The sequence below is a fragment of the Rhodococcus sp. BP-349 genome (genome assembly GCF_019835845.1).
In the GTDB taxonomy this organism is placed as follows: Bacteria; Actinomycetota; Actinomycetes; order Mycobacteriales; family Mycobacteriaceae; genus Rhodococcoides.
Genome location: NZ_JABUDR010000001.1, coordinates 859,190 through 915,519 on the forward strand (window position 1 = coordinate 859,190; position 56,330 = coordinate 915,519).

The 56,330-nt window shown below is 65.2% G+C and carries 57 protein-coding genes and 1 pseudogene (1 of these 58 cut by a window edge); 21 read left to right on the plus strand and 37 right to left on the minus strand.

All coding sequences use genetic code 11. The features are described 5' to 3' along the window. Positions 1–652 precede the first annotated feature (652 nt). The 3 genes from HQ325_RS22330 to HQ325_RS04050 form a co-directional block, all read right to left on the minus strand. On the minus strand, positions 653–1,792 hold the full coding sequence (locus HQ325_RS22330; protein ID WP_261777652.1) for an orotidine 5'-phosphate decarboxylase / HUMPS family protein: 1,140 nt from the start codon (positions 1,790–1,792) through the stop codon (positions 653–655). A 108-nt stretch (positions 1,793–1,900) separates the two neighbouring features. Next, a complete protein-coding gene (locus HQ325_RS04045; RefSeq protein ID WP_222626815.1) occupies positions 1,901–2,437 on the minus strand; it encodes a 2,4'-dihydroxyacetophenone dioxygenase family protein in 537 nt (178 codons plus the stop codon). Positions 2,438–2,536: 99 nt separating this feature from the next. Then, entirely contained in the window at positions 2,537–3,535 is a 999-nt protein-coding gene (locus HQ325_RS04050; protein WP_308014242.1) for a LacI family DNA-binding transcriptional regulator, read from the minus strand. 1,338 nt (positions 3,536–4,873) lie between these two features. Here HQ325_RS04050 and HQ325_RS04055 point away from each other — a divergent pair. After that, on the plus strand, positions 4,874–5,776 hold the full coding sequence (locus HQ325_RS04055; RefSeq protein ID WP_308014243.1) for an oxidoreductase: 903 nt from the start codon (positions 4,874–4,876) through the stop codon (positions 5,774–5,776). A 121-nt stretch (positions 5,777–5,897) separates the two neighbouring features. Here HQ325_RS04055 and HQ325_RS04060 read toward each other — a convergent pair whose 3' ends face one another. Beyond that, positions 5,898–6,239: a hypothetical protein gene (locus HQ325_RS04060; RefSeq protein ID WP_222626817.1), complete on the minus strand. Its 342-nt coding sequence runs from the start codon at positions 6,237–6,239 to the stop codon at positions 5,898–5,900. Between the two features lie 919 nt (positions 6,240–7,158). Continuing rightward, positions 7,159–7,692 (minus strand): hypothetical protein, encoded by a 534-nt coding sequence (locus HQ325_RS22950; protein WP_374107182.1) that lies wholly within the window; start codon positions 7,690–7,692, stop codon positions 7,159–7,161. 14 nt (positions 7,693–7,706) lie between these two features. Here HQ325_RS22950 and HQ325_RS22955 point away from each other — a divergent pair, with 14 nt between their 5' ends. Then, complete coding sequence (locus HQ325_RS22955; RefSeq protein ID WP_374107183.1) at positions 7,707–8,045, plus strand: hypothetical protein; 339 nt, start codon at positions 7,707–7,709, stop codon at positions 8,043–8,045. A gap of 27 nt (positions 8,046–8,072) precedes the next feature. Continuing rightward, a complete protein-coding gene (locus HQ325_RS22755) occupies positions 8,073–8,255 on the plus strand; it encodes a hypothetical protein (protein ID WP_308014359.1) in 183 nt (60 codons plus the stop codon). 470 nt (positions 8,256–8,725) lie between these two features. On the opposite strand, the gene HQ325_RS04070 is transcribed toward HQ325_RS22755, so the two are convergent. The 8 genes from HQ325_RS04070 to HQ325_RS04105 form a co-directional block, all read right to left on the minus strand. Next, positions 8,726–9,514: an alpha/beta fold hydrolase gene (locus tag HQ325_RS04070; RefSeq protein WP_222626818.1), complete on the minus strand. Its 789-nt coding sequence runs from the start codon at positions 9,512–9,514 to the stop codon at positions 8,726–8,728. A gap of 479 nt (positions 9,515–9,993) precedes the next feature. After that, a complete protein-coding gene (locus HQ325_RS04075; protein WP_222626819.1) occupies positions 9,994–11,826 on the minus strand; it encodes a siderophore-interacting protein in 1,833 nt (610 codons plus the stop codon). 59 nt (positions 11,827–11,885) lie between these two features. Then, positions 11,886–12,899, minus strand: a complete 1,014-nt coding sequence (locus HQ325_RS04080) for an ABC transporter substrate-binding protein (RefSeq protein WP_222626820.1) — start codon at positions 12,897–12,899, stop codon at positions 11,886–11,888. Between the two features lie 32 nt (positions 12,900–12,931). Next, positions 12,932–13,729 carry an ABC transporter ATP-binding protein gene (locus tag HQ325_RS04085; protein WP_222626821.1) on the minus strand — a complete coding sequence of 266 codons (798 nt, stop codon included), beginning with the start codon at positions 13,727–13,729 and terminating at the stop codon, positions 12,932–12,934. Beyond that, entirely contained in the window at positions 13,726–14,703 is a 978-nt protein-coding gene (locus HQ325_RS04090; protein WP_261777654.1) for an iron chelate uptake ABC transporter family permease subunit, read from the minus strand. Before HQ325_RS04090 ends, HQ325_RS04085 begins: the two co-directional genes overlap by 4 nt. A 10-nt stretch (positions 14,704–14,713) precedes the next feature. After that, entirely contained in the window at positions 14,714–15,679 is a 966-nt protein-coding gene (locus HQ325_RS04095) for an ABC transporter permease (protein ID WP_222626823.1), read from the minus strand. After that, on the minus strand, positions 15,669–16,628 hold the full coding sequence (locus HQ325_RS04100; RefSeq protein ID WP_222626824.1) for an ABC transporter substrate-binding protein: 960 nt from the start codon (positions 16,626–16,628) through the stop codon (positions 15,669–15,671). The genes HQ325_RS04095 and HQ325_RS04100 overlap by 11 nt, the downstream gene beginning before the upstream one ends. A 274-nt stretch (positions 16,629–16,902) precedes the next feature. Further along, the gene (locus tag HQ325_RS04105) at positions 16,903–17,307 is read right to left on the minus strand and encodes a MarR family winged helix-turn-helix transcriptional regulator (protein ID WP_222626825.1); all 405 of its coding nucleotides are present in this window, start codon (positions 17,305–17,307) and stop codon (positions 16,903–16,905) included. A gap of 67 nt (positions 17,308–17,374) precedes the next feature. Here HQ325_RS04105 and HQ325_RS04110 point away from each other — a divergent pair, with 67 nt between their 5' ends. Both HQ325_RS04110 and HQ325_RS04115 read left to right on the plus strand, forming a co-directional pair. Then, positions 17,375–18,289 carry an SDR family NAD(P)-dependent oxidoreductase gene (locus HQ325_RS04110; protein ID WP_222626826.1) on the plus strand — a complete coding sequence of 305 codons (915 nt, stop codon included), beginning with the start codon at positions 17,375–17,377 and terminating at the stop codon, positions 18,287–18,289. A 561-nt stretch (positions 18,290–18,850) separates the two neighbouring features. Continuing rightward, entirely contained in the window at positions 18,851–21,196 is a 2,346-nt protein-coding gene (locus tag HQ325_RS04115) for a LuxR C-terminal-related transcriptional regulator (protein WP_308014244.1), read from the plus strand. 60 nt (positions 21,197–21,256) lie between these two features. On the opposite strand, the gene HQ325_RS04120 is transcribed toward HQ325_RS04115, so the two are convergent. The 5 genes from HQ325_RS04120 to HQ325_RS04140 form a co-directional block, all read right to left on the minus strand. Next, on the minus strand, positions 21,257–22,015 hold the full coding sequence (locus tag HQ325_RS04120) for an SDR family oxidoreductase (protein ID WP_222626827.1): 759 nt from the start codon (positions 22,013–22,015) through the stop codon (positions 21,257–21,259). A 273-nt stretch (positions 22,016–22,288) separates the two neighbouring features. After that, a complete protein-coding gene (locus HQ325_RS04125; protein ID WP_222626828.1) occupies positions 22,289–23,233 on the minus strand; it encodes an alpha/beta hydrolase in 945 nt (314 codons plus the stop codon). A 45-nt stretch (positions 23,234–23,278) separates the two neighbouring features. Then, complete coding sequence (locus HQ325_RS04130) at positions 23,279–24,901, minus strand: 4-hydroxyphenylacetate 3-hydroxylase family protein (RefSeq protein ID WP_222626829.1); 1,623 nt, start codon at positions 24,899–24,901, stop codon at positions 23,279–23,281. A 38-nt stretch (positions 24,902–24,939) separates the two neighbouring features. Then, complete coding sequence (locus HQ325_RS04135) at positions 24,940–25,485, minus strand: flavin reductase family protein (protein ID WP_222626830.1); 546 nt, start codon at positions 25,483–25,485, stop codon at positions 24,940–24,942. A gap of 12 nt (positions 25,486–25,497) precedes the next feature. Next, the gene (locus HQ325_RS04140; protein ID WP_222626831.1) at positions 25,498–27,141 is read right to left on the minus strand and encodes an NAD(P)/FAD-dependent oxidoreductase; all 1,644 of its coding nucleotides are present in this window, start codon (positions 27,139–27,141) and stop codon (positions 25,498–25,500) included. Between the two features lie 344 nt (positions 27,142–27,485). Here HQ325_RS04140 and HQ325_RS04145 point away from each other — a divergent pair, with 344 nt between their 5' ends. Beyond that, complete coding sequence (locus HQ325_RS04145) at positions 27,486–27,623, plus strand: hypothetical protein (protein WP_222626832.1); 138 nt, start codon at positions 27,486–27,488, stop codon at positions 27,621–27,623. Positions 27,624–28,085: 462 nt separating this feature from the next. Here the strand turns inward: HQ325_RS04145 and catC are convergent, their stop codons facing one another. The 4 genes from catC to HQ325_RS04165 are packed head-to-tail and all read right to left on the minus strand — an operon-like array spanning position 28,086 to position 31,308. Further along, positions 28,086–28,370, minus strand: a complete 285-nt coding sequence (catC, locus tag HQ325_RS04150) for a muconolactone Delta-isomerase (protein WP_222626833.1) — start codon at positions 28,368–28,370, stop codon at positions 28,086–28,088. A 5-nt stretch (positions 28,371–28,375) separates the two neighbouring features. After that, entirely contained in the window at positions 28,376–29,242 is an 867-nt protein-coding gene (gene catA / locus HQ325_RS04155) for a catechol 1,2-dioxygenase (protein WP_222626834.1), read from the minus strand. Between the two features lie 42 nt (positions 29,243–29,284). Further along, entirely contained in the window at positions 29,285–30,388 is a 1,104-nt protein-coding gene (locus tag HQ325_RS04160) for a mandelate racemase/muconate lactonizing enzyme family protein (protein WP_222626835.1), read from the minus strand. Beyond that, positions 30,385–31,308 carry a LysR family transcriptional regulator gene (locus HQ325_RS04165; RefSeq protein WP_222626836.1) on the minus strand — a complete coding sequence of 308 codons (924 nt, stop codon included), beginning with the start codon at positions 31,306–31,308 and terminating at the stop codon, positions 30,385–30,387. The genes HQ325_RS04160 and HQ325_RS04165 overlap by 4 nt, the downstream gene beginning before the upstream one ends. A gap of 222 nt (positions 31,309–31,530) precedes the next feature. On the opposite strand from HQ325_RS04165, the pseudogene HQ325_RS04170 reads away from it, so the two are divergent. Both HQ325_RS04170 and pcaD read left to right on the plus strand, forming a co-directional pair. After that, positions 31,531–31,686: pseudogene (locus tag HQ325_RS04170) on the plus strand (LuxR C-terminal-related transcriptional regulator); the annotation flags it as partial. A gap of 35 nt (positions 31,687–31,721) precedes the next feature. Beyond that, the gene (gene pcaD / locus HQ325_RS04175; protein ID WP_222626837.1) at positions 31,722–32,528 is read left to right on the plus strand and encodes a 3-oxoadipate enol-lactonase; all 807 of its coding nucleotides are present in this window, start codon (positions 31,722–31,724) and stop codon (positions 32,526–32,528) included. Between the two features lie 240 nt (positions 32,529–32,768). Here the strand turns inward: pcaD and HQ325_RS04180 are convergent, their stop codons facing one another. Beyond that, entirely contained in the window at positions 32,769–33,734 is a 966-nt protein-coding gene (locus HQ325_RS04180) for a LysR family transcriptional regulator (protein ID WP_222626838.1), read from the minus strand. A gap of 84 nt (positions 33,735–33,818) precedes the next feature. Here HQ325_RS04180 and HQ325_RS04185 point away from each other — a divergent pair, with 84 nt between their 5' ends. From HQ325_RS04185 to HQ325_RS04195, 3 genes are read left to right on the plus strand one after another with little or no spacing between them, the layout of a single operon-like run. Then, complete coding sequence (locus HQ325_RS04185) at positions 33,819–35,009, plus strand: thiolase family protein (RefSeq protein ID WP_222626839.1); 1,191 nt, start codon at positions 33,819–33,821, stop codon at positions 35,007–35,009. Beyond that, positions 35,009–35,665 (plus strand): 3-oxoacid CoA-transferase subunit A, encoded by a 657-nt coding sequence (locus HQ325_RS04190; protein WP_222626840.1) that lies wholly within the window; start codon positions 35,009–35,011, stop codon positions 35,663–35,665. Before HQ325_RS04185 ends, HQ325_RS04190 begins: the two co-directional genes overlap by 1 nt. After that, the gene (locus HQ325_RS04195; RefSeq protein WP_222626841.1) at positions 35,662–36,360 is read left to right on the plus strand and encodes a 3-oxoacid CoA-transferase subunit B; all 699 of its coding nucleotides are present in this window, start codon (positions 35,662–35,664) and stop codon (positions 36,358–36,360) included. The genes HQ325_RS04190 and HQ325_RS04195 overlap by 4 nt, the downstream gene beginning before the upstream one ends. Here HQ325_RS04195 and HQ325_RS04200 read toward each other — a convergent pair. Further along, a complete protein-coding gene (locus HQ325_RS04200) occupies positions 36,297–37,211 on the minus strand; it encodes a LysR family transcriptional regulator (protein ID WP_222626842.1) in 915 nt (304 codons plus the stop codon). The genes HQ325_RS04195 and HQ325_RS04200 overlap by 64 nt on opposite strands. 70 nt (positions 37,212–37,281) lie before the next feature. Between HQ325_RS04200 and HQ325_RS04205 the strand changes: the two genes are divergently transcribed. Continuing rightward, a complete protein-coding gene (locus HQ325_RS04205) occupies positions 37,282–38,175 on the plus strand; it encodes a DMT family transporter (protein WP_261777658.1) in 894 nt (297 codons plus the stop codon). 97 nt (positions 38,176–38,272) lie between these two features. Here the strand turns inward: HQ325_RS04205 and HQ325_RS04210 are convergent, their stop codons facing one another. Further along, positions 38,273–38,710, minus strand: coding sequence for an SRPBCC family protein (locus HQ325_RS04210; protein WP_027507094.1), 438 nt, complete (start codon positions 38,708–38,710; stop codon positions 38,273–38,275). Between the two features lie 145 nt (positions 38,711–38,855). Here HQ325_RS04210 and HQ325_RS04215 point away from each other — a divergent pair, with 145 nt between their 5' ends. Together HQ325_RS04215 and HQ325_RS04220 are read left to right on the plus strand one after the other, a co-directional pair. Next, entirely contained in the window at positions 38,856–40,073 is a 1,218-nt protein-coding gene (locus HQ325_RS04215; protein ID WP_222626843.1) for an oxidoreductase, read from the plus strand. A 55-nt stretch (positions 40,074–40,128) separates the two neighbouring features. Beyond that, complete coding sequence (locus HQ325_RS04220; RefSeq protein WP_222626844.1) at positions 40,129–40,791, plus strand: TetR/AcrR family transcriptional regulator; 663 nt, start codon at positions 40,129–40,131, stop codon at positions 40,789–40,791. 90 nt (positions 40,792–40,881) lie between these two features. Here HQ325_RS04220 and HQ325_RS04225 read toward each other — a convergent pair whose 3' ends face one another. From HQ325_RS04225 to HQ325_RS04235, 3 genes are read right to left on the minus strand one after another with little or no spacing between them, the layout of a single operon-like run. After that, positions 40,882–41,691 (minus strand): SGNH/GDSL hydrolase family protein, encoded by an 810-nt coding sequence (locus tag HQ325_RS04225; RefSeq protein WP_222626845.1) that lies wholly within the window; start codon positions 41,689–41,691, stop codon positions 40,882–40,884. Then, positions 41,688–42,089, minus strand: coding sequence for a nuclear transport factor 2 family protein (locus HQ325_RS04230; RefSeq protein WP_222626846.1), 402 nt, complete (start codon positions 42,087–42,089; stop codon positions 41,688–41,690). The genes HQ325_RS04225 and HQ325_RS04230 overlap by 4 nt, the downstream gene beginning before the upstream one ends. 40 nt (positions 42,090–42,129) lie before the next feature. Continuing rightward, positions 42,130–42,714 (minus strand): PadR family transcriptional regulator, encoded by a 585-nt coding sequence (locus HQ325_RS04235; RefSeq protein WP_222626847.1) that lies wholly within the window; start codon positions 42,712–42,714, stop codon positions 42,130–42,132. Between the two features lie 558 nt (positions 42,715–43,272). Here HQ325_RS04235 and HQ325_RS04240 point away from each other — a divergent pair. The 3 genes from HQ325_RS04240 (at position 43,273) to HQ325_RS04250 (ending at position 45,837) form a co-directional block, all read left to right on the plus strand. Then, complete coding sequence (locus HQ325_RS04240; protein ID WP_222626848.1) at positions 43,273–43,503, plus strand: ANTAR domain-containing protein; 231 nt, start codon at positions 43,273–43,275, stop codon at positions 43,501–43,503. A 373-nt stretch (positions 43,504–43,876) separates the two neighbouring features. Beyond that, positions 43,877–44,764 (plus strand): sugar phosphate isomerase/epimerase, encoded by an 888-nt coding sequence (locus HQ325_RS04245; RefSeq protein ID WP_222626849.1) that lies wholly within the window; start codon positions 43,877–43,879, stop codon positions 44,762–44,764. A gap of 431 nt (positions 44,765–45,195) precedes the next feature. Next, a complete protein-coding gene (locus HQ325_RS04250; protein ID WP_222626850.1) occupies positions 45,196–45,837 on the plus strand; it encodes a GPP34 family phosphoprotein in 642 nt (213 codons plus the stop codon). A 103-nt stretch (positions 45,838–45,940) separates the two neighbouring features. Here HQ325_RS04250 and HQ325_RS04255 read toward each other — a convergent pair whose 3' ends face one another. The 4 genes from HQ325_RS04255 to HQ325_RS04270 form a co-directional block, all read right to left on the minus strand. Then, positions 45,941–46,453, minus strand: a complete 513-nt coding sequence (locus tag HQ325_RS04255) for a DinB family protein (RefSeq protein ID WP_222626851.1) — start codon at positions 46,451–46,453, stop codon at positions 45,941–45,943. Positions 46,454–46,549: 96 nt separating this feature from the next. After that, positions 46,550–47,026, minus strand: a complete 477-nt coding sequence (locus HQ325_RS04260; protein ID WP_308014245.1) for an ATP-binding protein — start codon at positions 47,024–47,026, stop codon at positions 46,550–46,552. A gap of 17 nt (positions 47,027–47,043) precedes the next feature. Beyond that, positions 47,044–47,427: an STAS domain-containing protein gene (locus tag HQ325_RS04265; RefSeq protein ID WP_222626852.1), complete on the minus strand. Its 384-nt coding sequence runs from the start codon at positions 47,425–47,427 to the stop codon at positions 47,044–47,046. Beyond that, the gene (locus HQ325_RS04270) at positions 47,424–48,164 is read right to left on the minus strand and encodes a GAF and ANTAR domain-containing protein (RefSeq protein WP_222626853.1); all 741 of its coding nucleotides are present in this window, start codon (positions 48,162–48,164) and stop codon (positions 47,424–47,426) included. The genes HQ325_RS04265 and HQ325_RS04270 overlap by 4 nt, the downstream gene beginning before the upstream one ends. Positions 48,165–48,513: 349 nt before the next feature. Between HQ325_RS04270 and HQ325_RS04275 the strand changes: the two genes are divergently transcribed. Next, positions 48,514–49,314 carry an enoyl-CoA hydratase-related protein gene (locus HQ325_RS04275; protein ID WP_222626854.1) on the plus strand — a complete coding sequence of 267 codons (801 nt, stop codon included), beginning with the start codon at positions 48,514–48,516 and terminating at the stop codon, positions 49,312–49,314. A 216-nt stretch (positions 49,315–49,530) separates the two neighbouring features. Here HQ325_RS04275 and HQ325_RS04280 read toward each other — a convergent pair whose 3' ends face one another. Beyond that, on the minus strand, positions 49,531–49,932 hold the full coding sequence (locus tag HQ325_RS04280) for a nuclear transport factor 2 family protein (RefSeq protein ID WP_222626855.1): 402 nt from the start codon (positions 49,930–49,932) through the stop codon (positions 49,531–49,533). A gap of 5 nt (positions 49,933–49,937) precedes the next feature. Further along, positions 49,938–50,735 (minus strand): SDR family NAD(P)-dependent oxidoreductase, encoded by a 798-nt coding sequence (locus tag HQ325_RS04285; protein WP_222626856.1) that lies wholly within the window; start codon positions 50,733–50,735, stop codon positions 49,938–49,940. 53 nt (positions 50,736–50,788) lie between these two features. Between HQ325_RS04285 and HQ325_RS04290 the strand changes: the two genes are divergently transcribed. Together HQ325_RS04290 and HQ325_RS04295 are read left to right on the plus strand one after the other, a co-directional pair. Continuing rightward, complete coding sequence (locus HQ325_RS04290) at positions 50,789–51,466, plus strand: TetR/AcrR family transcriptional regulator (protein ID WP_222626857.1); 678 nt, start codon at positions 50,789–50,791, stop codon at positions 51,464–51,466. A 163-nt stretch (positions 51,467–51,629) separates the two neighbouring features. Continuing rightward, the gene (locus tag HQ325_RS04295) at positions 51,630–52,331 is read left to right on the plus strand and encodes a GAF and ANTAR domain-containing protein (protein ID WP_222626858.1); all 702 of its coding nucleotides are present in this window, start codon (positions 51,630–51,632) and stop codon (positions 52,329–52,331) included. A 69-nt stretch (positions 52,332–52,400) separates the two neighbouring features. Here HQ325_RS04295 and HQ325_RS04300 read toward each other — a convergent pair whose 3' ends face one another. The 3 genes from HQ325_RS04300 to fdxA all read right to left on the minus strand — a co-directional run bounded on the left by HQ325_RS04300 (position 52,401) and on the right by fdxA (position 54,509). Next, positions 52,401–52,832: a molybdenum cofactor biosynthesis protein MoaE gene (locus tag HQ325_RS04300; RefSeq protein WP_307109756.1), complete on the minus strand. Its 432-nt coding sequence runs from the start codon at positions 52,830–52,832 to the stop codon at positions 52,401–52,403. A gap of 142 nt (positions 52,833–52,974) precedes the next feature. Beyond that, positions 52,975–54,183 carry a gephyrin-like molybdotransferase Glp gene (glp, locus tag HQ325_RS04305; protein WP_222626860.1) on the minus strand — a complete coding sequence of 403 codons (1,209 nt, stop codon included), beginning with the start codon at positions 54,181–54,183 and terminating at the stop codon, positions 52,975–52,977. Further along, the gene (fdxA, locus tag HQ325_RS04310; protein WP_027507114.1) at positions 54,183–54,509 is read right to left on the minus strand and encodes a ferredoxin; all 327 of its coding nucleotides are present in this window, start codon (positions 54,507–54,509) and stop codon (positions 54,183–54,185) included. The genes glp and fdxA overlap by 1 nt, the downstream gene beginning before the upstream one ends. A 244-nt stretch (positions 54,510–54,753) precedes the next feature. Between fdxA and HQ325_RS04315 the strand changes: the two genes are divergently transcribed. Continuing rightward, on the plus strand, positions 54,754–56,330 hold the 5' portion of the coding sequence (locus HQ325_RS04315; protein WP_222628870.1) for a molybdopterin-dependent oxidoreductase. The gene runs 709 nt beyond the window's last position; 1,577 of the gene's 2,286 nt are visible here — the first part of the coding sequence; its start codon is at positions 54,754–54,756; its stop codon lies off the right edge, out of view.

Sequence of the window (56,330 nt, forward strand, 5' to 3'; positions counted from 1 at the left end):
CGGGTCGTCGAAGCCTTGTAAGCGAGCGGCCTTCGGTTCAATCCCGAAAGGAGGCTCTCGATATACCTCTGAGCTGCGGAAATGCTTTGAAATCGCCTCGTTTGACCTCTCGTTTCACAACTTTCGTCGGCCCGTCCGTGCAGGTCCGCCACGGTCCAGGGGCGTCCGGTCACCTGCGAAAATTGCCGAAATGCGGCTCGATGTCACGAGTTGTCACAACTCATTCGTAACTCGTTCGCGGAATCAGGTGGACGTGGGGGCGGCGCATGGACTTCTGAACGAGCGAGTCTGCGATTGTCGGCGGACGTCCCAGGACTTCTGCGAGGGCGAGGCCGGGGCCGGGGCCTCGACGCAGTCCGATGAGACGGTCATCCCGACCGCCGAGAACGCAGGGGCTCGACTGCTGCCGGTCGAGGCTTCGGCCCGGTGACCGTTCGATCCACTGGTTGGTGCGGTGACAGAACACGTCTGATCGTGTGGGCTCCGACGACACGTTCGCTGAGAGTGCAGTACCGGCCGCGAAACTCCGGAACAACGACTTCGCCGGTGCGGCCATAGGTCTGTCGTGCCGATGTACACATGAACCGGACTGAGTCGACGAGACCCCGATTGCCCCGGACACGGGTGTGCGGGGCCATCGGGTGGGTCAGGTCTACGTGGTGAGTGCGTCCCTCAGGGCCTCGGCCGCCGCCGCCGGATCCTCGGCACCGTAGATGGCACCGCCGGCAACGGCGACATCGGCGCCGGAATCCCGCACCGCGATGATGGTGTCGCCCTTGACGCCGCCGGCGATCGAGAACGGCACCCCTGCGATCTTGCCGTCGTCGAGCAGGGTCTGGATGGAGTAGTCGGGATGTGCCTGCTCGTCGAGACCGGCATGGGTCTCGACGAACGAGACACCGAGCTCGGCAACTTCGCGGGCTCGTTCGATGCGGTCGGCGACACCGATCAGATCGGCGACGACCTTCTTGCCATGCTTCTGACCGGCCTCGACAGCACCCTTGATGGTCGCGTCGCCGGCGGAGCCGAGGACGGTCACGATGTCCGCGCCGGCGGTGAAGGCGATGTCGGCCTCGAGGAACCCGGCATCCGCCGTCTCGAGATCAGCGAAGACCTCTTCGTCCGGATGCGCGGCCTTGATCGCCGACACCGCGCGCAGTCCCTCGGCTTTGATGGCGAACAGTGCGGGGACCACTACCGTTCCGCCCGGTACGACGGGAGGACATCGTGTCCGGACTGGGTGAGCAGGAGCGCGATCATCAGCCCCGTTGGGTCCGGGCCCGGAGACCACCGCGCGGAAGGCATCCTCGTCGGCTCGCTGCAGGCGGGTGACCGCCCGGCACGCGACGGACAACGGTTCGGTCAGCACCAGTACCGAGACCGGCAGGTCGTGCTCCACAGGCACGAGTCGGTGCTCGTCGACGACGAAGAGCTCTGCCGCGGCGCCGTCGAACGACAGGCCCAGAACCGTCTTTTGTTCACAGAGCTGGCGTAGCCCTCGTCGGCACACCGCACAGTCACCGCAGCCGTCGATGGATACGGGGACCACTCGTCGTCCCACCCACCGACGGTCGACGCCGGCCCCGACTGCGACCACGGTGCCCACTGCTTCGTGCCCCATCGTCACCGGTGGCCGAACCCAGTAGTAACCGGCGTCCTGGCGCCACGCGTGTACGTCGCTGCCACACAGGCCGCACGCTTCCGTCTGCACCAGCACCTGGCCGTGACCGGGTCCTGGTGCGGGCCGGTCGAGAACGGCGAAGTCGAGCGGAGTGTTGCTGCTCGTGATCATGCGCGCAGGCGGGATGGCCTCTCGTTCGTGCGAGCGCCCACCACCGGATGCTCTGCGAGTGTGTCGTCGGATCTCTCGGATCTCTCGGATCTCTCGGATCTCTCGGATTCAGCGGATGAAGCGGTCGACGTAGTCGGCGCCGAGGCCGACGCTCGCGTAGTGCTTGCGGGCATTGTCGATCTTGGTGAACACGTCCTCGACGCCGACGGGGTTGCCGTCGGGGTCGACGTAGATGTAGGCGCCGGTGACGTGAAACATCGTGGCCATCTCGTCGACACCCTCGGGTACTTCGAGGGTGTGGATGTCGCCGGGAGGCTCGAAGGCGTAGCTGCCCTGCTCGGCCCACCAGTCGTGCTCGAGGTAGTGCCACCGACCACGCAGCGTGGTGGCGTGCACCGGGCCGGCGTGCCGGTGGCGGGAGAGGATTCCGGTCTTGCGGACACGGAGGATGTTGACGAAGAAGCCTTGACTGACCGACAGCAGCAGCGGCCGGAACGTCACGTCGGGGGACTGCGGAACCCACAGACGTTCCTCGCAGTCCAGGTCGAGTGCCCCCGGTTCCACCAAGTCGTCGAGCATGCTGTCGGACTTGGGACCGCGGTAGGGGATCGCGGCCTCCGAGGTGTGATCGAGCGTCGAACCCATATCGAAGTCCTCCGTATTAAAGGTTTAAGTAGTGTGGCACACAGCGTCGGTGTCAGGCAAGCCCCGGTCACTGGTTCCTACACCGGACGCTGTCGAATGTCACCGCGGCGCAGTGGTCTCGCGAATCCGGAGGACGTGGGGGAGGATCACGTGTTGTGTCGGTGCGGTCGATCCGTCGATGCGGTCGAGCAGTAACTCGGTTCCTCTGCGCCCCATCTCTTCTCGCGGAACAGTGATGGTGGTCAGTTGTAAGGGCCCCGCACTGGAGAAACTCATGTCGTCGAATCCGGTCAGTCCGATGTCGCCGGGAACGGTTCGCCCCTGTTCCCTGCAGACGTCGTACACGCCGACAGCGATGACGTCGTTTCCGCACATCACGGCATCGACGTCGGCATGGTGTGCGAACAATTCCCTCGCGCGTGCGGCCCCGGATTCTCGCGTGAGTGCCCCCCACATGGCCGTTCTGTTCACGATGTCGACCCCGGCGTCGGTGAGTGCGGAGACGAACCCGTTCGCCCGATTCCGGGATGCGCTCGAAAGTGGGGGACCGCCCAGTACCGCGACCCGTCGATACCCGCAGTCCGCGACATGGCGACCGAGCTCGCGTCCTGCACCGAGGTCGTCGATGCCCACGAAGTCGGCGTCGATTCCTTCCACGTGGCGGTACAGCTGAACGAAAGGCTCACGGCGGTCACGTAGTTCGTCGAGGAGTGTCGTGTCCGCCGATGTGAGCGAGGTGAACAGAAGTCCTCCGGAGTGGCGGTCCACCTGCGCCAGTGCTGCATCACTCTGGTGTGTGCCATCGACACCCACGTGCGAGACGAATACTTCGTACCCCCGAACACCCGCGGCAGCGATCGCACCGTAGGCGAGTTCGGAGTAGAACGGGTTGGCTATGTCGGCCAGGAGTAACCCGATGGTGCTGGGCGTTCCCGCTCGAAGATCGCGTGCTGTCTTGCTCGGCCGGAAGTTCATCTCGCGCGCTATGTCGAGGATGCGCGCGCGAACTTCGTCGCTCACACCGGGGCCGCCGTTGACTGCGAAGGAGACGGCAGCTATCGATACCCCCGCGCGTTCGGCGACCTGGGTGATCGTCACCCGTTTGGACGTTTTTCGCGGTGTGGCGCGCGCCGCCGCACCTGCCGCCGGTCGACGAGCAGAGCGAGTGGGTGGCGAATCGTCGGCGGCATCCGGCCCTGCGTTGTGCATTCTCGAACCATATCCGTTGACGGCGGCCCGACACTCGGCGTGCATGCCGGGTCCGAACCGCACCAGCGAGCGGAGAACGCCCCGCGTCGACCGCGCGCTGAACGTTCCCGCCACTCGGGGTGAACGGGCCATCAAGGTCCGTCATGCGGCCGGGCCCGCCGCAGCTGCTCCTTTGTTTGACGAGATATGCTGTCTGGCAGCGTGATACGCATCTCATCGGATTCGGCTGAAGGGTTTGTCGGTGTCACGAGGGTGTCACAAGTCGGGACGGACGGAGGTGGACCGAGGCGGACGCGGATGGACGAACGTGCATTTCAGTCCGGTTTTCGTGAGTCCAGGTGAATCCACCTGATCGGGTCGTCGAAGCCTTGTAAGCGAGCGGTCTTCGGTTCAATCCCGAAAGGAGGCTCTAGGTATGCCTCTGACCGGAAAAATGCCCCGAAATAGCTTGATCTGACCTGCGAAAACCCAAAATGTGGCTCGATGTCACGAGTTGTCACAAACCATCCGTAGCTCAATTCGGTGGACTCGGGTGGACGTGGGTGGCTGTGGGTGGACTCTCGCGCAGGAAGTTCCCTCGACGGTCGGTGGACCTCCGGGGACTTGTGTGGACGGACACCACTTGCTCCACGTCCGGTCGCCGGTGGCGTGGACGTGTGCGGACGTCGGTGGACGGTGCATCTTCGAACACCCGGCTCCATGAACCGATCATCGGGCGGTCCGCCCCACGACATCGCGTCGACTGCTTCGAGCACGTCGATTTTTGTTCCACAGCGGTCAGCATTGCATCTTCGATCGGTAACGGATTTCGATGCCCAGCAGCACGATTACGTCATCCTCGATGATCGGTGCCGAAGCTGACCTCGTCAGGTCAGCGGTTCCTCGAGGTGCTGCATGATCGCCGCGCCGATCATCCGCCCCTGGTGGCGCGGCAAGACCCCGATCGCCCGGACGTCCACGTTCCGACGGTCATGCGTTCCGGCTCGCAGAATGCGAACGAGACCACCGATCCTTCCGACTCGTGGACGACCCATCGAGGCGCGTCATCGGCGATGTGTCCGGTCGGTGTCACGAATGACGTCCCCTGTGGCGCGAGCGGACTCGGCGTGCATGTCGGGCCGTTCCGCGGAGGTACCGGACGCGTGTACGTGCTGGCCCGATCAAGAGCGATCCGAGAACGTTTGCAGTTCGCCGAGTGACCTGCCGCGCACGGCTACGCTCGGACCGGTGACCTCGACGTGGACGACCGCAGACATCCCCGATCAGACGGGGCGGCGTTTCGTCGTGACCGGCGCCAACAGTGGCTTGGGTGCGGCCACGGCCCGAGCCCTGGGCGCTCGTGGGGCGGAGGTGGTACTCGCGTGCCGCAACACCGACAAGGGAGAGGCTGTAGCCCGCGAGATCGGGCCGACTGCGACCGTTCGCGAGCTCGATCTCGCCGATCTGACCTCCGTGAGACGCTTCGCCGACGCGACCGAGCCCTTCGACGTCCTGGTGAACAACGCCGGTGTGATGGCGTTGCCGCAGAAGAAGACGGCCGACGGTTTCGAGATGCAGTTCGGGACCAATCACCTTGGGCATTTTGCGTTGACCGGGCTGCTCGTCGACCGCATCTCCGACCGGATCGTCACGCTGTCCAGTCTCGCGCACACGAGCGGAGACATCTCGATCGACGACCCCAATTTCGAGCACCGCCGCTACAGTCGCTGGGCTGCCTACGGCCAGTCCAAGTTGGCGAATCTGTTGTTCGCGTACAAGCTCCAGCGGCGCCTGTCGGAAGCGCGCTCCTCGGTCGTCTCCGTCGCGGCGCATCCCGGTATCTCGTCCACGAACCTGGCGTCCCACACCGAATCTGTCCTCGACAAGATCTTTTCGTTGGGAGCGGGCGTCATCGGTCAGAGCTCGAACATGGGGGCGTTGCCGCAGCTGTACGCGGCCACGGCCGCCGGCGTCGAGGGAGGCTCGTACATCGGACCCGACGGGTTCCGGGAGATGCGGGGCCATCCGACTTTCGTCTCGTCCAGTAAGCGATCGCGCGACTTGAAGCTCGCGACCGCCCTGTGGAATCTGTCCGAGCAGCTGACCGGGGTGAGCTACACGAGCCTGCGCCGGGACCCGCCGATTGTCTGAGGGTTCCCTGCCCGGGGGGCAGCACGCTGCCGAGATGCTGGTCACCAGCAGTCGCGTCACAGCGGAGACCGGACTCCTATACCGCGTGATTCCGGGGACCAGCCAGCACATCGGTGCCGGCTCAGATGGGTCTCCGCGCGTGCGGATACCCCTCACGAGTTCGCATTCTGTGAACCATCATCCAAGCCTCTGTCCGCGCCCGGTTCTCGGGCAGGTCCACCGCGAAACCGAGGTGCCGTGACAACGTGGTCAGGCGGTGAGCCACGCTGCTGTGGTGCAGGTTCACTAGCCCTGCTGCGCTCCGGAGCGTTCCGGAGTCGCGGTAGACCTCCAGCGTCGACACCAGTTCGGCTCCGTTGTACATGTCGTCCAACGTTCGGATGCGCACGAGGTCGGCAACGTTGTCGTGGTCGGGTGGGTGTTCGCCCGCGAGGAGGTCGCCGAGCACCGAGGTCGGTCGCATCGACGACCGGACGGGTAGTCGTGGTCTGGTGGTAGGCGAACTTGCTGTGCCGACGAGGCGGTGAGCCGTCGCTGCTGGCGCCGGAAGCGAAATACCCATTGCCACGGTTCGAGTCGTCGTGCCGGCAGGCAGATGTTCCGCGTCGGCGAGTGCCCTCCGCGGCTGCACGATATGAGCCGGTGTCAGAACCATTCGATCGACGAGCATGTCATCGAGTGGAAATGGCGTGCCGATCCACTCGATCCTGACGGTTCCGACGACGATGTCGTCGATCACGACGACTCTCGTGGACGACGCCTGATGGCGTGATGTCAGCAGATCCAGTGACTACGAGATACTCTGTGCAGCATGCGATTACAGATCCAGTGAGAACGAACCGACGGTTTCTCGGTGTCACGAGAGTGTCACAAGTCGGGACGGACGGAGGCGGACTGAGGCGGACGCTGATGGACGAAAACACAGCTCAGACCGGTTTTCGTGAATCCAGGTGAATCCACCTGATCGGGTCGTCGACGCCTTGTAAGCGAAAGGTTGTCAGTTCAATCCTGACAGGAGGCTCTCTGCCTTCGAACTGCACGAGTGATCCGGAATCGCCTCGTTGACCTCTTGTTTCACGACTTCAGCGATACGTCCGTTCAGGTCGGCCACGGTCCAGGGGCGTCCGGTCACCTGCGAAAACTGCCGAGACGTGGCTCGATGTCACGACTTGTCACAAATCACTCGTAACTCGTCCGATGGACTCGGGTGGACGTCAGTGGCCGTGGGGGGACTGCGGCGACGAAGAGGCCATCACAGAACGTGGACTTCCGGGGACGTTTGTGGCCGGATTCCACTCGCTTCGCGTCCGGTCGCCGGTGGCGTGGACGTGTGCGAACGTCGGTGCACGGTGCACCGCTCGCTTCGCGAATCTCCCGCCGGGTCACTCCGTCTGCGTGTTCTCGTGTCGCTGGCGCTGTCTGGTTCCGTACGCGGCTTCCTTGACTGCGTCGTCGTCCTCGAGGCCGGATCCGAGGGCGCCGCCGATGGTGGCGATCGAGGCGAGGAGCCAGCTGAGTTCGAGGTAGTCGGCGACGGTCGCGCTGTGCCCGAGGGTCGAGGACAGCACGTGCGCTCGGAGGGAGAGCCAGGCAGTGAAGAGCAGCAGGCCGAACAGGGCGATATGGAGGACGACGACGCCGATGGTCAGGGTGATGACGGTCGCGGTGTTGTAGAGCCTCGACCGTTCGCGTTCCTCGTCGGATTCGGGCCGCTCCCACAGTTCGTGGTCGATGACGAGCCAGAGAATGAGTGCCACCGTCGACAGGATCGTCGCCGCACAGAGGCGCCATCCGCCCATGGTGTCGGCGAACGACCAGATGGTGCTGGTGGACAATGCGAATGCGCCGGTGGCGAAGGCGCCGACGAGCACTTTGGACAGGCCGGTGACCAGCCGCCAGGGCCGGTTGGCTCGCACCGGGTGCCGGTCTCGTGCTGTTCGGAGGGGAATCGTCTCGCGCCGCTCGTCGGCGCGAGTTCGGGTTCGCCGAGGATGCGTGCGAGGGCGAGTTCGACGACGGTGGTGACGCGTCGCGCGAGGTCGATGCCGCCGACGGCGGCGATCGACATCAGCGCGAACGCGTGATCTGCGCTGACCTCGCCGATCACGGGGACGGTGTTGTCGCGGCGGGGGAGGTCGGTGAGGTAGACGACGATGTCCTCGTGGTCGGAGTCGGTGTCGACGGTGTCGATGACGTCGGTGAGCGAGGCGTGTTCGTCGGAGACGAGGGGTTGTCGGCGCACGGTGGTTGTCCATCGGCGGGGCGGTGATCCTCGTTTGGTGAGGCGTCGGGGTAGGTGGTCGGCGAGGTGCTCGGCGAGGTCTGCGGGTTTGCCGGGGTCGGCGATGAGCAGTACCGATACGCCGTCTCCCGCTGGACGGGCGGGTCCTTCTCGGTGTGGGTCGTGGTCGGTCATCGCCGGGTGCTACCCGGCCTGGACACCCCCAAACGTTCGGAAGACGAGCGGACCGTCAGCTGATCTCAGGGACGCAGAGACCCTCGGTGCGGCGAGAATCTTCACTTAGGAGGGGTGGTTCCGTCGGCGGCAGGTGCGGGACGCCCAAGGTGATACCCCTGCAGAAAATGGGCGCCGAGACGGCGGACGGTGCGCAGTTCGGCATCGGTCTCGACGCCCGAGTAGAAACTCTGCTGGCCATGCTCGCCGTAGGCATGACGTCCGGTCACTGCGAGAGCGGCACACGTCGGAGGGCGTGCTCGGGCGCCACCTGTGAAGTCACCGGACGAGAAATGGCGGTCCTCCGTCGCTGCCCGTACGCCGCCTCGGAGCTGATGTGCGGGCCCGTGCGAATCCCCCGGTAGGACGCGCCGCGAACTTCCCGCGACACTCTGACATTCGTTACCACGCGGCGAGTTCGCAGGGGGCCCGGTCGAGGTCGCCGGCGAATGGTGACCCGCGATCGACATGCACTGGTCCGACCTTTTCGAAGATCATCCTCTTTCGGTGCGGTCGAGAATCAGTCGAGTGGCTTCTTTCGGTGCGTCCCATTGCGGAAAGTGACCGCATCGCTCGAACCAGTGCAGAACGGCATCGGGGAACAGCTCCGAAGCGCGCGCCGCTTGCTTCGGCACTGTCACCAGATCTCGTCGTCCCCAACCGATTGTGACCCGCCCGGGCACTGTGCCGGACGAGGCGCCTTCCTGCTTCGGCCCGTGGATGAGGGCATCGAGAGCGGCGTCGGTCGACGGGGAGTCGGCGAGCCCGCGCACGTCGGGCAACACGGTGTCGCGCGAGAGCGCCCATGGCCGCGCCGACAACTGTGCCAGCAGCAGGGTCCTTCCCGCAGGGTTGCCCAGAAGCGCAGGCAGGAAGCGCCGCAACACCTTGACAAGGGCTATCGACGGCCGGAGTGTAGCGCCGAAGACAGCGCGTTCGCGGTCGCTCCAGAAACCGCCGGGGTCGAGTGCCACGGTGTCGCCGCCGACTCCCCGCCGCGCCAGTTCGAGGACGATTCGACCGCCCATGGATTGACCGACGGTGGAAATGCCACCGAGATCGTGTTCGCGAATGAAATCCGCGACGGAGTCGGCGAGAGCAGCGATCGACACGTCGCCCGTCAACGGCGGCGTTTCGCCGAACCCCGGCAGGTCGACCGCGATGACGTCACGGTGTTCAGACAGTTCGTCGATGATCGGGGACCAGGATCGCCATCCGACGCCCAAGCCGTGCACCAGCAACAGCGGGCTGCCATTTCCGAATCTGACATAATTCAGCGTCATACAGTAGACGGTACGCGAATGCCCGGTCGACGAGCGGGCTCCGGAAGACCGACGGCACCCGCTCACCCAGTGTTCGAGTCGACTGTTCCTCGCCGGGTACGACTTTTCGGGACCACGTCACCGGCGTGGCGATTCGCCGCGGCCCCACCGCCGGCCTGAACACGCGGCGGCAGAGCGTGTGGTGGCCGAGTCGCCCTGGTGCGACCGGGACAGCACCGCGGTCGGATGGTGGGCGGGTGCGACGGGGTACGCATTCGCTGTTGATCTCGAGATGTTCCGGAGGCGACAGCGCGTCATCGCGTTCCGGCTCGTCCCCCGGTGAGAACGCAGGTGCGCCGAGGCGGTCGTCGTCGGGCTGTCCTGCTGATCGCGTGTGTGCAGCAGGTCCAACTGCAGGTACTCGTCTGGGTCGTCGAGGCCGCGTGCGCGAGGCAGCCGGTCGGCTTCCTGCGAGGTTCAGACGAGAGTCGTCCGACCCATCACGTGGCCGACCCCGATCGGCCTGGAAATTCGACCACAGTGGACCCCCACCCCAGGCTTCCGACACGTGCGTCGGCACCGAGGGACTCGGCAATCAGCTCGCGCACTTCGGCTTCGGTGCGTCGCCCGGATCCGTACAGGCACAGTCGGACCAAGTCGTCTTCGGTGTCGTGATCGTCGGTGGTCGCCGGGTCGAGCACGTCGGTGACGAGGACGACCCTGCGCGCGGAGGTCGCCAGCATCGACAGCAGCAGGAGGGCGTCAGCGTCCGGGTGAGCGTCGATCAGGTCGACGGCGATCGCGAGGTCCACCGGGGACGCCGACGGGGTGACGTCCCTGGAGTCGATGCAGTGCACCGCACCGCGCCGCTCGTCGGCCACGTCTGCCAGGTTCGGGCGGTTGCGGTCGGGATGTCCGACGAGCGTGATCTCGAGGTCGGGACGTTCCCGTACGAGGGTGTCGGCGTAGACGCCTGCCCCGTCGCCGTGGAGTGCGATCGTCCGGACTCCGTCGAGATCGACCGCGTCGGGCAGTGCGGGAGCGCGGTAGACAGCGGAGAATGCCGCTTCCTCGTGGAACTTGTCCGCGACACCGGGCTCGGCCATCTTGTCGGCGAAACGATGCGTCGCAGCGGGTGCCCCGGTCCGGATCGTCTCGGTGAGTCCGAGGAGCGACAGTTCGAGCCGGGTGTGGATCCTGTCGTCGTGTAGCGACTGGTTGAGAAACGCGTCCTGGTCGGCGAGCAGGGACCCCATCTCGGTGAGGGCGCAACGCTGACCGTCGGTGGTGAGAAGGTCGAGCAGCACGAGGTGCCGCACCAGCTTCGCCGTGGCGCCGGGGTGAGTGCTGCATGCTGCGGCGATCGCGTCGACGGTGTCGGCGCCGCCGTCGACAGCAGCGAACACCCCGAGCGTCACCGCGGTCCTGATCACCAGGGGGGTCGCCAGGTCCGCCATCTCGTGCAGGCGCGCCGCGGCGTCCCTCGCCTGGCGGCTCTCGGCCGGGGACGCGTCCGTTCGTTCCTCGCGTCTACGCCAGTACCCGGCGATCTCGACGAACTTCTTGTCGATCTGCTTGTCCTGCTTCGCCCATCGACGTAGTGGCTTGATGGTCTGTGCTTCGCCGGCGACCCACAGGTACGGCTGCCCGCGTCGCCACGGCGCCGTTCGGACCGCGTCGACGAGCCGGGAGGCCCCTCCGGCCTCGGATCGATACAGCCAGGTGATGTCGACGTCGCCAGCCGAGGCGAGTTCCTGCCGGTGCGAGCGCTCGGCCACTTCGACGACCACCGTCGCCGGCAGATCAGCGGGCAGCATCTCGAGGCAGTGCGCGATGGCGGGCAGGGCAGTCTCGTCCCCGGCGACGAGCATCCAGTCCGCCTCGCGCGGAAGGGACGCGGAGTGTTTCGGTCCAGCGATCAGCACCGTGTCGCCGGGCTGCACCGTCCGGGACCACGTCGCGGCAAGTCCGCCCTCGTGGGCTGCGAAGTCCAGCACCATCTCTCGCTCGGTCTCGTCGAACCGTCGCACGGTGTACGTCCGTGCGTACGGGAACGATCCTGCGGGCCAGTCGACGGTGCCGTCGTCCAGATTCGTGGGAACCGGAAACGGCAGGGTCCCGGTGACAGGATCGACCGGAAGGATCTTGACGTCGTCGTCGAATCCGGTGGTCCGCACCGGAGGCAGCTCGACGCCGTCGCGCACGTGCCGGTCCATCGACGGCCCGCCCACGACGATCCGTCGCATCCCGGGTGTCACGTCCTCGACCCGCAGAACATCGAGTTCTCGCATACAAATCGGAAAGACCTGTACGTCGCGCACTGTGCCCGCCATGGGAATCCCTACCTCCTGAACAGACCCCATCGAGTGGCATTGCAGCTCGGCGTCGCCTGCTACGCGGCGAACATTTGCTGGATCTGGTCCAGCGTGGCCATGACCCCGTCGTAGTCGGGTCGGTAGCTCGTCGCCGGTAGCCCGTAGACCGTGTCGGCAGCGAAGGACGGCAACGCCGCGTAGGCCGGATCTTGCTTCAGCTGGTCGAGGGTGCGTCCGGCGACCGGGACGACGAACATCACCGGGGCGGTGGCGACGGACCCGAGCAGTTCTGGGCTGACGATGAACGAGTCCCCGGAACCGTACAACTCCGGATTCCCGGCCTTCGTGAGAATGTCGTCGGCTTCGAAACCGACCTCCGACAACAACGTCGGCAGTGCCGCGGTCTGCGGGATGAAGGAGGGTTCATTGGTGCCCAGTGACAGGAAATAGGCGACTGGCGACCCGGGAACGGTGATGGAGTCCTCGATGTCGGCGACCTTCTCCTCGTATGCCTGCAGAAGTGAGTCGACCTTGTCGCTCTCCCCGGCAGCGTCGGCAACTGCCGCCAGTTCGCCTTGCCAGGTGTTGACCGTGGACGGGATCAGCACGGTGGGTGCGATCGCGGCGAGCCGGTCGTAGGCATCGTCGGCCAGGATGGCGGAGTAGCCCTGCCCGCCGCCGATGATGAGGTCGGGTTCGGCTTGCGCGATGGCTTCGATGTTCAACGATTCGCCGGCCGGCAGTTCCGCTGTGCCCTGTGCCTCAGCCTTGTCTGCCCACTGCGGAGGGAAGCCGCCGTCGAGGTTGGTCACACCGAGCAGTCTGGTGTCGGTGATGGCGACGGGCGCGTCGAGTGTGTAGAGGTATCCGGCGAACCCGGCCGAGAGGACCGCGATGCGCTGGGGGTCGGCGGGCACAGTCACCTCCCCTTTGTCGGTGGCGATCACGCGGGTCTCGCTCGGTGTCGGCTCGACAGTTTCTGCGGTGTCATCGGCGGTCGAACTGCACGCGGACGCGCCGAGGACGACGAGCGCCATCGACGCAGCGGCGGCGAGGCGGACGCCTCGCCGGCGAAGGGGGGAGTGCACCATGGCGAATCCTTTCGAAAGCACTGTCGTGCGTGTCATGGTTGTGTCGAGGCCGCGATACGCACCTCGTTCCGAGGGCGGGCGTACACGGCGGTCCGCGCGCCGTCGATGTCGTGGACGCGCACCCGGGTATCGAACACGTCGCTCAGGATGTCGTCGTGCATGATCGCGCCGGCGGGCCCGCTGACGACGATCCGGCCGTCCCGCATCGCGACGATGTCGTCCGACCAGGCCGCCGCGAAGTTGATGTCGTGCACCACGAGCACGATCGTGCGCCCCAATTCGTCGGCCGCGCGTCGGAGATGGCCCATCATCGCCACCGAGTGCTTCATGTCCAGATTGTTCAGCGGCTCGTCGAGCAGGACGTACGGAGTGTCCTGCGCGAGAACCATGGCGACGAACGCCCGCTGGCGTTGACCACCCGACACCTGGTCGAGGTGGCGCCCGGCGAAAGTGTCGAGGTGCAGGAAGTCGAGCGCACGGTCGACGTGTTCGTGGTCGTGTGCGCGGAGTCGGCCGCCGCAGTGCGGGAACCGGCCGAACGAGACGAGCTCGCGAATGGTGAGCCGCGCGGTCAGGTGGTTGTCCTGGCGCAGCACCGAGACGATGCGGGCCAGGTCTCTCGTGGCCGTGTGCTGCACCACGGCGTCTCCGATGGTCACGGTTCCGGTGGTCGGCTCGAGCAGTCTGCCCATGATCGAGAGCAGGGTCGACTTGCCCGCTCCGTTGGGTCCGACGACCGAGGTGATGCCACCCTCTGCGATGGTGCCGCTGACCGGTCCGAGCACCGTCTCGCTCTGGTAGGTCTTGGAGACGTCCGAGAACGTGATCACAGTCTGCCTTTCCGGAGGACGACGACGAGGAAGAGCAGTCCACCCGCGAATTCGATGACGACCGTGAGGAACCCGGCCGCGTAGAAGATGTGCTGCATGACGAACTGTCCGACAACGAGCGTGAGCATGCCGAGCACGAACGCCATCGGCAGCACGTACTGGTGCTTGTAGCTGCCGGTCACCTGATAGGCCATCGTCGCGACGATGAAGCCGAAGAAGGTCATCGGCCCTGCCAGCGCGGTGGAGAACGACACCAGCAGCGCCACCAGAACGAGCACGAGCGTCAGTTCACGCTTGTGGTCGACGCCGATGGTCGTCGCGGAGTCACGGCCGAGCAACAGCGCATCGAGTCGGAAGCGTCTGCGCCACAACACCACTCCCACCGCGACGCACACCGTGAACGCGAGGGGAAGCATGCCCGGATCCACCCCGCTGAGGCGACCGAACAGGCGAACGGACAGGAGGTCGTACTCGGTGGGGGAGAGCAGACGCTGCAGAAATGTCGAGAGGCTGTCGAAGGCCAGCCCCAGGACGACGCCGACGAGCAGCATAGTGAAGAGACTGCCGAGGCGACCGGAGAAGAGCCACCGATAGAGGATCGTGGCGAACAGGACCATGGTGAGGGTCTGTGCGATCACTTTCGGGGTGCCGTCGGTCCGAGCGATGACGGAGCCGCCGAAGACGAACACCATGACGGTCTGCATCAGCACGTACAGCGAGTCGAAACCGACGATGGACGGAGTGATCAGTCGGTTGTCGGTGACGGTGTGGAAGACGACGGTGCCGAGCCCGTGGGCGAAGGCCGCGACGGCCATGGCGCCCAGCATCGTGGCGCGGCGTTCCACCGCGAACTCGAAAGAACCTCGGACGAACAGGAGAAGGAAGCAGGCGATCGCTCCTGCCAGCACCGAGGAGGCCACGAGAAGTCGTCGGCGCGGACGTGGTCCCGAGTCGGTGCCCACCGGCGTCGGCATCGAGGGTGATTCACGCAAGAACATGACGTCGCTGCCTCACCACGAGAAGGACGAAGGCGGCGGCGCCGAGTGCGCCGAGGATCACCGAGGCCGGAATCTCCATGGGTGCGACCACCGTGCGCCCGATCAGGTCGCAGGCCAGCAGCAGTCCGACGCCCAGCACCGCGACCCACGGGAGGTTCCTCCGTACGTCGTCCCCCAGGACCATGGACACGATGTTCGGCACGATGAGGCCCAGGAACGGGATGAAGCCGACCACCACGCTGGTGACACCGGTGCACACCGCCACCATCGCGACGCCGAGTACGACGGTCGCGTCGTAGTTCAGGCCGACCGTGGTGGCGAGGTCCTTCCCGAGGCCGGCGACGGTGAAGCGGTGCGCGAGCAGGTAGACGAGCACGGCGATGACGACGACGGCCCACAAGGGTTCGTAGAAACCGCGCACGATGCCGCTGAATCCGCCGGACCGCCACGCAGACATGGACTGCAGCAGGTCGAATGTACCGGCGAGAAAGGTGGTGATCGCGCCGACGACGGCGCCGAGCATGATGCCGACCAGGGGGACCACCAGTTGCTGTTCCAACGAGATTCGACGCAGGACGCCCACGAACAACATGGTGCCGACGAAGGCGAACGCGGTGGCGATCAGCATCTTCGGCATCGGCCCGAGATTCGGCGCCAGCAACAGGGCCGCGAGAATGCCCAGCCCCGCCCACTGGCTCGTGCCGGCGGTGGTGGGCTCGACGAACTTGTTCTGAGTGATCATCTGCATGACCACGCCGGACACCGCCATCGCGATGCCCGCGAAGATCAACGAGAGGGTCCGCGGGACGCGAGAGATGAGGAACATCTCCCGCGCCACCGGGTCGGTGAGCAGTGTGCCGAGCGAGATGTCGAACTCGCCGACGAGCAGCGACGCCGCGACCAGGGCGGCGGTGACGACCGCAGACCCCAGAAGTGCTGTCCTACGATGCATTCGAGAAGGCATCCGCGAGCTGCTCGTACGTCTCGGCGTACGCCTGGATGCTCTCCCGGGTGTAGAAGTACGGATCCAGGTAGACGATCTGGTCCTCGGCCGCGAACATGGTGCGGGCGAACGCTTCCTGTGCATCGATCACCGACTTCGCCGGAGCTGCACCGGGTTCACCGGCCGCGGCGTCGCGGTCCAGCACGATCATCCACTCCGGGTTCGCCGCGGCGACGGCCTCCGGCGCCAGGCCGGAGTCGCCGTGCACGTCGCCGGCCTCACCGGCGAAGACGTCGCGCAGGTTCAGCGGTTCGATGATCCGACCGATCCGGCCGGCACCGTTGTCGATCTTGCCGCCCGAGACGACGGACAGGAACACCGACTGGCCGGTGGTCCGCTCCGCCGCGTTCTCCTCCGCGTCGTCGAGAGCCGCGATGATCTCGGCCGCCTGCTCTTCGCGGTCGAAAACAACGCCGAGAGAGGCGGTCTGGCGCTTCAGTGACTCGACGTACCCCCCCTCGGCATCGTCGGACGGCGCGATGTCCAGCGTGGGGGCAATGCGACCGAGTTCGTCGGTGTACTCCGAGAAGCGGTAGCCGCCGATGATGAGATCGGGTTCCGCCTCGTTCACGACCTCCAGGTTCGGCTCCCGGTGCGTACCCACATCGAGGATGGCGTCGTCGTCGATCCAGTCCTCGAACCCTTCGTACGGCATGATCGGCTTGGGCAGCGCCACCGGTTCGACGCCGAACGCGCGCAGGGTCTCCAGTGACGTGTTGTCGAGGGCGACGACACGCTGCGGGTTTCGTGGTACCTCGACAGGGCCGGTGGCGGTGTCGACGGAGACGGTGGCGGCGGAGTCCGCGGATGTGGTGTCGTCGGTGCTGCAACTCGCGAGCGCGCTCACCGTGATCACGGTGGCGAGCAGGGCGAGGATCGTGGTCTTCGGGGTCTTCACGAGGCTCCAGAGGGTGTGATGTCTTGACCGAACCTTTACTCGCTGGAGCGTAGTCACTTAGGTAAGGCTACGCAAACTTCACCACGATGGCTGCGACGGTCTCAGCGGCCCGCGCGTGAATCGCCGTCGTGTCCGAGCCGCCGACATGTCGCCCGTACAACGCTCCGAGGCATACGGCGGCAACAGTCAGCGTGACGCTGTGATTGTCTCTGTCGGAGAACAGTTCGACGGCGGTGCCACGACAGGTCAGGCGAACAACCGTCGCAGTGCAACATCACCCGCGTAGGACATTCAAGATCCTCGCGAACGATGCCCCTTCCTCCTGAGTCAGCTTCGTCAGCGGGCTGACCGATGCGAGCGCCTGGCCGAGGCGCTGTCGGGCGCTGGCTCCTTCATCGGTCAGCCCCACGACGGTGCGCCTCCCGTCAGCCGGGTCGGACGACCTTTCCGCGAAACCGCGACTTTCGAGTTGTTTGACGATGAACGTGATGTTGGACGCGTTGCATCTCAAGTGCGCTGCGAGTTCCGACATCGTGAGGTCCGTTCGATCTGGGTCCACGTTCCAGAGTGCGTGCGCGGTGATCAGCGTGAGACCCTCCTGCGTCGCGAACGGCAGGAGATCGTCGTTGATCCGGCGCGCCAGCTCCTGCAGTCGCAGTGTCGCGTCGAGGATGTCCACCGTCATCCGTCCACACTACTTCCATACTTGAAGTATCTTGATAGTTCAAGACTTGAAGGAGATGGACATGCTGGAACTCGACCGTCTCGACGGGCGGACGGTTGCCGTCACGGGCGCCACGTCAGGGATCGGATACTTCATCGCCGAACGGCTGGCCGAACTGGGCGCGGAGGTCATCGTCGTGGCGCGGTCGGGTACACGTGGGCGACGCGCCATCGACCTCCTGCCTCATTCCGCCCGCCACCGGTTCCTCCAGATGGATCTCGCTGTCGTCGACTCCGTTCGACACGCGGGCGCGGAGCTACGAGACGTGCCTCGGCTCGACGGCCTGGTCATGAACGCGGGCGTGATCGCTCCACCCACGACGTTCCAGAACGGCCCCTTCGGTGTGGAGGTGACTATGGGCACGAACGTGCTCTCCCATGTCGAATTGCTCCGTATCGCCCTCCCTGCCATGGAGAGAACACCGGGAGCCCGGATCGTGAGCATGGGAAGCATGCTTACTCGACGCATCCCGTTCGACCCCGAGAATTGGCTGGCTCAGCGGACCTACCGACCACGCACGGCATATGCCATGTCCAAACACGCAACGGAGATTCTCGGCTTCGAACTTTCGCGCCGACTTCGGACCCGACACTCCGAGGTCGAGTCGATCGTCGCCCATCCAGGCGGAGCGATCGATGCGCTCACTGCCGATCGGCCGGGGATCCACACCCGGTCGATCGTCGTTCGAGCAGCCGCCAGGATGCTCGGACCTGCATTCTCGTCGATCGTTCAGGGCAAGGACTCGGCCGCTGCTTCGGCGGTTGCGGCGGTCGCGGCACACGATCTACCGCATGGTGCGGTCTACATCGGTCCGCGGAGGAACGCTGCGGGCACACCGGTGCTGGCCGAACCCGTGCAGACGAGCCATGATCCCGAACTGGGTGCGTTCCTGTGGGGCGAGACCGAGCGCATCATCGGGACCCGCGTCTTCATGTGAAGCGACCCCGAGAGTGCGACAGGCAGGCAGCGTAGGCATGTTCCACGTCCCAACTGAAAGGGGACGGGCCGAAATCGAGAAGTGGAGGCGATTGCCGCATTTCTGTGTTGTCAAGCTACGTCTATTCGACTCGAGCGAGATTGATTTCCGGATTATCGTGCCGTAATAATCCAGATGCAGATCGTCCTGGTTGACGGCCGCCAATTCGATAGCCGTTGAGGACGTATCGAGGGCGGCTGTCGACTCATGTGCGGACATGGTGGTGGGTGATGCGCTTCTGACAAGCCGATCCGGAACGATTTCTGTCATCGTCCGCCCTGCGGTTCCGGACAGGCTGGCCGGTCCTCGATCCGATACCGCAACGCCGAGATCGATGCGGGAAATCGACAAATTGATTCTCGTCCATGTTGATAGCTCGATCATACTCGTGGGGCGGGCGATTTTGCTATGCTCTGGCCGGTAACCTGCAGATAAATGGCTCTCACAAGTGTGAATAGTTTCGATCACGCCGCGTGAGGCATTGATCGCCGAACATTATCAACGCCCCATGACGGAGTCATTGTGCACAGCAGCAGGCCCCACCGACAGAGTATTACCAGCTTTATCGGTCGCCGTAAAGAGATCGACGAAGCGCACGTTCGCCTACAACAATCCCGACTGGTCACTCTGTTGGGTCCGGGCGGAGTCGGAAAAACTCGGCTCGCCGAGCGGATCGCGGAACGAACGTCGAGAGCGTTCCGCGATTCTTATCGGTGGATCGATCTCGCTTCGGTCCGAGATCCAGAAGCGTTGACATCTACTGCGGCTGCTGCCTTGGGCGTGATCGACCAGTCCAACAAGGACACGATGGACAAGACACTCGACTATCTCCGTGACAAGCACGTGCTGATCGTGCTCGACAACTGTGAGCACCTCCTCGAAGCATCGGCGCAGTTCGTCGCTTCCATCCTTGCCGGCACGCCCGAGGCACACATTCTCGCTACCAGTCGTGCGCCGCTGGGTGTAGGTGGGGAAACGACGTTCGATCTACCCCCATTGAGCACGCCGCCACCACTGCCGACCGGATACGCCGCCGCCGATGTTGCCGTTTACGAGTCGGTGAGACTGCTGGTCGAACGCGCTCAGGCTATTTTCACTGGATTCGAGTTGAACGACTCCAACGCCAACGATATCGCCGAGCTGTGTTCGCAACTGGACGGTATCCCTCTCGCGATCGAACTTGCCGCCGTGAGACTGCGCTCGTTGTCGCCGTCGCAGCTGACTCGTCGACTGGATCACCGTTTTGCCTTGCTGACCGGCGGCGATCGTTCCAGCATGCCGCGTCAACAAACGCTCAGGGCTCTCATCGACTGGAGCTACGACCTTTGTTCCGATGCAGAACGGGTGCTGTGGGCAAGGCTTTCAGTTTTCTCCGGAAGCTTGGATCTGGAAGCCGCGGAGCAAGTCTGTAGTGGTGGTGTCGTGTCGGAGAGCGGGGTGATTGAGACTCTCGACGGATTGATCGCACAGTCCCTTGTCAGTGTCGACCGATCCGCCGCTGAACTGCGCTACTCACAGTTGATGACCGTTCGTGAATATGGTCACGAACTACTCGAGACGAGTGGTGACAGCGCCGCCGTCTATTCTCGGCACAGAGATCACTACGTGACAAAAGCCCAGGAGTTCGCAGACGACTGGTTCAGTCCTCGTCAGTCGCAACATCTCGGACTACTGAGAGTCGACCATGACAACCTGATGTCCGCGTTGGATTGGTCGTTACGTAATGGGGATTTCCACTCAGCGGCAGCCCTGTCGGTCGCCCTCAGATACCACTGGATCGCAGGTGGCTATCTGTCGGACGGACGACTACGGCTCGAACGTGTTCTTGCACGACTTCTGTCGGACGAGTCACGTGGAGATGTTCTGTGGGTCGCCGCGTGGACAGCGTTGATCCAGGGCGACCGTGATGGGGCACTCGCCCATTTGAACGAGTGCTCCGCGATCGCTGACCGTCTCGGTGACTCACGCCTGCAGTCACACCGCGATCACTGGGCTGGACTACACGCGTTGTTCAGTGGCCACACCTCTGAGGCAATAGCCTTGCTGAGCCGCGCCGTCGATGTTCATCGAGCACAGGACGACAAAGCCTCCCTGCTCACTGCCTCCTTCATGCTTGCCATGGCGCAGGCCTACGACGGGCAACTCGAACAGTCGCTCATAACCTGTGACGACGTCGTTGCCATAGCTGACGGGCACGGGGAGCAGTGGAACAAGGCTTACGCACTGTGGGTTTCGAGCGTGGCTCGATTCCATCTCGGCGAAACCGAGCACGCGATATCGGCGGCCCACAAGGCACTCGGCATACAACGCGACTTCAAAGACAAGATATGCACGGCACTCTCGATCGAGGTCCTCGTGTGGTCGGCGCAGGCTGTCGGTGAGTCCGAACACGCGGCAGAACTTTGCGGTGCTGCCAGCTCGGTGTGGAAGCTGTTGGGGACTTCCGTCGCAGCTTTCGGTCCGCACGTGGAACGCGACTCCACGACGTCGATGAGCGCGGTACAACATGCCCTGGGTATCAGCGTGTTCGAGCGGATACGAAACAAGACGAGTGGCCTGAACATCGTCGAATCGGTCGGCCTGGCACTGGGAACCAAGCCCTATCGCAGTGACAGTGTCGATTCACCTGCATCGGTGCTGACGAAACGAGAGGTACAGGTCGCAGGACTCTTGGCGGAGGGACTCGGCAACAGGGATATCGCGGACAAGTTGGTCATCTCGCGCCGTACCGTCGACGGACACGTCGAACGAATCTTCACCAAGCTCGGTGTGGGGTCCAGGACACAAGTCGCTGTGTGGATACGAGCGAATGGGGCGGCTGATCAGAACGATGCCGCGAATACGAACACGAGCGGACGTGCTGATTAGGGCGGTGTGACAGATCCCCATGATCGGACGTTGTTCGACAGGGCTGGGCCTAGTCGATGCTCAGGTACTGGGGCTGAGGTCGGGGTCGAACGACTGGGCGTTGGAGGTGGCACCTCCGTCGATGGACAGGACTGCACCCAGGACGAAGCTGCTCTTGTCGGAGGACAACCACACGACAGCTTCGGCGACCTCTTCCGGTGTTCCGAATCGGTGCAGCGGTTGCGGCGCCATCAACATATCCTGTCCTTCGCGTGGGAGGCGGGAGACCATGGGGGTTTCGATTGCGCCCGGTGCAATCGCGTTGATACGAATTCCCATGTTCGCGTACTCGCCTGCGGCGGTCTTGGTCAGGCCGACGACGGCGTGTTTAGCCGCGACGTAGGCGCCGGCCATGGGAGTACCCACGAGGCCGGCTTCGGATGCGGTATTGACGATAGTGCCACCGCCATGGTTCCTCATGTACGAGATCTCGTACTTCATGGCCAGCCACACGCCTTTCACGTCGACAGCGAGAACTCTGTCGAAGTCGTCCTCCGATATGTCTGCAGTGAAACCCGTGGTCAGGATGCCGGCATTGTTGTGTGCGAAGTCCAGGCGTCCGTAATAGCCAACCGTCGCGAGGATCAAATTTTCCACGGACCTGGCGTCTGCGACATCGACAGCGACAAAAGTGGCGTCACCGCCCGCACGTCGTACCAACTCGACTGTCTCGAGCGAATCGGATCGTGTGTGTTCGAGATCTGCTACCACGACGTTGGCGCCCAGCTCGCCGAACGCTACTGCTGTAGCGCGGCCGATTCCACCGGCTGCGCCGCTCACGAGCCCTGCTTTACCTCTGAAGTCGGACACTGAATATCCCATTTCGTCATCGATCGATTAATGTTGTCGGGAACTGCTGGGTGAGCGCGCGGTAGTCGACGAGGCGAGTACAGGCAGTCGTGACGTTCGGTGCGGGCGATTCCCCGCGCGGTGATGACACCCACTGGGCTCGACAGGTGGAAAGCGCTGAAGTGAACAAAAGAATCCCGTGGTTGCTACAAGGCCGGGCGCATTCGCCGTGAATGCGCCCGGCCCGCGTCAGCTCTGCCCAGATCACCGAGCAGGGGCGGCGACACTTACCTCACGAATGAACTGGGTTGCAGCATCGAGTAACTCCCTACCGCGTGGAACTGCTGCCGACAGCCAGAACACCCCGTGCACGAGACCATCGAATCGCGTGTTGCGGCATTGCACTCCAGCGGCTCGGAGAGCATCCGCGAACTGCTCGCCCTCGTCTCGGGTGACTTCGTTCTCCGTGGTGAGAACCAGCGTTGCCGGTAGGCCGGCGAGGTCGGCGAGCGGTGGAACAGCGTAGGGGTTGCTCGCGTCTTCAGGCTCCTGGAGATAACTTGTCCAGAAGAAGTCCAGGTCGGCCGAACCGATGAGGAACCCCTCTCCGAATTCTGCACGCGAGGGAAGATTCGCGTTCGGATTCAGCGCAGGGTAGATCAACACCAGTCCGTTCACTCGCGGTCCACCGGTGTCGCGGGCCCGTAACGCCGCAGAGGCTGCCAGGTTTCCGCCGGCGCTGTCTCCCAGCAGAATTATGTTCTCGGGGTCCCCGCCGTGAGCGCTGACGTTGTCTGCAACCCACTGCAGTGCGGCGGCAGCGTCATCGGAAGCCGCGGGGAACGGGTGCTCCGGTGCCAGTCGGTAACTGGCGGTGACGACAATCGCCCCGCTGGCATTGGCGATCGCACGTGCGGGTTCATCGACGACATCCAAGTTTCCCGCGATGAATCCGCCGCCGTGGAAGTACAGAACGATCGGCCGGGGGCCTGGCACATCGGGGGTGTAGATGCGTAACGGCCGAGAATTGCCGTCGACGCCGAGGTACTCGGTTTCAGTGAATCCTGCGACATCTTCTGGCGGCAACTGCATGCCGGTGAAGCCGGCGATCGTCTCGCGAATCTGTTCGAGTGGCATCTGTGAGAATGGCGGCACCCCCTGGGCATCGAGGCCGGTCAGTAGTTGAGTGACGTGTTCGTCGACTGCCATGTTGTTTCCTGTCCTTGAGTGAGTTCGGGAGATGGCGAGGGCCGGTTACCTGTTGCCGAAGTAGGAGACGTCGTCGTTGCCGATCAGGTCGGGCACTGTCCAGCCGTCGAGGTCGTACTCGTTCAGGCACTGTTCGGCGAAGCCCTTCATGTAGCTGACGTCGCCGCGTGCTTCTGCTGCGAACAACAGTTCGGCCTTCACGTTCTCGTGGTTTCCGGAGTAGTTGCGCTCGTAGAGTTCGTGGCGTCCGCCGAATTCGGTGCCCACCGAATCCCACAGCGCCTTCATGATCTTGACGCGCTCGACCGCGGTCATGCCGTCCGATCCTCGGACGTACTTGTCGAGCAACGGACGAACGATGGGGCTCTTGAAATCGCGGGCGCTCGACGGCAGGTAGATCAGGCCGGATGCGACGTCCTGCTCGATGATCTCTTTCACGCGTGGGTATCCCTGAAGCATGAACATGCGGTAGGTCAATCCGTATTCGATCTTCGGGATGACCGTATCGCCGATCCACTGCTCGGGGTCGCGCGCCATCGATTCGGTCAGTGACCAGAACAAGTTACGCCAGCCGATGACTTCGCCGACCCTCGTCTGCACCCCTCGGAAGCCTCCCGAACCGGTCGCGTCGAGGGCTTTCATGAGCAGGCCGGCGATGAAGTCGAGTTTCACGGCCAAACGGGTACATCCCTGGAGTGTGAAGCGGGGCAGGAAGCCTGATTGCGGGAAGAAGGCGTTGATCTTCTCCACGTCGCCGTACATGAAGACGTTCTCCCACGGGACGAGCACCTTGTCGAAGACGAAGATCGTGTCATTCTCGTCCATGCGCGAAGACAGAGGGTAGTCGAACGGGGTGCCCATCACAGCCGCGTTCTCGGTGAACGAGCTACGGCAGATCAGCTTGACTCCGGGTGCGTCCATCGGGACAGTGCAGATGAGCGCGAACTGCTTCTTCTTGATCGGCAGACCGTAGTGAGCGATGAAGTTGTAGTTCGTGATGGCGGATCCGGTCGCGACTACTTTCGCACCCGACACGATGAGGCCGGCGTCGGTTTCCTTCTCGACCTTCATGAACACGTCGCCGACCTCGTCGGGCGGTAGGTGGCGGTCGACGGGCGGATTGATGATGGCGTGGTTCCAGTACAGAACCTTCTCCTGGGACTCGCGATACCAGCGTTCGGCGTTGTCCTGGAACGGGGAGTAGAGCTCCTTGTTGGCGTGAAGTGTCCCGAGGAAACTCGCCTTGTAGTCGGGGCTGCGGCCCATCCAGCCGTAGGACATCCGAGCCCACGCCGCGATGGCGTCACGATCCTTCAGCAGATCGGCCGATGACGTCGGGGCGCGGAAGAACGGCATGGTGACGCCGCCGCTACCGGTGTCGGTGGGCGTGGTCAGCGTGTCGACCTGATCCCCGGTATGCAGGGCGTCGTAGAGGCGCGCGGTCATCCGGATGGGGTTGCGGAACGCAGGGTGGGTGGTGACGTCCGGTACGCGCTCGCCGTGGATGTAGATCTCGCGGTCGTCGCGGAGAGATTCGATGTACTCGTCACCCGTCATCGGTTTGGTGGCGAAGGTTCGTTCGGAGTTGGCAGTCGAATTCGCCGCAGGATTCTCGGTGACCGGGGGAAGTTTTTCCGGATCGGTGGTGCGCTCGTCGAGGGTTGTCATGTGAAGTTTCCTTTCGAGACGTGTATGTGGGAGGCGGATCAGCCGACCGCGTGAAGATGCGCGGGGACGAAGGTCGTTGTCTGGTCGAACCATCCGGCCAAGGGATCGTCGGAACATCCATCCCATGCGTGGAGGGGAGCGACCGGTTCGAGTGCATGGAAGGCGCTTCCGAAGTACAGGAGCGGTGCACGTCCGCTGATCACTGTGTGCACGATTTCGCCGACGAAGATCACGTGGTCACCACCTTCGTAGGTGCGCCAAGGTCGGCACGAGATCGTCGCCAGTGCATCCTCGAGGACGGGCGCAACGGGTCCGTCCACCAGTTCCGGCGCAGGATCGATGGGCCGACCGGCGAAGTGCATGGCCACATCAGCTTGATCCGACGCGAGAAAGTTGATGGCAAAGGGCTTTTCCTGAAGGAAACCACAGGCTTTCGACCTCTTCGTCAGCGTGATCTGACAAAGGTATGGCTCGTGGCTGACGGCGGTGAAGGCCGACACGGTCGCCCCGTGCGGCTTGCCCTCGGAATTCGAGCACGTCACAACTGTGACGCCACTGGCGTATCGGCTGAAGACGTCGTCCATGATGGCTGCTCTCTAAGAGGTAGCGGTGAGGGCGCGGCTGTTGGCACGTTCGAGAGCGAAGCCGGCGTAGCCGCGGTCGACGACGTCGTCGCAGGTCGCTCTGTACGTGGGCGCGCCGGCGAGGTACACCATGCAGGCACGCGGTTTGCCCGGAATGTTCGCTCCCATGTACCAGGAGTTGGTTTCCGGCAGAAGTGTCTGTGCAGCAATCTCGTTGGTCGTCGCTACCCACTGATCCTGTGCGTGGAGGCGGGGTTCCATCACATCGAGACCCTGGCTCGCCAGATACCCGATGGCATCGGTGGCGAAGTCGACGTGGTCCTCGATGGCGAGTGGCATGTTGTACAGCACAGACGGGGACTGGGGTCCCGTGATGAGAAACAAGTTCGGGAAGTCGTGGACCATCAGTCCCAGGTAAGTGCGGGGCCCGTCTGCCCACGAGTCGGCAAGCCGTTGGCCGTAGCGGCCCTGGATGTCCATCGCCATCAGTGGACCGGTCATCGCGTCGAAACCGGTGGCCAGGACGATCACATCGGCTTCGTGAACATCGTTCCCCACCTGGACCCCTGTGGGCGTGATGGCGCTGACGGGAGTGTCCTTGACGTCGATCAAGGTGACGTTGTCGCGGTTGTAGGTCTCGTAGTAGCTCGTCTCGAGTGGAGGCCGCTTCGTACCGTAGGAATAACCCGTGGGAGCGAGCATGTCCGCCACCTCTGGGTCCGTGACTCGCTCGTGGATACGGTTGCGGATGTAGTCGGCGATGGTGTCGTTTGCCTTCTTGTCGAACAAGATGTCCTGGTAGCTGTCGATGAACAGACGGAAGCCGCCCGCGTTCCACCGTTCGTCGAAGGTGCGGCGGCGTTCCTCGGCGTCTACCGCCAGAGCGGACGGCTGAACCTGATCGAAGGGAACGCCGAGGAAATGGTTGCGGGCCGCGTCACGGACCTGCGAATACGCACCCTTGATGCGAGAGACTTCGTCCGGATCGATCGGCCCGTTACCGAGTGGGGTGGCAAAGTTCGGAGTCCGCTGAAACACAGTGAGGTGCGAGGCCTGCTGCGCGATCAGAGGGATGACCTGGATACCGCTTGCGCCTGCACCGATCACCGCGACGCGCTTGCCTGTCAGATCAGCCCCTTCGCGAGGCCAATTACCGGTCATCAGCACTTCGCCTCGGAAGTTCTCGATGCCGCCGAACTCCGGTGTCTTCGGTACGGACAGGTTGCCGGCGCCCGAGATGAAGAAGCGGCTGCGCACGACTTCTCCATGGTCTGTGGTCACCTCCCACATCGAGTCGTCGTCGTTCCACTGCACTGCGATGACTCGGGTGCCGAACGTGATGTCTTTGCGCAGGTCGAAGCGGTCAGCGACGTGTTCGAGGTATCGCAGAATTTCGGGCTGTCCCGCGAACTTCTCGCTCCACTGCCATTCTTGCTGCAGATCTTCGTCGAACGAGTACGAGTAGTGGACACTCTCGATGTCGCAGCGGGCGCCCGGGTACCGGTTCCAGAACCACGTACCCCCGACATCGGAGCCTGCCTCGAAAGTTCTCACCGTCATCGTCATTGTGTCGCGAAGCTTGTGTAGTGCATACAAACCGGCGAATCCTGCTCCGACGACGACCACGTCGACGTCGGGGGAGATGGTGGTGGTCATGGTGGTGCACTCCTTGTGCTCGGACGGCTACGGCCTCGAATGAGACGCGTTCGATGTGTGGGAACGATCATGACCTGTCTCACAGTCACCCCCCGAGGGGTGAATTACCCCCTCGGCTACCCATGTTTGCCATCACGCTGTGAAATCCTGACTTTCGCGTCGGCGGCCGGTGTGATGAAACCCCGCTCGACCAGCATGGGTCCATCGATACTCACACCGCCGCAACGGTTCCCGTAGTGGGCGGGACGCGACCCGCTCATCGGCCGCAGTAGTACATCCTCACCAACTGTTGCGCCCGAGAGCTATCGCCACACCTCGGCGGGGCAGCCGTGAGGGAACGTGACATGTTCCCCGACAACGCCGTTCGGGCGGCAAGCTCGACAATCGACGCAGGGGAAGAGCGGCTCGACGCCCTGTACGCCGTGCTCTGGTCGACCGACGATGGCATCAGGGTCGAGGCCGACGGTCTACACACGACGTAGAGTTCAGCGAGACATGGGATTACAGAGTAATTCGGGTTTCTCGAGAATGTGCAGCGCAGGCATTCGGCGCCCAGTTCATGAACCCGGAACGACGTCCTGCGGTGTCATCTGTCCCGCGTGCGATCCAAAGATGGCGACAGTGCGCGATGTCGACGGTTCGACTGTTCTGTTGTGGTCGGTCCGACCACCGCCCGGTAGGCGAGATGCACGCGCAGTTGCTGCGAACCGGCGTGTGGCCGTCGCCCCGGCAGATTCGAACCACCGACTGCCCTGGATCCATTGCGGCGCATCAGTAGAGCGATGTTCACGGACCGCGAACTCGATCCGAGTGGTGGTCCGCGCCGAGTCGCTCGAGTACAGCTGAGGGGCGAGCTTGCGAATGACCTGGCTCGGGTCGACCGTACGAGGTCTGCACGGGCGCTCCCCGGTCGGAAACGTCAGGTGACGTCGGTCGTCCTTTGCTCATCCTTCCGTGACGGCCGAGGGATGTGTCGCGAGTGGAGTCACGTCAATGGTCATATACGAGAACAGAGGTAGATTCCACAGGATCTCATGAAGCCTCTCGTTGTCTCGCACGTCGAAGACGCTGAGGTTGGAGTACTCGCCGACGACGCGCCAGATGCTGACCCACTCCCCGTCGCGCTGCAACTGCTGCGAGTACGCCTTCTCTCGGGCGAGAGTGTCGGTTCGTACATCCGCGTCGAGATCCTGTGGCAGCGCGACGTGCATCTTCACCGCGAAGAGCATGTGTCTCAGTCCTTGTCGAGTACGAAGTTGTACGTCACTTCTTGACCGCCGTCGACCTCCCGAGGGTCGAGGATGAGCTCGGGCTTGACGGCGTTGGCGACGTCGTCCTCGTTGTGTACGTCGCCGGGGAAGTAGAGCTGCGTGGTGAGCTGCTGGTGGCCGGCTGCCGCGACCTTCAGGTGCAGGTGCGCGGGACGCCAGGGGTGCCATCCCGCCGCGAAGATCAAACTGCCGCAGGCACCGTCGGTGGGAATCTGGTACGGCGCAGGCTTCATGGTGTGGATCCAGAACTGTCCCTGTTCATCGGTGGTCACCGTGCCGCGCAGATTCCATTCCGGAATTCCAGGTGCGAACTGCGAGTAGAAACCGTCGGAGTCGGCGTGCCAGATCTCGATGACGGCGTGCGGTAGGGGGCTGCCGTCGACGCCGCAAACCTGTCCCTGGAACAACAGCGGGGTGCCCTGCTCGCCGTCGCGCGTCGGTACTATCGCCGCCGATCCGAGTTCGGGGGCACCGGGTACGTAGAAAGGGCCCTCGATGGTGCCCTTGCTGCCCTCGCGCGACTCGGCCGCGACTTCCTCGACGACGTGCTCCACCCAGACGTCGAGAAACAACGGCCACTCACCGGTCTGTCCCACGTTGATGAGCCAGGCCTTGAGGGCGTTGTACTCGTCGTACGTCACTTCGTGCTCGCGAATCGTGTCGTGGACGGCCGAAAGTACCTGGCGAGCGAGCGCACTGACTCGTTCGGGTGGGGTGTCGGCGGCCAACGACTTGTCGGAGCTGAAGCGCTCGGTGGCGTTCGCGCCGGTAGCGGCGGCGGTGGCCACCTCGGCGGAGACGTCTGTCGATACTGCGTGGTCGATGCTCATTGTGAACTCCTTGCGTGACGGTGCGCTGTCGAGGGCCGAGAATCAGTGGTCGGAACGGTATTTCGCGAGTTTGTCCGGGTCGATGCGAACGCCGAGTCCCGATCCGGGCAAGACGCTGAGTTCGCCGTCGCGGATCTCGAGCGGTTCGGTGAGGAGGTCGTCGCTCATGTCGAGGAAGTTGGACAGTTCGCCGGCGCGTCGGGACGTGAGGTCGAAAGCGGCGCCGAACGCGACGGTGCACGCGGAGCCGAGTTGGCCGTCGATCTGGTTGCCCATGACGACCTCGAGGCCGAGACCCTCGCAGAGGTGGTGGGTTCGGCGTGCGCCGGTGAAGCCGGAGCGGGCGGTCTTGATGCTCACGGCGGTCGCGGAGCCACCGAGTACCTCGCGGGTGATCTCGGCCGGAGTGACCGCGGACTCGTCCGCGACGAACGGCACGTCGAGCTGGGAGACGAGCCACCGCCGACCGAGTACATCGTCTGCAGGACAGAGCTCCTCGGCGAGTGAGAGATCGAGGTCGCGCATCTCGGCCATGGCGCGGGCGGACTCGGACGCGGTCCACCCGCGGTTGCCGTCCACATACAGGTCGACGTCGGGCCCGAGGTTCTCGCGCAGTGCTCGGACGACCGCGGTGTCGAGGGACACGGGGCGACGGCCGACCTTGATCTTGAACACCTCGATGCCGTACTCGGAGCGCATGCGGGTGGCCTCGTCGACCATGGCGGCGGGGGTGTCGAAGCCGAGCATGTGGCTCACGCGCATGCGGTCGGTGTAGCCGCCGAGGAGGTCTGTGACGGAGAGGTCGAGGGTGCGTCCGAGTGCGTCCCAGATCGCCATGTCGATCGCGGCCTTGGCGACGGGGTTGGCGACGGTGCGGGCGAGGCGGGAGTGCACCACTTCGTGCTGTGTGAGTGTCAGGCCGACGACGGCGGGTGCGAAGAGAGTCTCGACGACGGCGACGATGCCGCGTTGGGTCTCGCCGTAGGTGAAGGGGCGCGGGGGAGCGTCGGCGATGCCGACGACGCCGTCGTCGGTGTGCACACGGATCAGAACGTGCTCTGCCGCAGTGACTTCACCACTCGCGAAGCGCAGCGGCTTGCGGTACGGGATGGAGTACGGGATCGCGTCGACGGCGACGATCTTCATGAGATGTCCTTCAGGGCAGGATCGATCGGTACGGCGGACGGCAGGATGCCCGCGTCCTCGAGTGCCGAGATCAGGGAGGTCACCAGGGGGAGAGACTTGTCGCGGCTCCACGCGAGTGCCAGATCGATCGTGTCGGCCCCGCTGACGTCTCGGAAGACGACTCCGTCGAGTTTCATCGAACGAACCGATTCCGGTACCAGCGCCACGCCCAGGCCCGCCGCCACCAGGGCGAGGAGAACCGAGGTGTCGGGCGCCTCGTGTTCTCTCTTCGGGGTGAAGCCGGCGAGACGGCAGCTCCTCACGACGACCTCGTTGACGGCCGAATGCGCATCGGAATACATGACGAAGCTCTCGAAGGAAATGTCCAGGATTTCGAGCGCCGGCTCCTGCGCGAGTCGGTGATCCACCGGCAGCGCCAGCACCATGGACTCGCGGGCGATGGTGCGCACCTCGAGGTCGTCTCCGGCCACCGGTGGCCGGAGAACCGCCAGGTCCAGTTCCTCCGAACGAAGACCCTCGACCTGGGCAGGTGTCAACAGATCCCCGTGTATCTCCAGGACCACCTCGGGAAGCCGTTGACGCAGAGCGCGAGCGATGGCGGGCAGTCGATCGAAGGCGGCTGTTCCCGTGAAGCCGATGCGCACCAGACCGGTCCGCCCCTCGTCGATACGCCGAACGCTCGTCACGCTGTCGTCAAGTCCGGCCAGGAGGCGGACCGTCTCGCGGTAGAAGTACTCACCCGCCGGGGTCAGGCTGACCTGCCGCGTGGTGCGGGCCAACAGGGTGACCCCCAGTTCTGCCTCGAGCTGCCGCACGGACTGGGAGAGGGCGGGTTGGGCGAGGAACAGTCTTTTCGCCGCCTGCCCGAAGTGACGGGTCTCGGCGACGGCGACGAACTGCCGGAGGTGGCGCAGCTCCACTGATTCGACTCCGATCTCGATGACTGAGTGATCTGCACCACGGTAGGCCGTCGACACATTTCCCACAAAGACCTGATTCGGCCCTATTGATAAGCAGTAGCGATCAATCAACGGTTCAGGCCGACGGGGCCGCCCGCGCGTACGGTCGATGCCAGGACATAAGCGAAGCGGCGGGTTGCGCACGCCGTCACGTTCGCTGCCGGCGGTGCGACGTAGCTCGGCAACCCTGGGGCCGCGAGGGAATTGCTACTGCCGGTGAAGGCGGTGCAGTTCCACCTGACGCGGGTCTACGCGAAGCTGGGGACACGGTCCAGAGCCGAGCTGGCCGCGCGGACGTCGTCCAGTTCAGCCCCGTCGAATACCACACCGGCAGAATGACATCGACGATATCCACGCACCTCGGAGGAGTACACATGACGGTCCCACTCGCGCACGACCTCGTTCCCGGACCATCGGGCTCGCACTCGGTGGTGTTCCTCGGCTCGCTCGGCTCCGATCGCTCCATGTGGTCTGCTCAGGTGGCGGGGTTGGCGGACATCGCCACCACCGTCTCCGTCGACGTGCGGGGACACGGCGGCACGCCGGTCGGAGACGGACCTGTCACAGTGGAGGGTCTCGCGGCGGACGTCATCGGTCTTCTCGACACGCTCGAGCTGAGCCGCGTGCATCTGGTGGGGCTCTCTCTGGGTGGCGCCGTGTCGCAGACCATCGCCGCTCTGCACCCGGACCGCGTCAGCACGCTCACAGTTCTGTGTTCCGCCGCCAAGTTCGGCGATCCGGAGCCGTGGATCGACCGCGCCGGCACGGTCCGCCGGGACGGGCTGGCGTCCATGGCGGAAGCCGTGGTGGGACGGTGGTTCACCGAGGACTGGGCGGCCGATCACCCCGACATCGTCGCCGGCGCCGTCGCGATGGTGTCCGCTGTGAGCGACGAGGGCTACGCCCTCTGCTGTGAGGCGCTGTCGCGCTTCGACTCTCGTCCGATCCTGGGCGGAATCGATGCCCCCACCCTGGTGATCGCCGGCGATCGCGACCCCGCCACGCCTCCGGAGACGATGGCCGTGATCGCCGATGCGGTGCCGAACGCGCGACTCCTCGTCCTCTCGCCCGCTGCGCACCTGGCGGCAGTCGAGCGAGCGGACGAGGTGACTGCACTGCTGCGCGACCACGTCGGATCCGCGGTCGGATCAGCGAGGAGCGTCGGCAGAACAGCGCCGTAGACCACCAGGTCGTAGCCGTCGAAGACGATGGCGACCGTGGCGAGCGCGACGATCCACGTCACGCTCCGCCGGTGGCGGCCACGTGCCCATCCGGCAGCTTCGGAGCGGCCGAGAGTTGTCATGGGAGATCCTCTGGTCATGGAAACTGCAGAGCCCGCCATGTCGCAGAAGGCGAGGGCGGGAGTGGGTACGACCCTCTCGCAGACATGACCTGGATCACACCAGATGTTCGCCCAGTCTTTACCCGGGGTGGTGCCGAGGGACGGGCGCGATGCCTCGGGGCCCGTCGCCACCCGGCGTGTGTCCCGGTCGGTGATGGGCACGAACAACGGAACGAACAAGCTCCGCGACGGCGTCGACGGCGGCTGTGGAGTCGCCCTTCTGACGCGCCAACGACAGTTGCACCGTCTCCTCGGCGACGAGCGGTCTGTAGACGACGCCGTCGAGACCGAGGTGGCGCACCGCTTCCGGCGCCAGAGCGACTCCGAGTCCCGCAGCGACCGAGACGACCTGGGTGGCTGTCTCACTGACTTCGGCTGTGCGGGGGACGAATCCGGCGCGTGCGCAGGCTGCCAACACACGGTGGTGCATGGTCGAGCGTGACTGGGACGGGTGGGTCAGAAATGTCTCGTCGGCAAGATCGGAAAGGTCGACGATGGATGCGTTCGCGTGGGGAGACGACGCGGGAAGAACGGCCACCAGCTTCTCCGTCCGCAGTACCTCCAGCTCGACAGCGGGGGCGGGGCGATCGGTGAGTCCCGGACGTATCAGCACGAGGTCGTATGCACCCGTGCCGAGTCCGTCGAGCAGTTGTGGTGTGAGCAGTTCCCCGCGCAGCTGCAGGTCGATGTCGGGGAGGTCCTCGCGGACGCGGTGAGCCAACAGGGGGAGGACGTCGTAGGTGGCGGTCCCGACGAATCCGACGGACACCCGGCCGGTGAACCCGTCGGCGAACGCACGCATGTCGGACACCGCGTGGTCCACCGACGAGACGATGCGCTGCGCGTGTTCGGTGAACCGCCTGCCGGCCTCGGTGATCTCGACTCGCCGTGTCGAGCGGTCGAACAGGCGCACCCCCAACTCGGTTTCGAGCCCGATGATCGTCTGGGACAACGCCGGCTGGGCTATGTGACTGCGCGCGGCGGCCCGGCCGAAGTGCCGCTCCTCGGCGAGGGTGAGGAACAGTCTCAGAACACGCGAGTCCACCACCGCAGCATATATCGGTCCAGACACTCAATCGATCATGATCAGGTCTTGGACACGATCAGTGCAGCGTCCTACGGTGAACCCATGACTACGTCGTCCTACGTCTACTCCGCCGTCCGAACACCGTTCGGGCGCTTCGGTGGTTCGCTCTCCGGGCAACGCCCCGACGACCTCGCCGCCACCGCCCTGCGCGCTGTGGTCGCGAAAGTGCCCTCTCTGCAACCGGAGTCGATCGACGACGTCGTGTTCGGGTGCGCCAATCAGGCCGGCGAGGACAACAGGAACGTCGGTCGCATGGCCACGCTCCTGGCCGGGCTGCCGACCAGCGTGCCGGCCACCACGATCAACAGGTTGTGCGGCTCGTCCCTGGACGCCGCCATCATCGGTTCCCGCGCCATCGATGCCGGCGACGCGGACATCGTCGTCGTCGGTGGCGTCGAGTCGATGACGCGCGCCCCCTGGGTCATGCCGAAGCCTTCGCGGGCGTTCCCCGCCCGCGACGTCACGGCGGTCTCGACCACGTTGGGGTGGCGACTGGTGAACGAGCGCATGCCCGCGGAGTGGACGATCTCGCTCGGTGAGTGCAACGAGCAGCTCGCCGGTCGATTCGGGATCTCGCGGAAGCGCCAGGACGAGTTCGCCGCCCGCTCCCACCGCCTGGCCCGCCAGGGTTGGGAGTCGGGCTTCTACGACGACATCGTGGTGCCTGTCGGAGGACTGGCCCGCGACGAGAGCATCCGCGACGATTCCACCGCCCATTCTCTTGCCGCGCTGAAGCCTGCGTTCCGTGCCGACGGGACGATCACCGCCGGCAACGCGTCGCCTCTCAACGACGGTGCGTCGGCATTGCTCCTCGGTTCCGAGCGCGCCGATCTGGGAGAACCCCTGGTGCGCATCGCCGGGCGGGCGGCGCACGCGTGCGACCCGCAGGACTTCGGGTACGCCCCGGTTGCCGCGGCCGGCCGCGCCCTCGCCCGCGCCGGCATCGGCTGGTCCGACGTGTCCGCGGTGGAACTCAACGAAGCCTTCGCGGTGCAGTCGATCGCGTGCGTCGACGCCTGGCTCGCTGACGGACTCACCGACCCGGAGATCGTCAATGCCAAGGGAGGAGCGATCGCCATCGGCCACCCGCTCGGCGCCTCCGGGGCTCGCATTCTCGGCACGCTCGCCCACCGGTTGGTCGAGTCCCGTGAACGGTGGGGTGTCGCGGCCATCTGCATCGGTGTCGGCCAGGCCTTGGCCGTCGTCGTCGAGAACGTCCGGGAGGTCCACTGATGGTGCAGATCTGCGACTCCGCGGTGGACGCCGTCAGCGGTATCGCTGACGGAAACACTGTGCTGGTCGGCGGTTTCGGTATGGCGGGAATGCCGGTCCAGTTGATCGACGCCCTCATCGAGCACGGCGCCACCGACCTGACCGTGGTGTCGAACAACGCCGGAAACGGTGACACCGGCCTCGCCGCACTGCTGGCTGCCGGGCGCGTGCGGAAGGTGATCTGCTCGTTTCCGCGGCAGTCCGACTCGTGGGTGTTCGACGGGCTCTATCGCGCGGGCGCCATCACCCTCGAGGTCGTCCCGCAGGGGACACTCGCCGAGCGGCTCCGCGCCGCGGGCGCCGGTATCGGTGCCTTCTATTGCCCCACCGCCGTCGGAACGCCGCTCGCCGACGGCAAGGAACAGCGCGAGATCGACGGTCGGCAGTACATCCTGGAATATCCGTTGGCGGGTGACGTGGCCCTGATCGGTGCGTACCGGTCCGATGGCATGGGCAACCTGGTCTATCGCAAGACCGCCCGCAACTTCGGTCCGGTCATGGCGACCGCAGCGCGTTCCACCATCGCGCAGGTGGGCGAGATCGTCGCCACCGGTGACCTCGATCCCGAGAACGTCGTCACTCCCAGCATCTACATCGACAAGGTGGTCGCCGTATGACCGGTCCGCTCTCGACGTCCGCGATGGCCGCTCTGGTCGCCGCCGACATCGCACCCGGCTCCTTCGTCAACCTCGGAATCGGTCTGCCCACGTCCGTCGCCGATCACCTCTCCGCCGACTCGGGGGTGGTCCTGCACACCGAGAACGGGATGCTCAACATGGGCCCGGCCGCCACCGGCGACGACATCGACCCGGACCTCACCAATGCCGGCAAAGCGCCCGTCACCGAGCTCCCCGGCTCGGCGTACTTCCATCACGCCGATTCCTTCGCCATGATGCGCGGCGGGCACCTCGATGTGTGTGTGCTCGGTGCGTTCCAGGTGTCGGTCACCGGTGACCTCGCCAACTGGCACACCGGCGCGCCGGACGCCATCCCCGCGGTCGGTGGGGCGATGGATCTCGCGATCGGTGCCGAGCAGGTGTTCGTGATGATGTCCCTCTTCGCCAGGGACGGAACCTCCAAACTCGTCGAGCGGTGCAGCTACCCGCTGACCGGAGTCGGATGCGTCTCGCGCATCTACACCGACCTCGCCGTGTTCGACGTCGGCCCGTCCGGAGTGGCTGTGCGCGAGACCTTCGGAATCACGGCAGACGACTTGTCGGAACGTCTCGGTCTGTCGCTGACACGAGACTACGAAGTGCTCACCACAGGGTCGACACAGGGGCGTGACGGCGTGGGCGGTTCCGTCGAGTAGTACGACGTGAGTGTGGCGACGAGTTCGCGCAGTCCAGCCGGCGGTTCATGTCTCCACCACGCGAGATGGACCGGGATGCTCGGTCCGTCCGTGATCGGTCGGTAGGTCACCCCGGATCGGGGATGGTGCAGGGCGGTGGCTTCGGCGGTGGAGCCGACTCCTCGGCCCGCCGCGATGGTGTCGAGCCACTCGTCGACGTCGGTGGTCTCGATGAGATCCGGTACGGGGTCGGTGCCGTCGTGGGTCCAGAGCGCGGGAGTCGTCGTACCCACTCGAGGGTCGACGACGAGCGTGCGACGGCCCACCTCGGCCATGGTCAGTGTCCGCCTGCGGCGCCAGAGTGCGTCGTCGGTCGCGAACGCGGCCAGTCGTCTCTCGAGTCCGACGACGACGGTGTCGAACCGGGAGGTGTTCACCGGTGTGCGGACGACGGCGACGTCACAGAAACCTTCCGCGAGTCCGGCAGTGGGGGAGTTGTGGCGTACGAGTTGCAGTTCGATTGTCGGATGCTCGGCGGGCCACGAACGCAGGAGTGGTGTGGTGTGACGACCGACCGCGGCCCACGCGTAGCCCAGACGTAACCGTCGGCGCCTGGTGCGAGCGATGTCGTCGAGCACGTCGAGTTCGGACAGGATGCGGCGCGCCTGTGGCAGGAGTTGCAGTCCGAGAGCGGTCGGTTCGCAGCCATGAGGTGTGCGACGCAGAAGTCTTTCGCCGAGCCGGTTCTCGGTGGCGGCGATGGCGCGAGAGACGGCCGCTTGGGACACGCCGAGTTCGATGGCCGCATCCGTGAACGACCCACAGCCGGCGACAGCGACGAAGTAGACCACTTCGCGAGACGACCACGTCATAACCGCAGAGCATACCCGGAGCGTTGTATGCATTTCAGTTCTGGCTGGAGCTGCTCCTACGGTTCTCGTCATGGTGCTCAGGCAACGTCCGTCGCAGGGTTCGCGAGTTCACATGGCCGGTGCCCGGCCGGAGAACGGCAGGCGCCGATCGGTGGGCGTGACGGCCGCGCTCGCTGGATCTGCGGCCAACCAGTCCGGCGCAGCGGCGGGCGCTCTGGCTTTTCCCGCGATGGGTCCCGTGGGCGTGGTCGCCGTGCGCCAGTTGGTCACGGCGCTGGTCATGGTGTTCGTGGCGCGGCCGCGCTTCCTTTCGATGACGAGCACTCAAGTGGTGGCGGTGACGGCGCTGGCTGCGGTGTTCGGCGTCATGAATCTGAGCCTGTACCTCGCCGTCGAGCGCATCGGTCTGGGTCTGGCGGTGACGTTGGAGTTTCTCGGTCCGTTGGCTGTCGCGGTCGCCGGGTCGCGCCGCGCCCTCGACGTGCTGTGCGCCGGACTGGCCGCCGTCGGTGTCATCGTTCTCGTCGGACCGAGCGGGACCTCCGACATCGCTGGTGTCGTCGCGGCTCTCGTCGCCGCAGCGGGGTGGGCGGGCTACATCCTGCTCAATCAGCGCGTGGGAGCGCTCTTCTCGGGCTTTCGCGGAACCTCGGCTGCGGCGATTCTGTCGGCAGTCGTGTGGGCTCCGGTGGCGGTGGCGTTGTTCACGGTGAATCCGCCGTCGCCGCGATTCGTGTTGTTGGCAGCGCTGTGCGGTGTGCTCGCCTCTGTGGTGCCGTTCGCGGTGGACATGGTGAGTCTGCGGCATCTCGACGCCGGCGCCTTCGGAACGCTGGCGAGTGTGAATCCCGTCTGGGCCGCGGTAGGTGGGTGGATCGTCCTCGGGCAGGTGCTGTCTCCCTGGCAGATGCTGGCTCTGGTGCTCATCGTCGCGGCCAATGTCATCGTCTCGACCACCCGGTGATCTCCGCGCTGGTTCGTACTCGGGGCGGGCCGGATGCGTTGTGAAGGCACGTCGCGCGGTCCGCTCCCCGTGACGCAACGTGCGCCCCGATGTGACCTCAGACTGCGATCACATGTCGGGACAACCCGTCCAGTGTCTCCCGTAGCCGCTTCTCGAACGTTCCCCGCAGAGCTTTGCCCACCGGGCCGACCAGCAGCGGGCTCGTGACGTCGAGGTCGATGGTGACGGTGGTCGTGTCACCGGACGCGTCCAACCCCAGGCGCATGTGGATCTTCGAGCCGGTCGAACCCTTGCCGCGGAAGACGACCTCGCTCGGCGGCCGGAACGATTCCACCTCGAAGGTGATGGTGTCGACCAGGGCGGCCACCTTGATCTTCTCCACCATCGTCGCGCCGACCTCGATCGTGCTCGGCGGCAGCTCTTCCCAGCCGGCGTGCAGAGCGTGCCAGTGCTCGAAGGTGGTCACGTCGGAGACGGTTTCCCAGACCTTCTGCTGGGGCGCGGCGATGTTCCGGCTCACGGATGTGGGGCTCATTCGGATTCCTTTCGGATGCGGTCGACGAGGCAATCAGGCCATGTCGTTGACTCGATGTCAACATTGACACGAAGTCAACGAAACTCTACGTTCGGTGTCACAGATCGCATCTCCGCTCCTCAGGGGCCCGACCGAGAGTGACACCATGACGACACTGACCGAGTCCTCCGCACCGACCACGGGCATCGACACCGGTGCCGAGGTAGTACGACAGCTACGCGACCTGCTGCCGCAGCTGAAGTCCGGTGCCGCGGCGAACGAGCAGGCGCGCAGGTTGTCCGAGGACACGGTCGACGCCCTCCGCCGTTCCGGCGCGTTCCGGATCGCAGCGCCGGCCCGTTTCGGAGGGCTGGAGACGAACTTGCGGACGATGCTCGAGGTGTCTGCCACCATTGCCGAGGGTGACGGCGGCGCAGCGTGGGTCACCACGCTCTCCAACATCAATCACTGGGCACTCGGAATGTTCACCGAGCAAGCGCAGTCCGAGGTGTACGCGGACGGGCCGGACGTCATCATCTCCGGCGTCGTGTCGCCCACTGCCACCGCGCGACCGGTACCCGGCGGTTACCGCGTCAGCGGCCAGTGGCCGTACGCCTCGGCCAGTCTGCACGCCACGTGGTGCACCGGAGGCGTGGTGATCCTGGACGAGGACGAGACGGTGATGGATCAGGGAATGGCGCTGATCCCCCGAACCGATTACCACGTCGACGACACCTGGTACGTGGCCGGAATGCGCGCATCCGGCAGCAACACCGTCGTCGCAGACGACGTGTTCGTCCCCGAACATCGGATGCTCTCGATGATGGGTGCCTTCAGCGGTTCCTATGTCTCCGAGCGCACCGATTCCGCGTTCGCCAGGTCCGCGTTCGGCCCCATGCTGGTCATGGTCCTTGTCGGACCGCAGCTCGGAATGGGTCGAGTCGCACTGGAACTGGTGCGCACCAAGGCTGCGGAAAAGTCTCTCGCCTACACCGTGTTCGAGCGCCAGGCAGACTCGGTGGCGTTTCAGATGCTCGTGGCCGAGGCGGCTCTGAAGATCGACACCGCCCACCTGCACGCTTTCCGCGCAGCCGACGATGTCGAGCGGTGGGCGGACGCGGGGGAGTATCCGGACCTCCTCTCGCGGGCCCGTGTCCGCGGCGATGCTGCGACCGCGCTGCGCAGCATCAACGAGGCGCTCAACACGTTGCTCGATGCCACCGGCGCCGGCGCCTTCGCGGAGGTGAATGCGCTGCAGCGGATCTGGCGCGACTCGAACGTCGGTGCGCGCCACGCGGTGATGCTGCCCCGAGTGTCGATCGAGACGTACGGAAAGGCTCTGCTGGGGGTCGAGCTGCACGATCACATCACCCCGATCATCTGACGATCGCGGCCGTCACCTACTCACCCGGGTCGGCTCTTCCCGATACAGTGACGTCGTGTCGCGCCCGCCTGCCAAGATGACCGCCCGGTCCGCCCGGGCGGCGGAGACCCGCCAGCGACTCATCGACACCGCCGTCACGCTCTTCGCCGAGAACGACTACGACAAGGTCGGCGTCGGTGAGATCTCCAAGACGGCCGACGTCGCGCACGGGCTGTTGTTCCACTACTTCGGCACCAAGCGAGGCATCTACCTCGAGGCCATGCGATCGACCGCCGAGGCGATGGCGCGCGCGTTCGACGGCATCCCCGACGCAACCCCGGACAAGCAGATCCGGGCAGCGCTGACCGCACACCTGACATATCTGCGTGAACACCGTGGCCTGGCGCTGCGGATGGTCCTGGGCGGTCGAGGCGCCGATCCCGAGGCGTGGCAGGTATTCGAGAATGCCCGCACAGCAGCGCTCGTCGCCGCCGCTGCCATGCTCGGCATCGATCCCCACAACGACGCGATCAGGTTGGTCGGACGGACCGCCGTTGCCGCGGTGGACGAGACGAGTGCTCGGTGGCTGGAAGTGGAGAGTCGGTTCGACGTCGATGTCGTCGTCGACATGCTCGTCCACCTCATCGCCGGCTGTCTGAGATCTGTCCCGTTCCTCGATTCCACGGTCGACGTGGATCACGCGGTGGCCGTGCTACTCGGCGACTCCGCACCCGCGTAGCTCAGGTGGCATGGCCTGTGAGTGGCAGGATTGCCGGCGCCCCTCGACCGAACAGTGCCTCGCTTCCACATCGAAGCCGATCGCGCGTGCTCAGCTCGAAGGGTCGTCGAAGATTCCGGCTGACGCACGGTGGTGTGGTGGCTCCTGCTCCACGGCCGCGAGCACGCCGTGTGTGCCGGCCCGGTCGAGTGTGGTGACGACACCGTCGGCGAAGATGCCGTGCAACGCCGACGAGGGATGAAATCCGTCAGCGGCGAACATTCGATGTGACGGTTCGAAAGCCACGTCCGACAATAGAATTCGCGGACGCACGGCGATGAGTTCGCCGGCGATGGCATTGAACTCGTCGGCTCGGCGGCCGAGTACGGTTTTCAGCGGCGCGGGCAGGGCCGGGAACTCTGCAAGTGGGGCGAGCGGGATGAACAGGATTACCGCCTGAGGGGAGGCCTCGATGACGCGGTCGAGCAGTGCGGACAACTGAGCCCGCCAGGTCGCCCGTGAGTGCAGATTCTTCGTGTCGTTCACACCGACCGAGACGACCACGATGTCGGCAGCTCCGAGCACCGCGTCGTCGACGAGAGCCGACACCTCGCGTGCGGTCGCTCCCGATCTGCCGATGATCGTCCACTCGACGGGTCTGCTCGTTCGAGTACTGATCCGTGTCGCGAGATGTCCACCGAGAGCATCGGCATGCTGGTCGACTCCCACGGCAGCGGCGAGGCTGTCGCCCAACACTACGAGCTGCACAGCCCGCCCATCGGTCTCGCCGATCCGGCCTTTCAGGCCGAGTGCCGCGGGCAGGCGGGGAGTGGAGCGCCGCACTCGGATGCCCTGGGCGAGGACGATTACAGCTCGATGCCTGCTGAGCCATGCGAGGCGCAGAACACCGGAGAGGGTCACCGCGCGCTTCGCTCGGCGGCGTCGGCCTTGATCTGTTCGAAGCGAGAGCCCATGGCAGCCGAGAGGGCCTCGGCCGCGCGAAGTGGTCGCACCATCACCATGAAGTCGACGATCCGACCCTCGTCGTCGTACCGAAGGAAATCGCACCCGGTCACGGTCAGTCCGTTCACTGTCGCCTCGAAGACGAACGCGTGGTCTCGACCGTGTACGTCGTGGATCTCCCGGATGTAGTGGAAACCTTCGAACACCTGAAGGACGGTCCGGAGGATCGCGGAGATGATGGCCTTCCCTTGATAAGGGGCGAAGGCCACGGGGCTTCGGAACACGACGTCGTCCGCCAACATGTCGTCGACGGCATCGAGATCTCGCGCATCGATCGCCTGGCGGAAGGTCGTCATGACAGCCCCTAGTCAACTTGTTGAGTACGTCAGGGCGAGGCTACTGCGATGCAGGCACCGTGTCCAGGCTCGGCCCAGCTCGGCCCGACAGAATGTCGCGCACGTAGTCGCACCATCTGATGTTCTCCTCCTCGAAAGCAATTCCGCGTGCGAGGGTGAGGAAGTGCCCGATTCTCGTTGTGTCCGCGAGGTACTCGGCCTCTGTCTGTCCGTCGAGCAATACTTCTCGAGATTGTTTGTACTGCAGCAGTTTGCGGGTCGAGGCGGCCCCCCTTGTGTCAAGGTGCGCCATGATCGCGTGGACGTCTCCCACGTCCACTGCCTCGATCTGCACCAGTAGTTCGTCACGTACGGCTGTGGGCTTGGGTTCGCGAACGATGAACTGCTGCAGCGCTGCTCGGCCTTCGGGAGTAAGGCTGAACAGCCGCTTGTTCGGCCGTCGTCGCTGCTCGACCAAGCGCGCTTCGACGAGGCCCTCGGCTTCCAACTTCTCGAGTTCGCGATACAGCTGTTGCGAAGTGCAACTCCAGAAATTGGCCACCGCGATGTCGAAGCTTTTCGTCATGTCGTAACCGGAGGACTCACCGTCGAGGAGTGCGGCGAGGATCGCGTTCCGTAGAGCCATTGCGCGATGCTACATCGGGGTAGGTGTCGAATTGAGTACTCAGCGGCATCCTGGGCGCGACGTACCGTCGCGGTCGATGTGTGAAGGCTGCCCGGCGCAGACCACCCGAGCGATGAGCGTTTCGAACCTCCCGGTCCGATCGATGGCACGATGAGAAACAGAGGCGGCTCGGAACGGGGGCATCGGCGTGAACGACGGCGCCGACGGTGCCGCGGTGATCGTCACCTCCGCCGAGAATTCGGATGCACGTTCGCTCATGCACGCGACGAGCGCATCGGCGACGGCGGTGGCGGATGTGCTGTACGTGCACGGGTGCGGTCCCGATCGGGCTGCGATCGACGACAACGCGGTGTGCACGATCACGTCGGGTGATCCGTTGGATCGCTTGCGGTGGCCGGCGCTCGTCGAGCAATGTCGTCGCTGGGCGTGGGGTGGGTGCAGATCTATCCGATCGGTTCGGGTGATCGTGCATCGGGGACGATGCAGATGCATCGATGCACCCCGCCGACGCGTCGATGGCCCGGGGAAGTCGACGTCTTCGTTTCCAAGCTGGCCCGCGTGTTGGGTGATGACCTGGTCGGCCACGTCGGGATCGACGGTCTCATGCGTCACCATGTCGATCTGCAGTCTGCGAACATCGCGATCGGCATGCTGATGGCACGTCATGATCTGGCGGCAGACGATGCCTCGGCTCTGCTGCGGGCCCGCGTTCATGCGTTGTCGATCTCGTTGGTCGAGGTGGCCCGGTGGGTCATCGACGGTGGCGACGTCACTGCCGGAACGGTCTGACAGTGGTCGGATCGACCACCACGTCACCCTGCCTGCGTCGGGATCACGCGAGCCGTCGCGAGAGCGGATGACTACCGGGTCACGACTTTCGATCGGTGACGTCGTTCGAATGAGCCTCGACGTGCCCGACAAGCTGAGTCGCCTTCACTCGGTATGACGCGATCGTCCGGCCACGACCGGATCGGACCGGCAGCGCCACTTCACCTCGGCGAGGGGTTTTTGATGGGTCCACCTGCTTGATCCGACGATGTCGCAATCGGCACACTGCAGGTGACCACCTCGCTCCCGGTGCCACCTCATGCATGCGGACCACGTCGCACCAGTCCTCATCGCAGTGGTCGCGAGGTACCCCGACGCAGACAGGATCCTGACCATGACCGGCGGACGAGACCGACGCATCGCCCCGAAGGCGACGGAACTGATCGCAGCGTGTTGGACGTCGGCGGGTGATGTCCGCCCCGACGCGCCACACCCTGTGAGTCCGATTCCGATCGCGGACCGGATCACGGCGGTCTCCGATGCCGGGTTCGCCGGCATGGGGATCGTCGCCGCGGACCTCGCGGTCATTCGCGACGACATCGGACTACCGGCCCTGCGGAGCATGCTCGACGATTCACCGTTGCGGTATGTCGAGATCGAACTGCTGGAACGGTGGTGGATCCCCAGAGGAGAGAACGGAAGCACCCACGACACTCGCGACCTGCTGCTGGAGGCCGCCGAGATCCTCCGGCCGACGCACATCAAGATCGGCTCGGAGAATGCGCCGCCCCGGGACCTCGAACCCTTGGTCGACGCCTTACGCGTGTTGACCCGCGAGGCCGCGGAGCGCGGCACCCGCATCGCCATCGAACCGATGCCGTTCTCGATCATCTCCACCATCCCGGATGGGGCCGACCTCGCCCGCGCCACAGGAGATCCCGCGTGCGGCGTGATCGTCGATGCCTGGCACGTCTTCCGCGCCGGCACCACCTTCGACGAACTGCGATCTTCCCTGACCGGCGACGTCGTGTTCGGTGTGGAACTCGACGACGCCGACGAGGACGTCGTCGGATCATTGTTCGACGACACGATCGACAATCGGCGACTGTGCGGTGAGGGAGTGTTCGACCTGAACGGACTGATCAGTGTTCTGCGCGAGGTCGGATACGACGGAACCTGGGGTGTCGAGATCTTGTCCGACGACTTCCGGCGCATGCCCCTCGATCTCGCCCTCACCCGAGCGCACGCGAGCGCAGTCGCACTGGTGCATCCCCTGCCATGACGTCCGGTCGGCGAGGTCCGTTCACTGTCAGATGATCGTGGGGAGTACACCGCCGCCGGCGCGAGTGGCTGGGCCATCGATGGCCGAGGAACGAGGACTTGCCACCAACGTGACCGGGTCTCAGACCTCCTCGCTCACCAGCGACGACGTCAGATCCTTCGGCGGGACGTGCTGGGGGACGCGCACCCCGGCTCATATGATCCGTCGCGTCCGATCTCCTCGACGAGCGGACCCTGCGACACTGTGGTGTTCGCCCACCCCGAGTCCTGCAGCCTCAAGGACACCGTCCACCTCCGGTGGTGGTGGATCCTGCAAATAGTTGTGTTTTCCTAACAAAAACTCTTGATGTCGGAACGTCGCGTTGTTAGCGTGATGTGGACGCACTGGTTTCGCATTCGTGAAGCCGGTACCGACCGACGGAGAGGCACGACGTGACCAGCAACCTTCCGACCCCTCGAGAGTTGGCCGTCCCGACGGCCCTGATGACACTGCTGCACACGGCGGACGGGCGCCCGTATCAGCGGTTCGGCCCGGCCAAGTGCACCGCGTTGGCCGAGCTCGCGGAGCTGTCCATAGACCGGATCGTCGACATCGACGGTGACCTGATTCTCGGCGCGCGGGTCGACGTGAGTGATCTCGAATGGGTGTCCACACTCGCCGACTCCCTCGACCGAGCAACCGCGACCCGGCCCATCAAGATTCGGCACTGGCTGCGTCGGAGGTCTCGTGCTTATGTGGAGCATCGCGACCGTGCGGCCGACGACGGGGTGCTCGAACGCGGCCGGGCCCGAGTTCTCGGTGTGCCCTACCGCACCACGAGGGCGGCGCCTGCAACGCGCAGCCGCGTGATCGCGGACCTGGTGAACCCGGTGTGCGACGACCCGAGGGTCGATGCTCTCGCGGCGATCGTCGTGGGCGCCGACATCGTCTCTGTGCTGGATGTGGCAGCGGAGGAGCGCGAGCAGATCGCAGTCAAGGCGTCGACAGCCGGCCGCCTCGGCTCGGTGGGGCTGTCGGCGCCGATGGTGGCAGCCCTGGCGACCGTCGGCTATCTGACGCTCACCGGAGGCTGACCGAATACCGCGTGCTCAGCAGCCGTCGGGAAGATAGGCATCAGGACCGTCCCCTGTACGACGTTCTGCGCCACCAGGATCACCAGGGCCGCGACGACGAGAGTCATTCGCCGGTGCCCCCGTCGATGCACTGCCGCAGGAGGTCTGCGTGGCCGTTGTGCCGGGCGTACTCCTCGATCATGTGCAGGTGGATCCAGCGCAGCGAGACCGGCCGGCCGTCGACCGTGCCGACCGACAACGTGTCCAGGTCGATGTTCGCGGCGAAGCCCCGACTGTCGTGGACGGCCCTGTCGTAGGCGGCGAACACCTCCGCGACAGGTGCCGAGTCGAGGCTGTCGAAGTCTCCGTCGGGCTCGGCGTCCGAGTAGTACAGAGGCGGGTGTTCTCGGCCCGCGAGCCGTCGTGCGTACCAACTTCGTTCGACTTCTGTCAGGTGCCTCACCAAGCCGAGAAGGGACAGAGTGGAAGGCGGTATCGACCGCGCTGCCAAGTGCGCGTCGGTGAGTCCGCGGCACTTCCACAGCAAAGTGGCTCTGTGGTAGTCCAACCACGATTCGAGCATGGTCACTTCGTCTGCGACGAAGGGCGGTTCCACGCGGTTCACAGCGTCGGTCATGGTCGAACTCTATGTCCGGACACCGGCACGCGTGGTCGACCGCATGAACGCTACGGATTCACGTGACCAGTGCAGAGGACCGCCCAGTTCACTCTGTCAGTGAAAAGCGGGCTCCGGTCGCGGAGGTGCCGTCGAGGACCATCTGGCGCGGACGGTGGTCCCTGCGGGCGAACGATCGACTGTCGACGAGGTGCTCAATGCTGCGACGAGTCGCAGACCGTTACCGCGAAGAGCGTTGTGCACCGGCAGTTTCCACTGTCCGAGATCAGCGACGGTCACGTCCAGCGTGCCGTCGTCCATCGAGAAGGTGACGCTGATCTGCATCGTGCCGACACCGTCCGTGTCGAGGTACGCGTGGTCGACGACATTGGCCATCGCTTCGTACACCGCCAGCACCACATCGGCTCTGCAGGCGTCGTCGAACGGCAGGATGTGAAGCCAGGCGGCGAGCGCTCTGCGTACGGCGCCGATGCACAGGGCATCGGCGGGGACACCGGACACGACGAAGTCCGGGTTCCGGGCGCTCGGGCGGACGGTTCCGTCCGCGGTACCTCCGTGCGTCGCATCCAGCACGCCTGCCGCGCGACCGTTCAGGACGTCACCGCGGCCAGTGCCGACTCGAGGTCGGCGTGCAGTGTCAGTATCTCGTCCATCCCGACCAGCGTCAGTGGGCGGGTGGTGGCGGGCCTGTTCGAGACGACAGCGAGCGCGACGAGTGCGCCGAGTCGGCGGTGCGTGTCGACGAGGGCCGTCATGCCGGTGGAGGAGAGAAAGTCGACGTCGGTCAGGTCGATGATGACTGCGGAGGGCGCCGTCTCGGACAATGCCCGGTCGAGTTCCGCTGTCAGCATCGGCGTGGACTCGAGGTCCAGATCGCCGCGGACCGACACAATGAGTACAGTCCCGTTGCGGGCGGCGGTGACCTGGACGGATCGTCGGTCGACGTCCTGTTCGCGTGCGCGATCAAGGGTCACAGCGGTACCGCCACGACCGAGGTGACCGTGCGTTCCGCAAGCACCGTCACACGCACGTTCTCTCGTTGCGATTGCTCGACCAGAGCGGCGAAGGCCGCGTCCGCGGTGATACCCCGCACTGCCATGACGATGCCCTTCGCCTGTTCGATGCAGGCGCGGGTCTCCATCGCTCTGCGGAGGTTGCCTGACTCTTCGCGAGCGTCCGCGGTGTGCCGCGATTCCCACACCGCGACCTCCACGGCAGTCACGAGGACTTTGACCAGCACCTCGTCGATGTCGCTGAAGCCGTGGTCGCCGAAGCTGTAGATGTTCAGCGATCCCGCATGTTCGGAATCCACATCCAGGGGTGCCGACAGGAAGCTGCGCACACCGGCCTCGGAGGCTGCCGCGGCGAAGAGCGGCCATCGCGCCGCAGCATCCTCGACCTGAACGCACACGATGCGCCCGGTCCGGGCGGCTTCGAGGCAGGGCCCCTCATTCACGCGGTACTGATCGGCGTCGATGTCGCTGACTCGGGAATCCGACCGTGCCGCGGTCTCAGGGTTCGCCGCGTCGTGATGCAGGAGGGTCACCCCGGCCATGTCCGCTCCGGGGATCGCGGCGACCGCCTGTTCGCACAAGCCCTGGAGGAGGATCTCGAACCGACTGTGCGACAGCAGGAGTCCACGAAAGACGTCCAATGCGGCCGCGGCGCTGTGATCGTCCGGGGGCAGGCCGGACGTGCCCGAATCCGTCATGCGGAGTCCTCTGTGGTGCAGTCATGACACCTGTCGACGTGCGCGGAGGACGCTGCGCGGTGATGACTTCACCGGACGCGCCTCACCGTACGCCGCGGGTCAACCCCACCCACGGTATGTCGCAACGCGTGACCACAGGACGTCCGGTCGATGCTCGTCGGACGCAGACCGACTAGTGACGTGTGGGTGCGCGGGAGGTGACCCGGAGCAGGAATGCGCGGTCACGACCACGGGATACTGCGGCCGGGTTGTGAGACCGCCAGACAATGGTTCGGCCGCGCTCTCGGTAGGAGGCCCGAATCTAAAATTACCGCATGGAGCACCCAGAAGTTCGCCGAAACGGCCTGTCATGACTGCCACAGTGGAGCAGAAAGGCTCTGTCTCCGTCGAGATCGACGGTGCGGTCGCATGGGCCGTGATCAGCAATCCGACCCGTCGCAACGCATTGAGCGCAGCCATGATGCGCGATCTGCACGCGCGACTGCAAGAGCTGGACACACGCCCCGACATCCGCGCCATCGTGCTACGCGGGGAAGGTTCGGAGGCATTCGTCTCCGGAGCAGATATCTCGGAGTTCGAGTCGCAGCACGGTTCCACCGATGCCAAGCAGGCCGCCGACGACGCCATAGCCGCGTTGTTCTTCGGACTCGCCGCCATGCACACGCCGACCATCGCGATGGTGCACGGCTTCTGCATGGGCGCCGGCGTCGCCGTCGCGCTCACCGCGGACATCCGCATCGCCGATGAGGCGTGCGCGTTCGCGATTCCCGCTGCACGTCTGGGAATCGCATACCCGGTTCCGCCGACGCGCGTGCTGCAGCGCATGGTCGGCTCCGGTCACGCCGCCGAGATGCTGTACACCGGCGGTCGCGTCACCGCAGAGACCGCGCTCTCCATCGGTCTCGTGAATCGGGTGGTTCCGAAAGACCAGTTGCACGAAGCCGTGCGCACCCTCGCGACGACCATCGCGGCCAATTCGCCCATGTCGGTGCGGGCTGCAAAGGTGGCCCTCGCGAGCGACCTCTACCCCGAGATGCTCTCCGAGGCCGAGGCTTTCGTGGCCATGTGCACCGGCTCGGACGATGCCGTGGAAGGTGGGCGCGCCTTCATGGAGAAGCGGCGACCCAAGTTCACAGGCGTCATGTCCTGACGCAGTCCGGCAACCACGTTCGGATCGATGTTCCGTCCACAGAATGAGGCCCTCAGCGCGACGACTCGCGCTGAGGGCCTCTCCGGTGCCGACGGGCAGATCTAGGACGCCGGCCGACCGGGCTGCGATCTGCCGGCCCGCGTCGACCTTGTGCGGGACTTCGAGGAAGTGCGCCCAGGAACCGTTGTGTGACAACACCGCAGAACTCACAGTCGGTCAGTCGGTCGGCACGAAAGGGCCTCCGTATTCGCGGAGGTGGCCGATGCGTCCTTCGCGGAGGGTGATCACGGAGACGTAGCGGCGGCGGAGGCGACCGTCGCGGTCCGCCCGTCGGAGAATGGCCTCGTATTCGCAGACCGTGACCTCCGGATCATGCGTCGCACGGACGGCGTGAAACGTGACCTCGTCGAACCAGAGAAAGCCGTCGAGGTCTGCGGCCATCTTCTCGATGGCAGGTCGCCCCACGATCGGCGGCGGGTCACCGGTCCCGTCGAAAGGCACGTCGATGACGGCATCGTGGTGGAACAGGTCCGGGAACGAGGTGATCCCCTCGTCGATGTGGCCTTCGAGGGCAGCGGCGAAGGCAGTGACCGCGGCGGCGAAATGCGGGGTTTCCATCGGAGTCAGCCGGCCCGCACGTTGGCGATGCCGCCGTCGATGTCGAGAACTGTTCCATGGGCGAAGGATGCTTCGCCGGACACCAGAAATCGCACCGCGAAAGCGATGTCGACCGGGCGCACGGGTGTCCCGGCGACGGTACCTCGGGTCACCTCGGCGAGGGCCTCGGCTGCGGCAACGTTGCCGGGAGTGGCAGTGGCGCCCGGTGACACGGTGTTGACGTTCACGCCGTGCGGACCGAACTCCGCGGACCAGGTGCGGGTCATCTGCTCCAACGCAGCCTTGGAGGCGGTGTACGCCGCGCCGGCCGGAACACCCACCCGCGACATCCACGAGCCGATGTTCACGATCGCCCCGGTTCCTCGCTCGATCATCGCGGGCGCGAGCTCGGCCACGAGCACGTGCGGCGCCCGGATGTTCGTTGCCAGCACGGCGTCGAGATCATCGTCCGCGAGCATCGCTGTCGGCAGTACCGGGTAGATGCCCGCGTTGTTGACGAGAATGTCTGCCCGCCCACCCAAGGCCTCGACCGCCGCGGCGGCGAAATCGCGGATCTCTCCGAAGCCGCCCGACAGATCGGCCGGGACGGCGTGAGCGGCTCCGCCGGCGGCACTGATGGCGTCGACGACCCCCTGCGTCCGCCGAACATCTCGACCGCTGACGACGACGTCGGCACCGGATGCGGCGAGGACGCGGGCGATCGCCTCACCGATGCCGCTCGACGACCCGGTCACGATCGCGGTGCGACCTGCGAGTCGAGTGTCGGAGGGGAGGGACTCGAGTAATTCCAGATTGGACTGCATGGTCCATTCTTAGCAGAGCTGGACCCTGTGGTCCACTTCGGTACGATCGGTGCATGAACGAGACGAAGCTCACCGAGCGTGGACGTCGAACTCGGCAGCGCATCATCGAAGCGACCGGGGAACAGATCCTGGCATCCGGGATCGGTGGGACGACCCTCGACACCGTGCGCGCGGCCACGTTGACCAGCAAGAGTCAGCTGTTCCATTACTTCCCCGGCGGGAAGACGGAGCTCGTGCGAGAGGTCGCCGTCTGGGAGGGCCGACAGCTGTTCGCAGCGCAGGAGCCCGAGATCCACGACCTGGGCTCGTGGGGGTCCTGGGAGCGGTGGCGGGCGGGCCTGGTCGAGTACTACATCGGTCGAGGTCGCTGGGCCTGCCCGATCGGATCGCTCGCGACGCAGGCTGCAGCCGTCGATGCCGAGCTCGACCGGACCGTTGCCGAGGGGATGCGAGCGTGGCGCAGCGCTCTCGCTGCCGGGGTCCTGAGGATGCGGACGGTGGGACTGGTAGCGGAGTCCGCAGATCCCGGGCGGATCTCGGTCTCCATCCTGGCGGCGATCCAGGGCGGGCTCGTCCTCAGCCAGCCGGAAAGGTCGGCGTGGCCGCTCGAGGCCGCCCTCGATTCAGCCCTCTCCCCACTCCGAAGTGCAGAGGTGGCGGCCACGCCGGCGGAGGAGAACGTGGCCCCGGCGCCGCCGCCGGAGACGACCCCCTGCCAGAAACGCCGCTGATCTCGACCGGTCACACACCCGAATGCGGGTGACCGATCTGGTGGGGGCATCCGCGGCACCGAAGGGGACAGGTGTTTGTCCCGATCACGAGCGGGCATCGACTGTGTTCCATGCGAAGCCGCGAGGGACGGTCTGAGCAGCGTCGAGCGCAGGAGGACGTCGGATGCGGGACGAGTACGACGGCGGGAGAGGTGGCACGTCGCCGGCGGCATTGTTGGCGGAGATGGCGGTGGACGCGGCGGGTGTCGACGGTGCGGCGGTTGCAGTCATCGCGGGAGCCCCGTTGGTCCGGGAGTTGATTCACAGCACCGATCCCGCGGCGACTCGTATCGACGAGTTGCAGTTCACCATCGGTGAGGGTCCGTGTCTGGAAGCCTTCCGCACCCGTGAACCGCACCTGGTGCCGGATCTGCTCGACCCCACCGCGTCGGCGCGGTGGCCGGCGTTCGCCTCGGCGGTGCTCGAGGAGCTCGAGGTGCGCTCGGTGTTCGCGTTCCCGCTGGCTGCCGGGGAGTCGACCATCGGGTCGCTGGAGTTGTACCGCACCGCGCCGGGGGAGCTGACCGTGGTGCAGCACACCACAGCCGCGACGATCGCCGCGATGATCGGGCCGGCGTTGGTGGCGGAGGTTGCCGCCACGAGCCCGGCCGACGAGGAGGCAGGGCTCGAACACGCTGCTGCGGAGGAGTTCTCGCGCGCGGAGGTGCACACGGCCATCGGGATGCTCGCTGCCCGGTTGCGTATCCCGATCGACGATGCGGCGGTTCGGCTCCGCGGGCACGCGTACGCCGAATCGCAACCCATCAGCAGCGTCGCCCGGGACCTGATGCGGCGTGTACTCGACCCCCGAATTCTCGACGATTGACCGCGCTCGTGTCCGCGACGCCGTCTCGACCTCGTGGGGCGGTCGAGCGCATTCCGAGTGAGCGCGACCTCAGAGACCCACCCACTCGCTGGTACCGCCGGGAAACTGCTGGCGTTTCCAGATGGGTACCTCGGTCTTGATGCGATCGACCAACGCCTGCAACGCTGCGAACGCCTCGGCGCGGTGCGGGGATGCGACCGCGGCGACGAGAGCGGTGTCACCGATCGTGAGGTCGCCGACGCGATGCACGGCCGCCGTCGGCAGGCCCGACGACGCGGCCACGTCCTCGCAGCAGCGCCGGAGGAACTTCTCGGCGTCGGGGTGGGCTCGGTACTCGAGTGCGGACACCGACTCGCCGTGGTCGTGGTCGCGCACGACTCCCCAGAACACCAGCACGGCGCCGCGTTCGGGGCCGGTGACGGCGTCGGCGACCTCCGCTGGATCGATGGGATCGCTCGAGATCCTGGCGAGAACCGTTGTCCTCGGGCGCCTGTCGCCCACGTCGGATGCTGAAGCAGCACCCGGCGTACCGGCAGCGGCGTGTCGATACGGCGGGCACTCCGTCTTCGGCCGCCCGCCAGTGGTGTTGCTCTGGACCATGAACCGTCTCTTCCGCTCGTGGTGATCAGATGTGGCCGCTCGATCAGAGCACTGTCGCCGTGACCGTCGCGCCGGCATCGAGGGAAGGAACCTCGCCGTCCAGCTCCACGAGACAGCGCGCCTCCCGTACCGCCCCGAGTCCGTGTCGTCCCGAACCGGTGAGAAGAGCGAGCGACCCGTCGGGGCGTTCGGCGGCGAGATCCAGAGTGTGTCGGCCGGGCCTCCTGACCAGCGGGTCGGCCAGAGGTATCTGCACGGTGGGCCTGTTGTCCGGCACCAGACCCATGGCGCGCCGGAGAATCGGTCGCGCGAGGATTTCGAACGAGGCGTAGGCCGCGAGGGGGTTGCCGGGAAACGTCAGCAGAGTCGTACCGAAGGCGGTCCCGGCACCCTGCGGCCGCCCGGGCGACATCGAGACGCCGGTGAAACGCACGCCGTGGGGCGTGAGCGTCTGCTTGACCACCTCGTGATCCCCCGTGCTGACTCCGCCCGAGGTGATGACGACGTCCGCACGTGCTCCGAGGTCTTCGAGGTGTGCACGAAGCCGGTTCACCGAATCCGACACGGCGACACAGGCGACGAGTTCGGCGCCGCAGTCCTCGACCGCGGCGGACAGGAGTGCCGAGTTCGCATCGTGGATCGAACCGTGTCGCAGGGGAGCGGAGGTGTCGACGATCTCGGCGCCGGTCGACACCACGGCGACACGGATTCGACGATGCACGAGAACCTGCCCCACACCGGACGCGGCCAGCAGTCCGATCCGCGACGGTGTCAGGACCGTACCCGCACCGAAGAGCCGCTCGGGAGGCATGAGGTCCTCGCCGGTCCGCCGCACGTGCGCACCGAGCGTGCCGGGACGACGAAACGCCACCTGCAGCCCGTCGTACCGAGCGTCCTCCACCGGCACCACCGCGTCGGCCCCGACAGGAAGGGGTGCGCCGGTCATGATGCGCGCCACCGTTCCCGCGCGCAGCTCTTTCGGTACCGGGTGTCCTGCGGGTATCAGGTGGGACACGGGGAGCCGAACCAGCGCGTCCGATCCGGCAGTGGCCAGGTCAGCGGTATGCACCGCATATCCGTCGACTGCGGAGTTGTCGAACGGCGGGAGCGGGATCGACGCGGTCACTTCCTCGGCCAGGACGAGTCCCGTGGCCGCCGCCAGCGGTGTCAGCACTGTCGGCGTACGCGAGATCAGGCCGGCGATGATCCTTCGGTGCTGCTCCACCGTCCGCAGGCTCGGTGCCGACGGCATCACGGCGAGGGTGCGCCGACGACGACCGCGGACACGAGGGCCGTGTCCACGCCGGTGGCACCGAACTTCGCTGCGCCGCCCGGAGATCCGATGATGTCGAAGAAGTCCACGTTGGTCGAGATGTACGCGGACCACTGAGTGGGCACGTCCTCCTCGTAGAAGATCGCCTCCACCGGACACACCGGTTCACACGCTCCGCAGTCGACGCATTCGTCCGGATGGATGTAGAGCATGCGGTCACCCTGATACATGCAGTCGACGGGGCACTCCTCGATGCAGGCCCTGTCCAGAACATCGACGCACGGCTCCGCCACCACGTAAGTCATGAAAACCCCTTCTATGTCGAAAGCAATAGTACAGAGATACGAGTGCAGCGCAACGCATCTCGTGACGAGAGTCGGCAAGATGCGTGATGTGTGCGCATGCACAGCATGTCCGACGCGAACGTGTACCGATACCTCTTGTCATCGCCACCCGGTCCCCGCGACACTCGCCATCAGGGCCAGGTGACGCTGCTGTAGGCGATTCGTGACCGGGCAACCCACCCTCGACCGACAGATCGAGTCGATCATGCGCGGCGACGATCACCACATACACCGACTGGAGACGATCGTGACGGACGAGAACGGCACCGGCTGGCAGAAGACCGCGTGCATTCTGTGCGAGAACAACTGCGGCATCACCGTTTCCATGGAAGGCCGAAGTATCGCCAAGATACGTGGCGACAAGGAACATCCCAAGTCGCTGGGGTACACGTGCAACAAGGCGCTTCGACTGGATCACTACCAGAACGGCGGGTCACGACTGGACACCCCCATGCGACGCGAAGCCGACGGCACCTACAGCCCGATCGACTGGGACACGGCGATCAGCGAGATCGCACACCGTCTGCGGGCCGTGCGCGACGAACACGGCGGCGAGAGCATCTTCTTCTGCGGGGGTGGAGGACAGGGAAACCATCTGGGTGGCGCGTACGCCGGTGCCATGATGCGCGGACTCGGCGCGAGGTACAGATCGAACGCCATTGCGCAGGAGAAGACCGGTGAAGCCTGGGTGGACGCGCACCTCACCGGCGGGCACACGGTGGGCGACTTCGACCGCGCGCAGGTCAGCGTCTTCCTCGGAAAGAATCCGTGGCAGTCTCACGGTGTCGCTCGGGCGCGCACCGTGTTGCAGGAGATCGTCAAGGACCCGAACAGATCGATGATCGTTCTGGACCCGGTGCGTACGGAGACAGCGGAGCGCGCCGACCTCCATCTCCAGGTCAAGCCGGGAACCGATGCCTGGTGCCTCGCTGCCGTTCTGGCCGTCATCATCGACGACGGAATGATGGACCACGCCTTCCTCCGTGAGCACACGGCCGGTGTCGAGCAGGTCGTGGCGGCTGTCCGCGGACTCGACGTCTCCGCGTACGCGCGGACGTGTGGGGTGGACGAGTCGTCGATCAGACGAGCCGCGCATCTCATCGGGACAGCGGACAGCGTCTCGGTGTACGAGGATCTCGGAGTCCAGCAGAGCCCCAACAGCACCTTGGTGTCCTACCTCGAGAAGCTCATCTGGCTGATCACGGGAAACTTCGCGAAAAGTGGCGCCATGCAGAATCACTCGTGGATGGCGCCGGTGGTGAACTACTCGCTGGACGTGAAACACACACCGGTCCACGGAACTCCGATGTTCGGCGGTTTGGTTCCGGGTAACGCCATCGCGGAAGAGGTGTCGAACGATCACCCCGCGAGATTCCGGGCGATGGTGATCGAGTCGTCCAACCCAGCGCATTCGATGGCCGACTCGGCGAGTTTCCGGCAAGCCATGGACGACCTCGAGTTCAGCCTCGTGATCGATGTCGCCATGACGGAGACCGCACGGCGCGCCGATTACGTGCTGCCTGCGTCCAGCCAGTTCGAGAAGTGGGAGGCCACCTTCTTCAGTCTGGAGTTCCCACGCAACAGTTTTCAGCTCCGGGCACCGATTCTGGACCCGCTGCCGGGCACATTGCCGGAACCCGAGATCTACGCACGGCTGATCGACGCTCTCGGGCTGACCGAACAGTGGTGGCTCGCGCTGCTGCGCGGAGCGCTGAAGCTCGGTCACAAGGTGTACGGCGCCGTTTTTCTCGCTCTGCTCAGACTGGACAAGAGGTCCGTCCC

Coding starts and splice junctions, on each gene's coding strand:
- HQ325_RS22330 (WP_261777652.1), bottom strand. CDS start 1,792: ATGATCACGAGCAGCAACACTCCGCTCGACTTCGCCGTTCTCGACCGG.
- HQ325_RS04045 (WP_222626815.1), bottom strand. CDS start 2,437: ATGGGTTCGACGCTCGATCACACCTCGGAGGCCGCGATCCCCTACCGC.
- HQ325_RS04060 (WP_222626817.1), bottom strand. CDS start 6,239: ATGCGACCGACCTCGGTGCTCGGCGACCTCCTCGCGGGCGAACACCCA.
- HQ325_RS04070 (WP_222626818.1), bottom strand. CDS start 9,514: ATGACGCTGAATTATGTCAGATTCGGAAATGGCAGCCCGCTGTTGCTG.
- HQ325_RS04075 (WP_222626819.1), bottom strand. CDS start 11,826: ATGGCGGGCACAGTGCGCGACGTACAGGTCTTTCCGATTTGTATGCGA.
- HQ325_RS04080 (WP_222626820.1), bottom strand. CDS start 12,899: ATGGTGCACTCCCCCCTTCGCCGGCGAGGCGTCCGCCTCGCCGCCGCT.
- HQ325_RS04090 (WP_261777654.1), bottom strand. CDS start 14,703: ATGCCGACGCCGGTGGGCACCGACTCGGGACCACGTCCGCGCCGACGA.
- HQ325_RS04095 (WP_222626823.1), bottom strand. CDS start 15,679: ATGCATCGTAGGACAGCACTTCTGGGGTCTGCGGTCGTCACCGCCGCC.
- HQ325_RS04110 (WP_222626826.1), top strand. CDS start 17,375: ATGCTGGAACTCGACCGTCTCGACGGGCGGACGGTTGCCGTCACGGGC.
- HQ325_RS04125 (WP_222626828.1), bottom strand. CDS start 23,233: ATGGCAGTCGACGAACACGTCACTCAACTACTGACCGGCCTCGATGCC.
- HQ325_RS04130 (WP_222626829.1), bottom strand. CDS start 24,901: ATGACAACCCTCGACGAGCGCACCACCGATCCGGAAAAACTTCCCCCG.
- HQ325_RS04135 (WP_222626830.1), bottom strand. CDS start 25,485: ATGGACGACGTCTTCAGCCGATACGCCAGTGGCGTCACAGTTGTGACG.
- HQ325_RS04140 (WP_222626831.1), bottom strand. CDS start 27,141: ATGACCACCACCATCTCCCCCGACGTCGACGTGGTCGTCGTCGGAGCA.
- HQ325_RS04145 (WP_222626832.1), top strand. CDS start 27,486: ATGTTCCCCGACAACGCCGTTCGGGCGGCAAGCTCGACAATCGACGCA.
- catC (WP_222626833.1), bottom strand. CDS start 28,370: ATGCTCTTCGCGGTGAAGATGCACGTCGCGCTGCCACAGGATCTCGAC.
- catA (WP_222626834.1), bottom strand. CDS start 29,242: ATGAGCATCGACCACGCAGTATCGACAGACGTCTCCGCCGAGGTGGCC.
- HQ325_RS04160 (WP_222626835.1), bottom strand. CDS start 30,388: ATGAAGATCGTCGCCGTCGACGCGATCCCGTACTCCATCCCGTACCGC.
- pcaD (WP_222626837.1), top strand. CDS start 31,722: ATGACGGTCCCACTCGCGCACGACCTCGTTCCCGGACCATCGGGCTCG.
- HQ325_RS04185 (WP_222626839.1), top strand. CDS start 33,819: ATGACTACGTCGTCCTACGTCTACTCCGCCGTCCGAACACCGTTCGGG.
- HQ325_RS04190 (WP_222626840.1), top strand. CDS start 35,009: ATGGTGCAGATCTGCGACTCCGCGGTGGACGCCGTCAGCGGTATCGCT.
- HQ325_RS04195 (WP_222626841.1), top strand. CDS start 35,662: ATGACCGGTCCGCTCTCGACGTCCGCGATGGCCGCTCTGGTCGCCGCC.
- HQ325_RS04200 (WP_222626842.1), bottom strand. CDS start 37,211: ATGACGTGGTCGTCTCGCGAAGTGGTCTACTTCGTCGCTGTCGCCGGC.
- HQ325_RS04205 (WP_261777658.1), top strand. CDS start 37,282: ATGGTGCTCAGGCAACGTCCGTCGCAGGGTTCGCGAGTTCACATGGCC.
- HQ325_RS04210 (WP_027507094.1), bottom strand. CDS start 38,710: ATGAGCCCCACATCCGTGAGCCGGAACATCGCCGCGCCCCAGCAGAAG.
- HQ325_RS04215 (WP_222626843.1), top strand. CDS start 38,856: ATGACGACACTGACCGAGTCCTCCGCACCGACCACGGGCATCGACACC.
- HQ325_RS04230 (WP_222626846.1), bottom strand. CDS start 42,089: ATGACGACCTTCCGCCAGGCGATCGATGCGCGAGATCTCGATGCCGTC.
- HQ325_RS04235 (WP_222626847.1), bottom strand. CDS start 42,714: ATGGCTCTACGGAACGCGATCCTCGCCGCACTCCTCGACGGTGAGTCC.
- HQ325_RS04245 (WP_222626849.1), top strand. CDS start 43,877: ATGACCGGCGGACGAGACCGACGCATCGCCCCGAAGGCGACGGAACTG.
- HQ325_RS04255 (WP_222626851.1), bottom strand. CDS start 46,453: ATGACCGACGCTGTGAACCGCGTGGAACCGCCCTTCGTCGCAGACGAA.
- HQ325_RS04270 (WP_222626853.1), bottom strand. CDS start 48,164: ATGACGGATTCGGGCACGTCCGGCCTGCCCCCGGACGATCACAGCGCC.
- HQ325_RS04275 (WP_222626854.1), top strand. CDS start 48,514: ATGACTGCCACAGTGGAGCAGAAAGGCTCTGTCTCCGTCGAGATCGAC.
- HQ325_RS04280 (WP_222626855.1), bottom strand. CDS start 49,932: ATGGAAACCCCGCATTTCGCCGCCGCGGTCACTGCCTTCGCCGCTGCC.
- HQ325_RS04285 (WP_222626856.1), bottom strand. CDS start 50,735: ATGCAGTCCAATCTGGAATTACTCGAGTCCCTCCCCTCCGACACTCGA.
- HQ325_RS04290 (WP_222626857.1), top strand. CDS start 50,789: ATGAACGAGACGAAGCTCACCGAGCGTGGACGTCGAACTCGGCAGCGC.
- HQ325_RS04295 (WP_222626858.1), top strand. CDS start 51,630: ATGCGGGACGAGTACGACGGCGGGAGAGGTGGCACGTCGCCGGCGGCA.
- glp (WP_222626860.1), bottom strand. CDS start 54,183: ATGCCGTCGGCACCGAGCCTGCGGACGGTGGAGCAGCACCGAAGGATC.
- fdxA (WP_027507114.1), bottom strand. CDS start 54,509: ATGACTTACGTGGTGGCGGAGCCGTGCGTCGATGTTCTGGACAGGGCC.